This window comes from Verrucosispora sp. WMMA2044 (assembly GCF_027497155.1).
Lineage (GTDB): Bacteria > Actinomycetota > Actinomycetes > Mycobacteriales > Micromonosporaceae > Micromonospora > Micromonospora palythoicola.
Map to the genome: position 1 here is coordinate 5,223,270 of NZ_CP114913.1, position 56,542 is coordinate 5,279,811.

Consider the following 56,542-nt stretch of genomic DNA (forward strand, 5'->3'; position numbering starts at 1 on the left):
TGGGCGTGCTACGGATCATCGTCGGTGAGGTGCGGTCCCGGGAGATCGTGCCGATGCTCCAGGCGATGACCACCAGCCGAGGGTCGATGTGCACGATCCACGCGCGTACCCCGGCCGGGGTGAGCGAACGGATCATCGAGCTGGCGCTCGCCCACGGCCGGGAGATGACCGTCGACCAGGCCCGCCGGATGGCCGGCAACGCGCTCGACCTGATCGTCTACGTCACCGTCGACGACGAGACCGGCATCGGCGGGCGCAAGCACCGCTTCGTCTCGCACGTCGAGGAGGTGCTCGGCGTCGGCGAGAGCAGCCGGATCACCACCACGCAGGTCTTCGGCCCCGGTCCCGACGGCCGGGCGGTCCCCCGGCACCTGCCCGAACGCGTCCGGGACCAGCTCCTGCGGGTGGGCTACGACGCCCGGTTGCTGAGCCGCTGGATCGAGGCCGGCCAGGGTGCCTGGCGCCGGCCCCGGCAGACCCGGCTCGGGCGGCGGTGAGCCGGTGCGTACCAACATCGAGCTGATCGCCCTGGTCTCCGGCGCGGCCTGCGTGGCCGGCCTGGTGCTGGCGGTGGTGGCGCTCGTCGGCACCCGCCGGCCGCCCGGCCGGGCACCCGGCGCAGGGCCGGGGCTCGGGCGGCTCTGGCGCGGCTCCGGCAGCACCGCCCGCGAACAGCGGGCACACCAGGCACTGCTGGTCGGCGCGGTGGTCGCCGGTGCGCTGGCCTTCCTGCTGACCGGCCTGCCCGTGGTGGGCCTGCTGGTGGCGGTGGCGGTGCCGGGTGCACCGTGGCTGTTCTCGGTCGGGCGGGCCGAGCAGCGGGCCATCGCCCGCATCGAGGCGGTCGGCGAGTGGACCCGCCGGCTCAAGGACGTCTCCGCCACCGGACAGGGGCTCCAGCAGGCGATCATCGGCACCGTCACCACCGCCCCCGAGGAGATCCAGGAGGAGGTACGCCTGCTCGCCGCCCGGCTCCAGGCCGGTTGGCTGGCCCGCTCCGCCCTGCTGGCCTTCGCCGACGAGATCGGCGATCCGGTCTGCGACCAGGTGGTCGCGGCGTTGATCCTGCACCTCACCGACCGGGGTGAGCGGCTCGGCGACGTGCTCGGTTCGATCGCCTCGGCCGCCGCGGCGGAGGTCGCGACCCGCCGGGAGATCGAGGCCAAGCGCACCCAGCCCCGGTTCGCGGTTCGCTTCCTCACCGGCATGACGCTGGCCACCATCGCGTACGGGCTGCTCAACCGCGAGTACGTGCAGCCGTACGACACCCCGTTCGGGCAGCTGGTGATGGCGGTGCTCGGCGCGGCCTTCGTGGCGCTGCTGGCCTGGGTGCGCTCGATGAGCCAGCCACCCCGACCGGCCCGTTTCCTGCCGGCCCCGGATCCGAGCGAGGTGGTGGCGTGAACCTGCATCTCACCCTCGCGGTGGTGGCCGGCGCCACGCTCGGGTTGGGCGTGTTCCTGGTGGTCCGTGAGCTGGTCCCGGCGACTCCCGCGCTCGGCCCGGCACTGCGCCGGCTGCACCAACCGCCGGGAAGCGCCCGCACCGGGCCCGCCAACCGGCGGCTGGACTGGCTCACCGGGTTGGCCCGTTGGCTGCGACCCCCACACCGGCAACTGGCGCTGCTCGACCGCACCCCCGAGCAGTACGCCCTCTCCCTGCTGTTGTCCGCCCTGATCGGACTCTCCGCTCCGGCGCTGCTCAGCGTCACCCTCTTCACCGTCGGCGTCTCGCTGCCGCTGGCCGTACCGGTCCTGGGCAGCCTCGGCCTGGCGCTGCTCTGCGCCCTTGTGGCGCACCGGTCGGTGCTGACCAAGGCGGACGCCGCGCGGGACGAGTTCCGTCAGGCGGTCTGCACCTACCTCGACCTGGTCGCGTTGCAGTTGTCCGCGGCGCACGGTCCGGTGCAGTCGCTGGAGCGAGCCGCCGCGATCTGCGAGGGCTGGGTCTTCGACCGGATCTCCGAGGCGCTGCGGATAGCGCAGATGCAGATGCACTCGCCCTGGGACGAGCTACGCGATCTCGCCGATCGGATCGGCATCCCCGAGCTGGGCGATGTCGGCGCGATCATGCGCTCCTCCGGCAGTGAGGGTGCGCAGGTGCACGAGACCCTGCGCAGCCGGGCCGACTCGTTACGCGACCAGATCCGCACCGACAACCTGGCCCGGGCCGAGGGGGTGACCAGCCGGCTCGACATACCCGGCGCGCTGCTGGTCTTCGTTCTGCTCGGCTTCGCCATCTACCCGTTCCTGGCCCGTCTCTAGGCCCGACCCCCAGTGAAGGAGCCCCGATGTCCGTAATCACCTACCTGCACGTCGCGCTACGGGCGCGGCTGGCCGAACTGCGCGGCGACCGTGGCGACAGCCCGGTGCCGACCGCCGTCATCATCTTCGGCCTGGTGGCCGTGGCGATGGCGGTGACCGCCGCCGCCCTCGGCGCGGCAAACGACTGGATGGACAACATCCCGACCCACCAGGCCCCGTCGGACACCTGATCGATGTTCCGTCGCCTCTCCGTCGGCTGGTGCCGGGTGGTCGCCGCCACCCGGCACCGACTGCTGTCCGGGGACGCCGAGCGGGGCGGCAATCCGGTCGAGCTGGCGGTGGCCCTGCCGGCGATCCTGGTGATGCTGTTCGCCTCGATCCAGGTAGCCGTCGTCTTCGTCGCCCGGTCGACCGCGCTCAACGCCGCGCAGAGCGGAGTCAACGCGGAGCGGCTCTTCGACGCCCCGGCCGGTGCCGGCGAGGAGCGTGCGGCCGAGTTCCTCCAGGCCGCCGGGGACTGGCTGGTCGACTGGGACGACCCGGGACCGAGCTGCGCCGCCACGGACACCGACGTGACCTGCACGGTGAGCGGCAAGGCCCTGTCGGTGGTGCCGGGCGTCGACTTCGCCGTCGAGCAGACGGCACACGGGACGGTGGAGCGATGGACCGAGCCATGAGCCGGGGTTCCGTCTCGATCGAGGTGGCGGTGCTGGCACCGGCCTTCGTGGCGATGATGGTGCTCGGCGGGGTCGCCGGGCGTACCGCGGTGGCCAGCGCGGCGCTGGAGGCCGCCGCGCACGACGCGGCCCGGGCGGCGTCGATCTCCCGGGACGCCACCACCGCCCGGCGGGAGGCACGCGAGGCCGCCCGCCGCCAGCTCGACTGGCGGGGAGTGTCCTGCTCCGGGGCCCCGCAGGTGACCCTCCGCGGCTCGGTCGACGGACGGTCCACCACCTTCAACCGGGTCTTCACCAGCCAGGTCGGGCAGAACGCCACCGTCACCGTCGAGATCGCCTGCACCGTCTCCTACGCCGACATGAACCTGCCGGCGCTGACGATGCCGGACGGACAGCGGATCACCGCCTCGTTCACCTCGCCGCTGGACCGCTACCGGAGCCGGGGATGACGGCCGGGCACGGCGACGCCGGTCGGGTGAGCATCTTCCTCGCCGTGGCCCTGATCGGGGTGCTGGCCATCATCGGCATGGCGTTCGACGGCGCCGGTCAGCTCCGCACGCTGCAACGCGCCGAGAACCTGGCCGCCGAGGCGGCCCGCGCGGGCGGCCAGGCCATCGACCGGGCCACCGCCATCGAGGGCGGGCCCAAGCGGATCAACCGGCGCGAGGCCCGCCGCGCCGTCCGGAACTACCTCACCACCGCCGGCGCCAGCGACCACACCGTGACCTTCCCGGTGGTCGACGGCGAAACCCTGATCCGGGTACGCGTCGAGGTCACCTACGACCGGGCGGCGCTCGGCCTGTTCGGCTTCTCCAACACCGTCACCGTTTCCGGTGAGGCGACCGCACGGGCGCTGACCGGGGCCTCCTAGGAAAGGGAAGGTAGCCATGGCCGCATCAGGTGGCACCGCCGTACGGCGGGTCGGTCGGATGCTCACCGGCTTCGGTGCGCTTGTCGTGCTGATCGGTCTGCTGGTCGGCGGACCGATCGCGCTGCTGGCCTTCGCCGGCAACCCGCTCCCCGATCACGTACCCACGCTCGCGGAGATCGGCACCACGCTGACCAGCCGCGACGACGGTCAACTCTTCCTGCGGGCGCTGGCGATCATGGGCTGGTTCGGCTGGGCCACCTTCGCCCTGTCGGTGCTCGTGGAGCTGGGCGCACAGGCGCTGGACCGGCCCGCGCCCCGGCTGCCCGGCATGGGCCGGCAGCAGCGGGCCGCCGCCGCGCTCGTCGGTTCGGTCGCGCTGATCCTCGCCGCCAGCCCCGCCGCCACGGCCGCCACCACGGCTTACGGCACGACGGCGTACGCCGGTGGAGCCGCTTCCGTCACCGCATTCACGCCTTCTCCCTCGATGGCGGCTCAGCCGGCGACAGGCGCGCGAGCGGACAGTGCCGGCGCCTCGACCGGAGCGCCCGTTTACCGGGTCGCCAAGGGTGACTACCTGGGTGGAGTCGCCGACCGGTACCTCGACGACTTCGACGACTACCACCGGTTGGCCGCACTGAACAAGCTGCGGAACCCGGACCGGATCCGCCCCGGCCAGCTCATCAAGCTGCCCGAGGAGGCACACGATCAGGGTTCCCGGCAACATGCCACCGGCCGGCTGGTCGCACCGAAACCCCGGCCCGTTCCCGGGCCGGAACGGACCGAGCAGACCCGCCCGACGCCGACCAACCCAGGCGACGCGGTGGAGCGGCCCGGCGAGGCGGTGGAGTCGCCCGGCGCCCCGACCGAGCGACCAGGGTCCGCCACGACAGCGCCGGCCGGTCCGGAGGGACAACAGCCGGAACCGCCGCGGAGCGAGACGCCGGAGGGTCACTCGCCGGTGGTGACGGTGGGCGCGTCCCGGGCCGGCGAGCCCGACCGGGTGAACCGTCCACTCGCCGTGTCCGCCGTGCTGGCTGTGGCCAGCATCGTCGGCGCGCAGATCGGTGCGGTGCTCGGCCTGCGCCGCCGACCGGCCGTCTCCCGCGCCGGCACCCGCCACCAGCCGCCGGCCAGTCCTCTTCGCGAGCTGCCCGTCGGCCGACACCGCAAGGACTGACGCCCCACGGGTCGGGACCTACGCCTTCGTGATGCGTGGCAGTCGAAGGAGCCGACACGCCGGCCACGGACTCCCGCTACTGCCACAGATCCAGCAAGTCGGAAACCCGGGTCAGGGCAGCCGGGCCTCCAGGCGGCCGTCGACGATCCGGGTCGGCAGCACCTGCTGGTCGTTCGCGGAAGGGCCGTGCACCACCTCGCCGCCGTTGAGTCGGAAGGTGCTGCCGTGCCACGGGCACACCACGCACGCGTGCCCGTCGACCTCGCGTACCTCGCCCTCGCCGAGCGGCCCGCTCTGATGCGGGCAACGCTCCAGCATGACGGTCACGTCGTCACCGTGGCGGTAGAGAATCACCGACACGTCGTCGACCTTGCGGGTGACGAGTTCCCGCTGCGGCAGGCTGGTCATCTCCGCCACCGGGTGCCAGCCCTCGCTGATCAGGTGCAGGTCGGAGACGCTCACGTTCACCTGAGCACCCTGCTTGTACGCCAGGTGCCCGCCGAGGTACGCACCGGCACCGGCGGCGCTGAGTCCGAGCCAGCCGAGGGTGCGCCCGAGGCCGTGCCGACCGGACAGCCGCGCGGCCAGCGAGGCACCGTACAGCGCCAGCCCGACGGAGTTCGACGCGGCGTGCACCAGGCCGACCCGACGCTGGTCACGGGAGAGTCCCGCCCAGTCGTTGAGGCCGGCCACCGCCGCCGGCAGGGCGCCGATCGTGCCGACCGCGGTCATGGTGGTCGCCGCCCTACGCTGGCCGGGCATCAGGTCCAGCACCGCCGCGCTGATCCACGCGCCGACCGGCAGCTGCACCATCGCCGGGTGCAGCGGGTGCCCCAGCCAGACGCCGTGCAACAGGTCACGGACCCGCTGTGGGCGCAGCACACCCTGCACCGTCTGCTGCAACCGGTCACCGAACCGGTCCAGGCCGGAAGCTTGCTCAATTCTCGTCAACAACGCTCGCACGGGTAACGACTTCCCGTCGTACGCCACCGCAAACCGGTCGTCGGGGACGAATAGCCAGCCGGGCGACGCCGGGGCATGCTGACGGGATGACGGTACGGGTGGAACGGGACGGGCCGGTGACCACGGTGATCCTGGACCGGCCGGCGGCCCGCAACGCGGTGGACGGGCCGACCGCCCGGGCGCTCGCCGACGCGTTCCGGGCCTTCGACGCGGATCCGACGGCGGCGGTGGCGGTGCTCTGGGGAGCCGGAGGCACGTTCTGTGCGGGCGCCGACCTGAAGGCGATCGGTACGCCGCGCGGCAACCGGGTCGAGCCGGACGGCGACGGTCCGATGGGTCCGACCCGGATGGTCCTGGGCAAGCCGGTGATCGCCGCGATCTCGGGGTACGCGGTGGCCGGTGGCCTGGAACTGGCGCTCTGGTGCGATCTACGGATCGCCGAGTCGGACGCCGTGCTCGGGGTCTTCTGTCGCCGGTGGGGAGTGCCGCTGATCGACGGCGGAACGGTCCGGCTGCCCCGGCTGATCGGCGAGAGCCGGGCCATGGACCTGATCCTCACCGGGCGGGCGGTGCCGGCCGCGGAGGCGTACGCGATGGGGCTGGTCAACCGCCTGGTCGACCCGGGCGAGTCCCGGGCGGCGGCCGAGCGACTGGCCGCCGAGATCGCCCGCCATCCACAGACCTGCCTGCGCAACGACCGCGCCTCGGTGCTGGCCACCGCCGCCCAGCCGGAGCCGGACGCCCTGGCCACCGAGCTGGCCTACGGCCTGCGATCCCTGGCCACCGACGCGGCGGCTGGCGCCGCCCGCTTCACCGCCGGCGCCGGCCGCCACGGCAACCCCACCCCCTGACCACCATCCCCACCGACGATCATGCAGTTGTGGCGCCCGAAGAACCGTGTTCACGGCCTTTGTCAGGTGCCACAACCGCATGATCGGCACGGCAAGGGGGTGGGGTCAGTTGCGGGTGATGGTGAAGGTGGGGGTGGTGTTGCGGATGTCCTGATGGTTGTTGTTCAGGCGGAGGTTGGTGAAGGTGACGGAGCCGACGGCGGGGCCTTGGCCCGGCTCGGGCATCTCGTTGGCCCAGATGGCGAAGCCGGACTTGGCGTCGAAGGCGTCACCGCTGCGTTGTGCGCCGCTGATCGACACGTTGCTGAAGACCGTGTCGGTGATCGGATTCTCCGGCTGGCCGCCGGTGTACTTGGTCTGGAACATGATTCCTGAGTACGTCGGGTCGACGATGTCCACGTCGCTGACGCGGATGCCACGGAACTCCTTCGACGCGGAGAACACCCAGATCGCCGGGAAGGTCTGCGCGCCCCAGAAGTGGCCACCCGACCGGATCAACGAGATGTTCTCGAAGCGGGTGGGTGGGCTGGCCCCGAATCCGATGAACGGGTAGCCGAAGTCCAGCGAGCTGATCGTGATGCCCGAGTACGTCAATTGATCGGCGATGTAGAGGTTGCGGAAGACGTTGTCGTAACCGCCGTACACCGCGATCCCGGCAGCCCGCCAGGTCAACGTCGCGGTCAGGTTCTCGAACACATTGCCGTGGTTGCCGGTGGAGGCACCCTGGTCGGTGGCGGAGAAGAGCGCGAAGGCGTCGTCGCCGTTGGACCGGCCCTCCGAGTTGCTGACCAGGTTGTTGGTGCTGCCGTTGGTCAGGTTCACCGCGTCGGCGAAGGTGTTGCGGAACCGGCTGTTGGTGATCTTCAACCCGCTGACGCTCACCCCCCAGTACGCGCAGACGGTGTGCTCGACCCAGACGTTGTCCAGGTTGAGGTTGTCGACATCCTTCAGCTCACCCCAGACCTTGCCCGGCCCGTCCTGCCGCACGGTGTAGTTGCCGAAGAAGGCGGGGTGTTCGAAGGACGACCCGCTGGCGCTGGGCTCGACCCGGAACCCCGCGTCGGTGTTCTGCTGCGACGGGGGCGTCTGGAACCGGGTGAACCACATGCCCGCGCCGACCACCTTCACCGCTTTGCCGTACACCTGGAACTTCTGGGCCGTCTCGTAGCTACCGGCGGGCAGGTAGACGCCGATCAGGTTGCCGGTGGTGTCCATCCGGACCGCGTCGAGCGCACTCTGCACGTCGGCGTGACTGAACCCGTTCGGCACCCGGTATCGCGCCGGGTCCGGGTTCGCCCGGGGCGTCACCTGCTCCAGGTTGATGAAGTCGATGGCGTACGTGGTGGAGTTCGCCGGATCCTTCTGCAAGCGGATCCGGCTGCCCGCCGGGATTGTCGAGTTCAGCAGCACGTTCGCCTCGTCGTAAATGTGCCGGGGCGGCCCGGCGCTCGGCGAGTCGCTCGGGCTGGCCTCCGCGCCGTACAGCCAGATGTGCTTCGAGGTGAGGCTGATCGGCTTGTGCAGTACGCCGTTGACGTAAATGTTCAATGTCGAGTTGATCCCGCCGCCGTTCGGAGCATCGGGCATGGAGAAGCGGGTGACCAGGGCGTTGGCCGACGCCTTGGTGGTCCACTCGACGTACGCGCCGGTGGTGTTCAGGGTGACCGCCCGGCGTCCGGACGCCTCACCGGCCAGGTCGCCGATGGTCCGGTTCGGCCCGACGATCTGCGCCCCGCCGCCGACCGAGCCCTCCTCGGCCTCGTACATGTCGTACGGCAGGTTGGCGCCGCGACCCACGAACAGCGGTCGCTCGCTTGTGTTGTTGGCCCGCTTCACCGGCAACTCGTTGGCGTCGGCGGCGATCACCACCCGGACGGTGTGCCGCCCGTTGGCGGCCGTCCAGTTGCCCAGGTTCACCGGACCGGCCGTGGCGCCGGCCCCGATGGTGCCGGTGTACGAGCCGGTGAGGGTACGCACAACCGTGCCGGCGTCGTTGAGCACGGTGAGCGTGAGGCCGTGCGCACCGCCCGCCGACGCGATGGTGCCCTGGTTGCGCAGGGTCACCGCGAAGCTGACGTTGGCACCCGCGCTCGGTGTGCCAGGTGACCAGGTGACCGCCGAGGCGACCAGGTCGGCGCTGGCCACCGGGCTGACCACCAGCGGGCCCGCCGCGGTCCGGACGTTGTTCGACTCGTCCTGCTCGATCACGGTGTTCGCCGGGTCGACAGTGGCGCTTGGCTGGTAGCTGCCAGCGGTGCGGGCCGCCACGGTGGTGGACACGGTGGTCGCGGCCCCCGCCGCCAGGGCGCCGACGTTCGCCTGGCCCATCTTCGTACCGTCCAACGCGAAGTCGACGGTGCTCGCGCCGGAACCCGCCGTGCCAGCGTTGCGGACGGTGGCGGTGAGGGTCAGCTGGTCCGTCTCCACAGGTGCGGCCGGGACGAAGGTCAGACTGGTGACGGTGAGGTCCGGGTTCGGGGCCGGCGTGCCGATCACCTGCAACTCGGCGACCTGTCCGTTGGGCGCGCCGGAGTTGGCGGTGAACTGGAGCCGGACGTCGGCGGCGGTCGCCGAGACCGGGATGGTCACCGTGTTGCTGTTCGACGGGCTGAACGAGTGGCTCGCCGAGCCGGCCAGCGTGCTGAACCCGGGGGCGGACTGCGCCCGCCCCAGGATCGAGAAGGTCTGGGCGCGGGGGCCCCAGGCCGGGTCGGGGTTGAGCTTCACCACGACCGCGCTGATGCTCGCGTTGGCGCCGAGCGCCACGGTCAGGGTGCTCGGGTACGCCCCTGGCGCACCCTCCCAGTAGGTGGTGACGTCGTCGTCGACTGCGTTGGCGGCGGCGAAGACGTGCACCATCGAGGAGGCCGTGACCGGCTTGCCGACGGCGAGGTTGGTGCCGCCGGGCATGCTGCCGGTACGGGTGACCGTGTTGCTGTTGGCCGAGACGTTGTCGGCGGCGTCACGGGCCCGTACGAGGTACGACACCGTCGCGCTCGCCGGCTGCGTGTCCGTGTACGTCAGGGTCGTACCCGACACGCTGGCCCGCAACGACCCGTTGGCGTACACGTCGTACCGGGTCACGCCGACGTTGTCGGTCGACGCCGACCAGGTCAACCGGATCTGTCCGTTGCCCGGCTCGGTGAACGCCAGGTTCGTCGGCGCGGTCGGTGCCTGGGTGTCGCCGGTGGCCGGACCGTACACCTCCAGCTCGGAGAGCTGCCCGGCGGGCCAGCCGGTGTTCGCGGTGATCAGCAGCCGGACGTGGCGGGTGGCGGCCGGGGCGACGGTTACGGTCACCGTGTTGTTGCCCGCCGGGCTGAAGGTGTACCCGGCGGAGCCGACCAGGGTGTTGAACGTCGATCCGTTGGTGCTGCCCTGCACGGTCAGCGTCTGGGTGCGCGCTCCCCAACCGGCGGGCAGCTTGAGCACCAGCCGGTCGACGGTGATCGTGGCACCGAGGTCGACCTGGATCCACTGTGGGAAGGCGTTGTTCGGGCTCTCCCAGTAGCTGCTCTGGTTACCGTCATTGGCGTTGGTGACCACGTAGACGTCGTTGTGACCGCTGGCGGACATGCTCCGGCCGGCGGCCAGGTTGGGGCCGCTGGCTGCGGCGGCGGGCGGTGCGGGGGCGGCGGTGAGGGCGAGGCCGACCGCGACGAACACGGCGGTCAACCGGGTGCGGAGTCTGGACATGGGGAATCGACACCTTCTTCCGGGACGTGGAGAGGCGTTGCGGGGTGGTGCTTCTGGTGCGGCGTCGCCGGGCCCCGCCGAAGCGGAGCCCGGCGACGGGTCAGGTGGAGTGGACCTCGAACTCGGCGACCTGGGCCGCCGGCCAGCCGGTGTTGGCGGTGACGTGCAGTCGAAGGAACCGACGTTCCCCGACGGGCAGGTTGATCGACACGGTGTTGCCGGTGGTCGGGTCGAAGGTGCGGCCCGCCGTGCCGGCGAGGGTGGTCCAGGAGTTGCCGTCGGTGGAGCCGAGCACCGACAGCGTCTGGGTACGGGTCTGCCAGGCCGGCGCTGGCGGTAGCTTCAGCACCACCCGACCCACCTGCCGGGCGCTACCCAGGTCCACGGTGAGGGTCTGCGGGAACGCGTGGTTGGCGCTTTCCCAGTAGCTGCCGGGCTCACCGTCCACCGCGTTGCCGGCCAGGTAGTTCTGCGTGTGGCTGGAGGCGACGACCGGCCGGCCCAGGGCCAGGTTCCCGACGGCCGGCGGGGGCGTGGTCGGTGGCGGGGTGCTGGGCGGCGGCGAGGTGGGCGGTGGGCTGGTCGGGCCGCTGCCCCACTGCGGCTCCGGCCACGGACCGCAGTACGGCGTCGAGGTGTACCAGCCGGAGTTGCCGGCACCCTGGGTGATCTGGAAGCCGCTGCCCACGCAGTTGTGCACCGGGTTGGCCTGTGCGATGCCGGTGGCCCGGACATCGGTGAAGGAAACCTGACTCGGTGCCTGCACCTGGAGGGCGTAGGTGCCGGCGCCGTCGATGCGTACGTTGGTGAAACTGATCCCGCTGGTCGCCCCCTCGATCCAGTGCAGGGCCGCGTAGGAGCTGTCCAGGATGTCGGTGTCGCTGACCATGATCGACGCGTCGCGGATCGGTTCGTTCAGCGCGGAGAACCAGATCGCGCCGACACCGAAGCGCCAGTTGTAGTCGGAGTTGCCGTTACGGATCAGCGTGTTGCGGGCGACGGTGATTGTGCCGGCGACCGCGGTCGGGCCGTGCACGCCGGTGTAGCGGTTGGCCACGTGGATGCCACCGCCGTTGGTGACCGAGTCGGCGGTCACGTTGTCGGTGATCCGGATGTCCCGCCCGCCGTAGGTGACCAGGTGATTGGCGAGGATGGTCACGCCGATGGTGTTCCGGGTGAACGAGTTGCCGACGTTGGGCACGGTGTCCGCCCACATGGCGAGGGCGTCGTCGCCGGTGTTGCGGACGAAGGTGTTCGTCACCGTGGAGTTGGTGACTCCCCAGTGGAAGTTCACCCCGTCGGCGGTCTGGTCGAGGATCCGGCTGTTGCGGATGGTGAAGTTGTCCATCGGGCCGTCCATCCAGGCACCGACCTTGGTGTGCTGCATCCAGACGTTGTCCACCACGGAGTCGGACATCGCTCCGCCGATGGCGTTGACCTGGTCGGAGTCGACCCGTTCCCGGACGTCGCCGATGATCGCGAAATCCCGCAGCAGCACGTTGCGGCTGGGGCCGCCGGCCTCGTGCGGGCGGATCTCGCCCCGGTAGCCGCCACCGGTGACGTACCTGCCGTAGATGCCGGCGGCCCGCTTGCGGTCGGTGGGGTGCCGGCCGCCGAGCACGGAGTACCAGGGGCCGGCCCCGCGCAGGGTCACCCCGTCGACCACCACGTGGTCCCAGAGGGTGAAGCTGCCCGGCGGGATCCACACCGTACGGCTTTGCGCCCGGCCGGCGTCCACGGCGGCCTGGAAGCGGGCGGTGGAGTCGGTGGCACCGGTCGGGTCGGCACCGAAGTCGGTGACCACGTCGAGGACGTTGGCCGGCTTGGTGATCGGTGCGGCGACCAGCTCGAAGTCGGCCAGGTCGATGGTGAAGGTCGGCGACTGGGCGGTCGACGCCACCTGGAGCCGGATCTTCGTGCCCGTCGGGTAGGTGGTGCCGAACAGGGCTCGGGCTTCGTCGTAGAAGTGGTGCGGGTTGATGTCGCCCGGGTTGTTGTTGAACGGGTAGCCGCCGTAGTACCAGCCGTACTTCGAGGTGACCGGCACCGCTTTGACCAACGTGCCGTTCGCCCGTAGGTCGATGGTGGCGTCGCGGCCGGTGCCGGCGGCGTTGTCCGGGATGCTGTAGCGGAAGGTGACCGCGTTCGCCGGGGCGGTGAGGGTGAATTCGACGTACTCCCCGACCGCGTCGAGGGTGACCGCCTCACGGCCGCTCGCCTCTGATGGCAGCGTGCCGTAGCGCCGGTCCGGACCGATTCTGGTGCCGCTGTGTGTCGCGTTCTCCGCCTCGTGCTCGATGAACGGTACCGTCGCACCCCGGCCGGCGATGTCGAACGGGGAGAGCCCGGCGGCGCGGGCCGGGGTCGCGGTGGTGGTGAGTGTGATCACCGAGATCGAGGCGGCGGCCAGTGTGGTGCCGGTGAGCAGGGCAAGCGTCGCACTGATCCGGTTTCTGGGCTGGTGCGGGACGGTGTGGTCGGCCATGAGCAGCGCTCCCTTTCTCAGGTGGCCAGGTCCCCCGTGGTGGTGGCGGAACGGCGGTGCGGGTACCTCCTCGTTGGCGCGGGCTGGTGGTTCGGTCGGTGGTGCGCTGGCGCGGCGGGAGTCACCCGGACCGGCCCGGGGTACGTAGCCAGATGGCGGTGTCCGGGGGTAGCCGGTCGTCGTCGAGCGGGCCGCTGGCCAGCAGCTTGTGGGTGTGCGGTGGCAGTGGCACGGCACCGCCGGACAGGTTGACCAGGCAGGTGAAGCCGGGCTCCCGGCGGAAGGCCAGCACCCCGTCGGGTGCCGGCAACCAGGTGTGCGTCCCGTCTCCGAGCGCCGCCTCGGTACGCCGCAACGCGATCGCCCTCCGGTACAGCTCCAGCATCGAATGCGGGTCACCGGCCTGCGTCCGGGCCGTGCGGTCCTTCCACTCGGCGGGTTGGGGCAGCCACGGCACGCGGCTCGCGTCGTCAGGGCTGAAGCCGAAGGGCGAAGCGTCCCCCGACCACGGCAGCGGCACCCGGCACCCGTCGCGGCCCGGGTCGGTGCCACCGGAGCGGACGAACATCGGGTCCTGCCGGAGTGCGGGTGGGATGTCCTCGACCTCCCACAGCCCCAGTTCCTCACCCTGGTAGACGTAGGCGGCGCCGGGCAGCGACAGCGACAGCAGCGCTGCGGCGCGGGCACGACGGGTACCCAGTTCCAGGTCGGTGGGGATTCCCTCGCGCTTGGCCGCGAAGCTGAACCTGGTGTCCGCCCGTCCGTAGCGGGTCACCTGCCGGGTGACGTCGTGGTTGGCAAGCACCCAGGTGGCGGGGGCGCCGACCGGCGCGTGTGCGTTCAGCGTGCCGTCGATGCTCTCGCGTAGTGCGGTGGCGTCCCAGGCGCAGCCGAGAAAGTCGAAGTTGAACGCGGCATGCAGCTCGTCCGGGCGCAGGTAGCGGGCGAACCGTTGGCGGTCCGGCAACCACACCTCACCGATCAGTGCCCGGTCCCCCGGATACGCGTCGGCGATCCGCCGCCAGTCCCGGTATATCTCGTGCACCCCGTCGACGTCGTGGAAGGGGTGCGGCCGATCTGCCACGATCTCGGGCAGCGTCGAGTCCTTGACCAGCAGCCCGGCCGAGTCGATCCGGATTCCGTCCACGCCCCGGTCGAACCAGAACCGCAGGATGTCCTCGAACTCGGCGCGCACCCGCGGATGGTCCCAGTTGAGGTCCGGCTGTTCGGGGGCGAAGAGGTGCAGGTACCAGTCACCGGGCGTGCCGTCCGGGTCGGTGGTCCGGGTCCAGGTCGGCCCGCCGAACTCGCCCACCCAGTCGGTCGGGCGCTGGTCGCCGTTCGGGCCGCGCCCCGGCCGGAACCAGAACAGCTCCCGCTCCGGTGCTCCCGGACCGCCGGCCAACGCCGCCTGGAACCAGGGGTGTGCGGCGGAGCAGTGGTTCGGCACCACGTCGACGATGGTCCGGATGCCGAGCGCGTGCGCCTCCGCGATCAGCGCCTCCGCCTCGGCCAGGCTGCCGAAGACGGGGTCGATGTCGCGATGGTCGGCGACGTCGTAGCCGGCGTCGGCCATCGGGGAGGGGTACCAGGGGCTGAACCAGATGGCGTCGACGCCGAGCGCCGACAGGTAGTTCAGCCGTGATCGGATGCCGGCGATGTCGCCGATGCCGTCACCGTTTCCGTCGGCGAAGCTGCGCGGGTACACCTGGTAGATCACCGCTCCCCGCCACCACGGACCACTGGCTGCTGCGGACACGCGCACCTGCTTTCTGGGGTCGGCGGTCATCCCTTGAGACCGCCCGTGGTGAGGCCGGACATGATGTTTCGCTGAAACACCAGGAAGATGACGACGGTCGGTATCGCGGCGATCACCGACGCGGCGATCACCACGTTCATCGGCGTACCGCCGGCGAAGGCGTAGATCCCCACGCTTACCGTGCGGGTCTCGGGAGACGGCATGACCAGCTTCGGCCAGAGGAAGTCCTTCCAGACCGCGGTCACCGCGAAGATCGAGACAACGCCGAGGATGGGCCGAGACATCGGCAGCACGATCGACCAGAGCGTGCGCAGTGGCGTCGCCCCGTCCATCAGGGCGGCCGCCATCAGATCCTCCGGAATCGAGTCGAAGAACCGCTTCAGCAGGAAGATGTTGAACGCGTTGGCGACCAGGGGAAGCCAGATCGCGAACGGCGAGTCGAGCAGGTTGATGTGCAGGATCGGCAGGTCGATCACGGTCACGTACTGCGGGACGATGAGGACCATCGCCGGGATCATCAGCGTGGCCAGCATCATGCCGAGGATCACGTTGCCGAGGACCGGGCGGAGCTTCGACAGGGCGTACGCCGCGGCGGTGTCGAAGACCAGTTGGAACAGCACCGCGCCGGTCGCGTAGTAGAAGGTGTTGAACAGCAGCTTGGCCAGCGCCAGGTTGTGCCAGGCATCGGCGTAGTTCTGCCACTGTGGATCCTGCGGGAACAGCGACGGTGGGGTCTGCGCGATCTCCTGGCCGGATTTGAGGGCTCCGGTGACCATCCAGTAGAGCGGCCCGAGGAAGACGAGCGTGAACCCGACGACCACGACGGCGAGCAGCGTCCAGTAGGCGGCCCGTCCGCGACCACGCCGAAGCTGGGCCTGTGAGATGAGGGTCCGGGTCCCGGTGTCCGGTGCCATGGGTGGTCTCCTCCTAGTCCTGTCTCGCGGTGAGCCGCAGGTAGACGGCGGAGAACCCGGCCAGCACCACCAGCATGATCACTCCGAGTGCCGCCGCGCCGTTGAGATCGTTCTGGAAGAACCCGTGTTGGTAGATGAGGTATGCGACCGAGGTCGCCGAGTCCTCCGCGCCCGCACCGTTGGCGAGGATCAGCGGCTCGATGAAGAGCTGCATGGTGGCGACGATCTGGAGCATCGCCAGCAGCGCGAGAATCAGCCGGGTCTGCGGAATGGTGACGTGCATGATCCGCCGCCAGATCCCGGCCCCGTCCAGCTCGGCCGCCTCGTACAGCTCGCCCGGGATGTTCTGCAACGCGGCCAGGTAGATCAGCACAGCGCTGCCCATGTTCATCCAGGTCGACGCGATCACCATCGCCGGCATCGTCATCTCCGGCGACTGCATCCACTGCGACGTGGGCAGGCCAAAGGCCTTGAGGATCGCGTTGAACAGCCCCGCGTCGCTGGGGTCGTACGCGTAGAACTTGAACAGGAACAGCGCCGAGGCGGGCGGCAGCATCACCGGCAGGTAGACCAGGATCCGGAGGTACCCACGGGCGTGGCGGAACTCGTTGAGCAGGATCGCCACGAAGAACGGCACCGCGTACCCGAGGACGAGCGCGAGGCCGGTGAAGTAGAAGGTGTTCTGCCAGGCGGTCCAGAAGCTGGGGTCGTCGAGGATCCGGAGGTAGTTGTCCCAGCCGACCCAGGTGGTCTCGCCGCGCCGGGTGCGCTGGAAGCTCATCACGACGCCGCGCACCATCGGGTACCAGGAGAAGACCGCGAAGCAGAGCACCGCACCGATCAGGAACGCGTGCCCGGTGAGCTGGTCGCGTACCGTGCGGCCGAGGCTGGTCCGCCGTGCCCGGGCCGGAGGCGATGTTCCGGGGCGATCCGCTGCTCTGACCGCCCCGGGGGCGGTGGTGATCGTCAAGACGACTCCCGTGGGTGGATGACCGGACGACGGGTGCGATCGGGGGCGGGGGCCTCCGACCCCCGCCCCGGTACTCAGCTCTCGGCGGCGAGGAGCTTGTTGACCTTCTCCTCGGCGGTCCTGAGCAACGTGTCGATGTTGGCGTTCGGGTTGGTCAGCACGCCGGACATCACCGCGTCCAGCACCGCGTAGATCGCCTGCGCGTTGCGCGGTTCACCCTTGATCGGGACCGGGTTGGCCTCGAAGTTCGCGAAGTTCGCGGTGTCCACGTTCGCGTTGGCCTTGCGCAGCTCCAGCTCCTGCTGCTGCGCCTGGCTGCCGTTGGTGAACAGCAGCGGCTGTGGCAGACCGACCGGGTAGTTCTGTGGCTTGGCCCGGACGTAGTCGAGTTGGCCCTTGCCGGGCGTGAGCTTCTGGTACGCGATCCACTTGAGACCGGCGCGGACCTGCTCCGGGGTGAGGTCCTTCTTGAAGAAGTAGCCCTCGCCGCCACCGAGCGTGCTCTTGGCCGGGCCGTCCTGGCCGGGCAGCGGCCCCATCGCCCAGTCCTCGAATCTGCCCTGGAACTGGCTGACGATCGCCTGGGTGGCGTCCGGCGCGCCGATGAACATGCCGACCTTGCCGGCGCCCGCGTTGGTCAGCAGGTCGCCCCACTGGAGCAGCTGACGATCGCCCATGCTGTCATCGCCGTAGCGCATGTCCTTGAGGTTCTGGAGGACCTGCCGGCCCAGGGCGTTGTTGAAGTCGGCCCTGCTGCCGTCGGCGGTCAGCACCTGGCCGCCCTGCGAGTAGAGCAGGGCGGTGAAGTGCCAGCCGCCGGTGTTGCCGGCGCTGTATTCGGCGTAGCCGGCGATGCCGTCGCCGAGCGCGGAGATCTTCTTGGCGGCGTCCCGGACCTCGGCCCAGGTCTTCGGCGGGCTGTTCACGTCGAGACCGGCCCGTTGAAACAGCACCTTGTTGTAGACCAGGCCCATGGAGTAGTTCTTCACCGGTACGGCGTAGAGCTTCCCGTCGTCGGTGAAGACCTCCTTCAGCGCCGGGTCGACGCTGTCCCAGGTGGGGATGGTGTCCGTGGTGGCGTACTCGGTGATGTCCATCGCCTGGCCGGAGTCGAGCACCTGCTGCAGGTCGGTCATGTACCCGTAGAACACGTCGGTCACGGTGCCGCCGGCCAGCCGGGCGGTGAAGTCCGGCGGGTTGTTGCACTGCTCGCCGACGCTCACGCTCTTGACCACGATGTCGGGGTTCTGCCGCTGGAACTCGGCGACGTCGGCGTTCCAGTTCTGCAGCAGTTCTTTCTGGGCGCCGACCGGCTGGCAGTCGACGGTGATGGTGACCTTGCCGCTCGCGTCGCCGCTGGTGTCGCCGCTCTTGGTGGAGCAGGCCGCGAGGCCGAGCCCCAGACCGGCCACGAGCGTCAACGCAGCTGCCTTCCGGTACTGCGGTACGGACATCTGTCCATCCCTTCGGGAACGGGTGTCTAGGTGAAGTCGGTGATCGGCGGTTGGTGTCCCACGCCGCGAGACCTGCTGGTGATCGGTGTCCGGGCTGCACCCCTGACCCTCCGTTACCTACCGGCGGCCAGGTGTGAGTGGAGTCACTGTAGCGTCGACGACTCGATCCAGCAAGGTTTGAATCGACTCTTGAAATTAAGCGACCATCTTCTGCCAGAGGGCGACCGTGCTGGCAGGTGTCATGGGACCGAAACGACGTCACGCAGGGCGCGGCAACGACGGAAAGCCGCCGACCGCGGGTAGCGGTCGGCGGCCGAGAGCGTCGGGTTCAGCGGGGCGGAGCGGCCCAGGGTTCCACAACGGCGGGGCGGTGCCGGATCGGTGCCGGTGGAGTCAGCGGCGTGGCGTGGGCGCCGTCGAGCCGCGCACCACAAGTTCGGGCTCGAAGAGCAACTCGTCGGTGAGCACACCCCCGCCCTCGATCTGAGTGACCAGCAGGTCCACGGCCGCCTGCCCCATCGTCTCGATCGGCTGCCGGACGGTGGTCAGCGGCGGATCGGTGCAGGTCATGAACGCCGAGTCGTCGTAGCCGACCACCGAGACGTCGTCGGGCACCGAACGGCCGAGCCGGCGCACCGCGCGGATCGCGCCCAAGGCCAACACGTCACTGGCACAGATGATCCCGCTGATTCCCCGGTCGACCAGTTTGGTCGCCGCGACCCGGGCCCCTTCCATCGAGAAGCTGGAACGCTCGACCCACTCGGTCCCCGCGTCCCAGCCGGCGACCCGGCCCATCGCGGTCAGTTTCCGCCGCGACGGCACGTGGTCCTCGGGCCCCAGCACCAGGCCGATCCGTTCGTGCCCCAGCGAGCGCAGGTGGCCGTACGCCTGCTCGACCGCGACCGCGTCATCGGTGGACACCCGGGGGAAGCCGAGTTCGTCCACACCCGCGTTGACCAGCACCACCGGCAACCCCCGGTCGGTCAGCCGTCGGTAGTGCTCGTGCGACGCGTCGGCCAGCGCGTACGACCCGCCAGCGAAGATCACGCCGGAGACCTGATGGTCCAGCAGCATCTCGACGTACGCGGCCTCGGAGACGCCGCCGATGGTGCGGGCGCACAGGGCCGGGGTGAAGCCGCGTTGCGCCAACGAGCCGGTGACCACCTCGGCCAGCGCCGGGAAGATCGGGTTCTGCAACTCGGGCAACACCAGCCCGACCAGTCGGGCACGTTCACCGCGCAGCTTGCTCGGCCGCTCGTAACCGAGCACGTCCAGGGCGGTCAGCACCGCCGTCCGGGTCGCCTCGGCCACGCCATCGCGGCCGTTGAGCACCCGGCTCACGGTGGCTTCGCTGACGCCTGCCTTGCGGGCGACCTCGGTCAGTCGTTTCGTCACGGCCGCAATAGTACGCCGACCCACTGCAAGAAAAGAACAGCAGCCTGTCGCAGGATGACAGATGCTATCCGGTCACTGTCCGAGATTGTGCAACGCGTCGGAGATCGCCCGGTGGAAGGTCGGGTACGCGTAGATCATGTGCCGGAGCTGGCTCAGCGGGACTGCCGCGTGCACCGCCACCACCAGACCGGAGAGCACCTCGCCGCCCGCGGTGCCGGCCGAGGTCGCCCCGATCAACACCCCCTGGTCGGCGTCCGCGACGAGCTTGATGAAGCCGTCCTCGTCGGTCTTGTGGATCCAGCCCCGGGTCGACGACGCCAGCCGGGTGAAGCCGACCTGCACGTTGATGCCGCGGTCGCGGGCCTGCTGCTCGGTGAGACCGACCGCGCCGATCTCCGGATCGGTGAAGGTGACCCGGGGCAACGCCCGGTAGTCGGCGCGGGGCACCGAGCCCGCCGAACCGCTCGATCCGGTGGCGGCCAACGAACTGGCCACGCCGACGGCGCCGCCGACCACGCTGGCCGTACCGCTCGGGTCCGCGCCGCCCTGCGACCGTCGCGCGTGGTCGAGTACGTCGGCGACCACGATGGACGCCTGGTACATGGCGACGTGGGTGAAGGCACCCTCGCCGGTGACGTCGCCGACCGCCCAGATTCCCTCGGTGACGTGCAGCCGGTCGTCCACCGGCAGGTACCGCCCGCCCGCGTTGACGCCCACCGTGTCCAGCCCCAACTCGTCCAGGTGGGCGCGGCGGCCGGTCACCACCAGCAACCGTTCGGCGGTGAACTCCTCGCCCCGGGCGCCGCGCAGGGTGAACCCGCCGACGCCGTGCTCGACCCGGGCGGCCTTGACCCCGGTGTGGATCTCCACCCCGTCGGCCCGCAACGCGGCAGCCGCCGCCTCGGACGACTCCGGCTCCTCGACGGCCAGTACCCGGTCGAGCGCCTCGACCACGGTGACCCGTACGCCGAAACGGGCGAAGACCTGCGCCAGTTCGAGCCCGATCGCGCCGCCGCCCAGCACCAGCAGCGAGCCGGGCAGTTCCTCGACCTCGATGGCCTCGCGGTTGGTCCAGTACGGGGTGTCCGCCAGCCCGTCCACCGGCGGCACCGACGGGCGGGTGCCGGTACCCAGCACGATGCCGTGGCGTGCCTGGAAGACCTGGTCGCCGACCCGCACCCGGCCCGGTCCGTCGAGTCGGCCGCTGCCGCGTACGAAGCGCCCGCCCTTGTCGGTGAACCGCTGCACCGCCACCCGGTCGTCCCAGTCGTCGGTGGCCTCCGCCCGGATCCGCTTCGCCACCGGCGCCCAGTCCGGGGTGACCTGTGCGGTGCCGCCGAGGCCGTCGACCCGTCGGGCCTCGGCGATCGCGTTCGCTGCCCGGATCATCATCTTGCTCGGCACGCACCCCCAGTAGGGACACTCCCCGCCGACCAGGTCGCGTTCCACGCCGACCACGGTGAGCCCGGCCTCCGCCAGCCGACCGGCCACCTCCTCCCCGCCGACTCCGAGTCCGAGCACCACCACGTCGACCAGTTCCGGCTCCGCCATGCCGCCAGCATCGCGCACCGGGCCGCCCCCGGCCACCCGGCCACGCCAACGTCGCGGACAGGGAGCGGGACCGACTCGATCCGCGCCCGACCGGTACGACGCCGGGCCCCGTGGGTAGGGCCAAGGACAGCAGGAACCGACGACGAAGGGTACGGGTGATGGAAGAGGCGCTGGTCAGCAGCCGCGAACGACGGGTGACGGTGCCGGAGCCGCCGACCGGCCGGGCCAAACTCGGCTACATCGGCCCCGGTGTGCTCTGGGCGCTGGCCGCCCTGGCCACCGGAGAGCTGCTGTTCACGCCCCGGGTCGGCGCCCAGTACGGGTACGCCCTGCTGTGGGCGTTGATCGCGGCCCTGCTGCTCAAGCTCTTCGTGACCCGGGAGATCGGGCGCTACAGCGTGGTGACCGGCCGACGGTTGCTCAGCGGGATGGCGGAGCTGCCCGGTCCCCGTGGCTGGGCGCTGTGGGTCATCCTGGTACCGCAGCTGGTGGTGGGCGTCGCCGCCATCGCCGGCATCGCGAGCGCCGCTGGCAGCGCCTTCACCCTGGCCGCACCCGGTCCGATCCAACTCTGGACGGCGGTGGTGATCGCGGCGGCGGCCGGTCTGGTGCTGTTCGGCCACTACACCGGCGTGGAGTGGGTGTCCCGGGTGATCGGGCTGCTGCTGGCGGTCGGGGTGGTCCTGGCCGCCGTGCTTGTCGGCCCCGACCTCGGCGAGGCCGCGTCGGGTGTGGTGCCCACCGTGCCCGAGGATCTCGTGGTCGCCGACATCCTGCCCTGGCTGGGTTTCCTGTCGAACGGTGCCGCCGGGCTGATGTGGTACTCGTACTGGGTCGCGGCGAAGGGCGTGGGGGTCGGCGCGCTGGAGGAGCCGAGCCGGCTCGACCCGCGCGGCCTGGACGAGGGTCAGGTGGCCCGGGTACGTCAGTGGCTGCGAACCATGACGCTCGACTCGACGTTCGCCGTCGTGGGCGTCGGGATCATCACGGTGGCCTTCCTCGTGCTCGGTGCGGAGCTGTTGCGTCCGGAGGGCATCGTGCCCGCCGAGTCCGACGTCGCCCGCGACCTGACCACGCTGTTCAGTGAGGTCTTCGGCAGTGTCGGGTTCTGGTTGATGGTGGTGGGCCTCATCTCGGCCTTCTGGACGGCCACGCTGACCAACATCGACGGCTGGAAGCGGCTGTACACCGACGGCATCCGCAAGGCCCTGCCGGACCACCTCACGCAGCGCCCCTGGGCCCGACCGGCGGTCCTCGGTCGGGTCGCCGTCATCGGCTGGCTCGCGGTGCTGCCGTTCACGGTCTTCGTGCTCTTCGGCGACCCGGTGGGGCTGCTCACCGTGGCGGGGTCGATCGAGGCCCTGCACATTCCGCTGGTCGCGGCGCTCGTGCTCTGGCTCAACCGGCGTACGCTCCCGGCCGCGCTGCGCGCCGGTCGGGTGGCCACCGGGCTCGTGGTGATCGCGATCGTGTTCTTCGCCGGTTTCGCGCTGTTCTACCTGTGGCAGCAGCTGCTCGGTTAGCGCAGCCAGACCGGGGTGTCACCGGGCGGCTCCAACGGCGGCGGGTAGTCGAGGGTGCGGCGCAGCGCTTCGGGCAGTCGCCACGGCTGGTGCACCGCCCCGCCGGCCACCGACGCCAGCTCGGGCACCCACCGCCGCACGTACGCGCCGTCGGGGTCGTACCGCTCGGCCTGCCGTACCGGGTTGAATCCCCGGTACGGCCGGGTGTCGTTGCCGGTGCCGGCGACCCACTGCCAGTTGCCTGCGTTGTCGGCGATGTCGCCGTCGAGCAGCCACCGGAAGTAGACCGCCTGCCCGTCCCGCCAGTCCAGCCCGAGCGTCTTGGTCAGGTAGCCGGCGGTGATGAGGCGGGCGCGGTTGTGCAGCCACCCCTGCGCCCGCAGCTGACGCATGCCGGCGTCCACCACCGGCAGGCCGGTGCGCCCCTGCGCCCAGGCGGTGAGGGCCTGCTCGTCGTAGCGCCAGTGCTCGGTCGCCCGGCGCCGGTACGCCTTGCGGGGCAGGTCGGGGAAGGCCGCGGTCACCTGGTGGTAGAAGTCCCGCCAGCAGAGTTGCCGGACGAACGGTGACTCCCGGTCGTCGATCGCGTTGGCCACGGTCAACGGTGACAGGCAGCCGAAGCGCAGGTACGGGCTGAGCCGGGAGGTGGCGTCGCCGGCCAGGTCGTCGTGGCGGTCGCCGTAGCGCGCGACGTCGGGCCGCCACCGCGCCAACCGACGTCGCGCCTCGTCCTCCCCGCCGGCGACCGCGTCCGGCGACTCACCCGACGGCAGCGCCGGGAGGCGCCCGACCGGCACGCCGACCGGCAACGTCACGCTCGTCGGCGCCGACAGTTCCGCCCGCCACTGCCGGGCACTCCACGCCCGGTGGTACGGGCTGAACACCCGGTAGTGGTCGCCGCTGGCCGGGCTCAGCTCCCCTGGCTCGACCACCGTCAGGCCGGGAAAGAACCTCAGATGGAGCCGGTGCCGGTCGCACTCGACGCCCAGGCGTCGCGCCCGGCGGGCCGCGTACCGGGAGACGTCGGCGGAGAGCGCGACGGCCTCGGCACCCACCTCGCCGGCCAGCCGGATCGTCTCGGCCACCGGATCACCGTGTCGCAGCACCAGGTCACCGCCGAGCCCACGCAGCGCCTCGCGGAGCGCGGCGAGGCTCTGGTGCAGGAAGCGGGTGCGGTTCGGCGACAGTTCGGCGAGCGCGGGGTCCAGCACGTACAGCGGGACCACGCGGTCGAAGGCGGCGCAGCTGGTCGCCAGTGCCGGGTGGTCGTGCACCCGCAGGTCGCGGGTGAACAGCACGACGGCGGTACGGTCGCTCACCGCGGCGGCGGACCGGGCACGGCGACCGGGCTGCCGGCCGGGGACAGCAGGGCGCGGGTGGCCACGCCCAACCGACGCCGCTGCGGCACCGTGGCGCGGCGGGCGAACACGTCGTAGTCCTGGGCGGCCACCTCGTCGAGGATGCCGCCGTAGAGCAGGTAGGCGGTACGGATGCAGGCCTGCGAGGCACCGTCGAGCAGGACCACGCCCGGCGCGGCGGCGAGGTAGTGCGCCTGGGCGCGGGTCACCTCGTACCGGATGAGTTCGCGGACCGGCTCGCTGGCCCGCCCGGCGGCGGCGCAGGCGGACAGGTCGTCCCGGGTCACGCCGAAGGCGGCCAGGTCCTCGTCGGGCAGGTAGGTCCGCCCCCGGGCCAGATCCTCGCCGACGTCCCGGATGAAGTTGGTCAGCTGGAAGGCGAAGCCGAGCTGGCGGGCGGGCTCGCGGGCCGCCACCGGATCGGAGCTGCCCAGGATGGGCAGCATCATCGTGCCGATGACCGCGGCCGAGCCCTCCATGTAGTCCAGCAGGTGCTCATAGGTGCGGTACGAGGTGACGGTCAGGTCCATCGCCATGCTCTTGAGGAACGAGGCGAAGTCCTCCCGCTCGAGGTCGAACACGGCGATGGTGTGCAGCACCGCCGGAAGCAGCGGGTCGGTCACCGGCGCACCGTGCAGCCCGGCGACGAACCGGCCACCCCAGTCGTCCAGCCGGGCGGCACGCTCGGCCGGTGGCAGGGCGTCGGTCTGGTCGACGATCTCGTCGGCGTAGCGGGTGAACCCATATAAAGCGTGCACATGCCGCCGTTTCCATGCGGGCAGCAGCCGGGTGGCGAGATAGTAGGTGCGGCCGTGCCGTCTGTGCAGCTCACGGCATCTGTCGTAGGCAGCGGCGAGATCCAGGTCCACCGGGCCCTCCTCTGATTCGACGCACCAATCGACGCAACTTGAGACCCTAGGGTACGCTCAGCGGCATGGCCAGCGACGGACCAACGGGTAACCTCCTTCGCGTGGTCCCTGAGCAGCCGGTCGGTGGCGACGACCCGATCGCTGCCGTGCTGGCCGCCTACACGCGCGACATCGTCGTCGCCGTCGACACCACGCTCGCCGAGTTCCTGACTGCCGAGGTCGACGCGCTCACCGCGATCGACCCGGCGATGGGCGGCTTCGCCGCCACCGCCCGCGACTGCGTCCTCTCCGGCGGGAAGCGGGTCCGGCCCACGTTCGCCTACTGGGGATGGCGTGGCGCGGTCGGCGGCGACGTGCCGGTGACCCCGGTGCTGCCCGCACTGGCCACCTTGGAGTTGCTGCACACCTTCGCGCTGGTGCACGACGACGTGATGGATGCCTCCGCCACCCGACGCGGCCGACCCACCGCGCACGTGGCGGTGGCCAGCCAGCACGCCGCGGCGGGCCGCAACGGCGACTCCGGGCGCTTCGGCGAGGCGGTCGCCGTACTCATCGGTGACCTCTGCATGGTCTGGGCCGACCAGTTGCTGGCCCTGGCCGACCTGCCGGCGGACCGGCTGCTCCAGGTACGACGCGGCTACGACCGGATGCGGGTGGAGACGGTCGCCGGGCAGTACCTCGACGTCCTCGGCGAGACCGACCCGCTGAGCTGGTCGGTCGACCGGGCGCTCCGGGTGGCCCGGTACAAGACCGCCAGCTACACCGTGCAACGGCCGCTGCTCTTCGGTGCCAGTCTTGCCGGCGTCGACGGGGACAGCGAGCTGGCCGGGGCGTACACCCGCTACGGCCTGGCCGTCGGCGAGGCCTTCCAGCTCTGCGACGACCTGCTCGGTGTCTTCGGTGACCCGACCACCACCGGCAAGCCGGCCGGCGACGACCTGCGTACCGGCAAACCGACGGCGCTGCTGGTGCTGGCCCGGGAACTGGCCACGCCGACGCAGCTACGGGCACTGGACGGCGCCGGCCGGCGGGCCGACGAGCCCGAGATCGCCCGGCTCGCCGAGGTCGTGCTCGACACCGGCGCCGTGCGACGGATCGAGCGGATGATCGACGAGCGGGTCGAGGACGCGCTGGCCGCGCTCGACGCGGTCGCCGTCGACGAGACCGCCCGTACCGCACTTGTCGGCCTCGCGGCCGCCGCCACCCATCGGCGGGCATGATGGGCTCCCTGCACAGAGAGGTGGTCGCCGGTGCGGACCGTTGACGGGCGTACTGATCGGGTGGTGGTTGTCGGGGCCGGGCTCGGCGGGCTGGCCTGCGCGCTGCACCTGGCCGGCAGCGGACGCCAGGTGACCGTGCTGGAGCGCGAGCCGGTGCCGGGTGGGCGGGCCGGTCGGCTCAGCGTCGACGGCTACGAGTTCGACACCGGGCCCACGGTGCTCACCATGCCCGACCTCATCGCCGAGGCGCTGGCCGCGGTCGGTGAGGAGCTGACCGACTGGCTCGACCTGGTGCCGCTCGACCCGGCCTACCGTGCCTACTACCCGGACGGTTCCACGCTGGACGTGCTCACCGACACCACCGCGATGGCGGCGGAGATCTCCCGGGTCTGTGGGCCCCGGGAAGCCGACGGCTACCTGCGGTTCGTCGACTTCGCCCGGAACCTGTGGCGACTGGAACGGGCCGACTTCATCGAACGCAATCTCGACGCTCCGACCGACCTGCTCACCGGCAACCTGCTCAAGCTCGTCGCCACCGGCGCCTTCCGGCGACTGCAAACGAAGATCAACCAGTTCTTCCGGGATCCGCGTACCCGACGGATCTTCTCCTTCCAGGCGATGTACGCCGGGCTCGCTCCGCACGACGCACTCGCCATCTACGCGGTCATCGCGTACCTCGACTCGGTGGCCGGGGTCTTCTTCCCGCGCGGCGGCATCCACGCGGTCTCCCGAGGGTTGGCCGGCGCCGCCGAGAAGCACGGCGTACGCATCCGCTACGGCACCACGGTGACCCGGGTGGAGACCGCGAACGGCCGGGCCACCGGGGTGGTGACCGCCGACGGGGAGTTCGTCCCCGCCGACGCCGTGGTGCTCAACCCCGACCTTCCGGTGGCCTACCGCGACCTGCTGCCGCCGGCCCGGCAGCGCCGGCTCACCTACTCGCCCTCGTGCGTCGTGCTGCACGTGGGTTCGACCCAGGGCTACCGGCGGATCGCCCATCACAACATCCACTTCGGGCGGGCCTGGCAGGGCACCTTCGACGAGGTCATCCGACGCGGAAACCTGATGTCCGACCCGTCCCTGCTGGTCACCAACCCGAGCCGGACGGACCCGGCGGTGGCGCCCGCCGGCCGGCACACCTACTACGTGCTGGCTCCGGTGCCGAACCTCGACCGGGCGCCCTTCGACTGGCGCGGCGACCTCACCGCCCGCTACACCGATCAGCTCATCGCCACCCTGGAGGAGCGCGGATACGTCGACTTCGGCTCGGGCGTCGAGGTGTTGCGGGCGATCACCCCGGCGGAGTGGGCCGAGCAGGGCATGGCCGCCGGTACGCCGTTCGCCTCCGCGCACACCCTGTTCCAGACCGGCCCGTTCCGACCGTCGAACCTGCACCGCTCGCTGTCCAACGTGGTCTTCGTCGGCTCGGGTACCCAGCCCGGTGTCGGCGTACCGATGGTGCTGATCTCCGGCAAGCTCGCCGCCGCCCGGATCACGGGGGAGCAGCTGTGATCTTGAGCAGTGAGACGGCGCCGAGGATCGGTGGGTGGCGCTGATGCCGCAGTCCCGGGAGAGCCACCTCGTCGAACTGGTCGACGACACCGGCCAGCCCGTCGGGGCGGCCACGGTGGCCGTCGCCCACCAGCCGCCCGGTCAGCTGCACCGGGCGTTCTCCGTACTGCTCGTGGCACCGGACGGCCGGCTGCTGCTCCAGCGGCGCGCCGCGACGAAGACCCGCTTCCCGTCGCGCTGGGCGAACTCCTGCTGCGGTCATCCGCAGCCGGGGGAGGCGCTGGCCGAGGCCGCCAACCGCAGACTGTCGGAGGAGCTGGGCGTCGGACCGGTGCCGCTGCGCGAGATCGGCGTCTACGTCTACCGGGCGGAGGATCCGGGCACCGGGCGGGTCGAGGTCGAGTACGACCACGTCCTGCTCGGCGAGTTCCAACCCGACGGGTCGTTACGCCCGGAGCCGACCGAGGTGGCGGAGCTGCGCTGGGTGGAGCCGGCCCAGCTCGCCGCCGCGCTGCACCGTGACCCCGACGACTACGCGCCGTGGCTGGGTGGCGTTCTGGATCGGCTGTGGCAGCCGGCACAACCGCCCGGGCAGCCGGCCGACGACGACGCGCCGGAGCGGCCGGGTGGCCGATGAGGCGCTGAGCGCGGGCGCGGTCGCCCAGCGCCTGGGGGTTGCGGTGACCACGCTGCGTACCTGGCACCAGCGGTACGGCCTCGGGCCCAGCCAGCACATTCCCGGCCACCACCGGCGCTACACCCCGGCCGACCTGGCTCGACTCGAAGTGATGCGGCGGCTCACCGCCGAAGGAGTCAGCCCCGCCGAGGCGGCCCGCTGGGCCCGTCAGGCACCGGACGCCCTCGCGGCTGTCGGCGCCTCCCGTGCCGTGCTCAGACGACGCGACGGCGGCGGTACGACCATCCCGGTCGGCCGGGCCGGGCCGGCGGTCCGGGGGTTGGCCCGCGCCGCGATGCGGCTGGACGCCGCGGCCATCGGTGCGACGATCTCCCGCGCCATCGCCGCCGACGGCGTGGTCACGACCTGGGACCGGCTGCTGCGCCCGCTGCTCGTCGGTCTCGGTGAGCGGCACGCCGCCACCGGCGACGTGATCGAGGTCGAGCACCTGGTGTCCCGCTGTGTCTCGGCGGCGTTGGGTGCGGTGGCGTCCGCCGGCCCCGCGTCCGGGCCACCGCGCGTCCTGCTCGCCTGCGCCGACGAGGAGCAGCACAGTCTCGCGCTGGAGGCGCTCGCCGCAGCGTTGGCCGAGGCCGGCGTCGGTTACCGGATGCTCGGTGCCCGGGTGCCGGTGACCGCGCTGCTCGCCGCCGTCGACCGGACCGGTCCGGCCGCCGTGGTGCTCTGGTCACAGACTCGGGCCACCGCCGACCCGGCCCAGCTCACCGCCCTGCTCACCGCACCGAGCCGGCCGCTGCTCGTGCTCGCGTCCGGACCGGGCTGGCCGGCCCGGAGCCTGCCGGCCGGCGTGGTACGCCCGAGCGACCTGACCGAGGCGGTCGCCCTCACCGTCGCCGTGCACGACTCGCTCGACCGTCCGGCCGCCTCCTGACCGCTCGGTCCGGCAGGCTTGGGCGGCTCGGCCCGCGCCCCGGCCGTACGGAGGGCACCCGCGTCCTGACCCGGCGTCGTCCCACGTCAACCGGGTGAACTAGCGTCTGGTCGTCCGCGTACCCCGAACCCCTCTCGGGAGCGAACGATGCGTCACCGTGCCCTGTTGGCCTGCCTCACCGGCCTGGCCGTCCTGCTCGTCGCCGGCTGCGGCGGCGGTGGCGGCGCGCCGGCGGCCACCGCCCCGTCCAGCCCGCCACCCTCGGCCGCCCTGCCGCCGGAGCCCGCTCCGTCGCCGACCCGTGCCGTGCCACCCAAGCCGCGGCTACGGCCGCTGCCGGCGAAACTGCCGGCCGGTCTGGTCCGCACCACCGGTACCGCCAAGGTGGCCCTCACCTTCGACGACGGCCCGGATCCGGCCTGGACTCCGAAGGTGCTCGACCGCCTCAAGGCAGCCAAGGTGACCGCCACCTTCTGTGTGGTGGGTACCCAGGTCCGCAAGCATCCGGGCCTGCTGCGGCGGATCGTCCGGGAGGGGCACCAGCTCTGCAACCACAGCTGGAACCACGATCTCGACCTGGCCCGGCGGCCGGTCGCCGAGATCCGCGCCGATCTGGTGCGCACCAACCGGGAGATCAGGCGGGCGGTGCCGAAGGCGAAGGTGCCGTTCTACCGCCAGCCCGGGGGCCGGTGGACCGCCGAGGTGGTGAAGGTCGCCAAGCAGCTCGACATGCGCTCGCTGCACTGGACCGTCGACCCGCAGGACTGGGCCAAGCCGACGGCGGCCACCATCGAGAAGCGGGTGAAGCGCTCGGCCCGTCCCGGAGCCGTGGTGCTGCTGCACGACGGGGGCGGCAACCGGGCGGCCACCCTCGCGGCCTGCGCCAAGGTGATCGCCGGTCTGAAGCGTGACCACGGCGTCGCCAGGCTCACCTAGACCGACTCTGAGCTGGTGTTTTCCGTGCCGTTGTGGCTGCCGCCATACCGGTTTGGTTGACCGGTACGCCATCACGTATGCTTTCGAAGCCTCCGGCGGGGCCGGATGGGAGCAAGTCCGCTCAACGTTGCGAGTGTGCAATGATGGCGGGGCCGCCCTCATCGTCTAGCGGCCCAGGACGCCGCCCTTTCAAGGCGGTAGCACGGGTTCGAATCCCGTTGGGGGCACGGTTCGGCTCAGGCCGGAGGCAACACCAGCAAGGTCCTGTGGAGCAGTTGGAGTGCTCGCCGCCCTGTCAAGGCGGAGGTCGCGGGTTCAAGTCCCGTCAGGACCGCAAGCGCTGACGCCGCGCAGCTAGCGCGGCGTTCTGCGTATCGGGGCATGTGACCCGTCCCAGCGGCGATCCCGCAGGTTGGGTAGCATGAGCCGAGCACCACGGCCAGGTAGCTCAGTTGGTACGAGCGTCCGACTGAAAATCGGAAGGTCGGCGGTTCGACCCCGCCCCTGGCCACATAGCCTTTCGCCGGGCTATTGCGACGCCGACCAGCGGAAACGCCGGTCGGCGTTCTGCTTTGCGCCCTCGGCTGGCCAGCCGTCCGGTCTGACTCTCGTTGCCCCGGACCAACCAGTCGTTGCCCCTATCGCACGTGGATCGCGCGCGGCCAGATCTCGTATGCGAGATCAGGCTGCCTACCAGGAATGAATTGGTGGTTCAATCGTCGCCGTAACCGAAGGATGGCCGATCCCGCTCCGCACCGCGCTCCGGCGCCGGCAGCAACTCGTCGCTGAGGTCCCCGCCTCCGTGCCCGGACGCCGAGCCTGGGTCGCCATCTACCCGATCCGGCCCCCCGCCCACGTCGGCGACAAGCAGGCCTTCAACCTGTTTCACCGCGAGTTCGAAGCCAGCCACATTGACAACGACTGGTGCATTGAGCGTTTTTCATCCTCGGTAGGTCGGGTTCTCGACGTGGTGCAGGACGAGGATGGCCTGCACGATCGCGGTCGTTCGGGATGGGCTGCAGCGCAGCTTGGTCAGGACTTTCCAGGTTTTGAGGGTGGCGACGGCTCGTTCGCCGCGGGCGCGGATGCGGGCGTGGGCCTTGTTCACGGCCTTCTGCCGACGTGACAGCGTTGGGCGGTAGCGATGGCGCTTGAAGGGGGTGCGGACTGAACCGCCGGCGCCTTGGTACGCCTTGTCCGCGAAGGTCATCACGTTCGCGCTGGTCAACACGGCGATGATGTCGTGGGTGCGGGCGGCGGTCAGGTCGTGTGCCGAGCCGGGCAGCGCCGCCGATGTCCAGACGAGGCGTCCGGCCGGGTCGGCGATGACCTGCACGTTCATCCCGTGCCGTCGGTGTTTCCCGGAGTAGTACGGCTTCTGGTCGTACACGCGGTCGATCGGGATCAGGGTGCCGTCGAGGATCGCGTAGGCCAGCCGTCGGATCCTGCTCATCGCCTGGTGCAGGTCGTCGGTGGTCGCGGCGAGCAGCGTGATCGCCTCGTGGACATAGCGCCAGGCGGTGGCGAGACCGATCTCGAATCCGGCGGCCAGACGGGCAAAGGTGTCGCCGTTACGGAGATGGGCCAGCACGAGCAGGGCTTGGCGGCCGGGGTCGAGGCGCCGCCACCGGGATCGTCGCCGGTGGCGATGGGTGCGGATCAGGGCGGCGACGTGGTTCAGGGATCGAGTGGACAACGGGATCGAGGCAGGGTAGGACAGCAACGAGGCTCCCGGGAGGGGCATCTTTCTTGGTCGATTGCTTGTCTTACCGGGAGCCTCACCTCACCTGGCTACAGGCCTCCTCCACGCCGCTGACCTGCACCATCAGGTTGGAAATGGCTCATTGGGCCAGGTGACGGCATGACCGACCTGCGGGCCGCGCAGGCTCAAGACGAGAACGACCTGAAAGAGCTGCTCATCAGTTGGGGCGTCGACCCGGGCCAGCTCACCTACGTCCATCGGACCGACTACCCCGTCTGACTCCGGCCGACAGCCAGGAGGTCGACCAACAACCGCTCCATTTCGACAAGGGAAAGCCCGGCGTGGTGTGCCTCGTACGCTGTCTCCCAGGCCGCGACCGACGGCTCGCCGATCGCCTGCTCGACGGCTGCGGCGGCACGCGCACGTCGGAAGGCAGTCAGATACGCCTGGCCGCCATGTCAGCCAGATCCCAGGCGACGACATCCAGCTCACAGACGATTGCGGTGACGGCGTCGCGCCCACTCTTCAACACGTCGCCCTTTCTGATCTTCTTCACCGTCTCATGAAGCACGGAATAGGTAACGCCGGTACGAGAGAGCGCCGCCTCACAAGCCGCCGCACATAAGGCGCGCCTGGTGGACTTGGGCACATCCCGTAGCTGCTCGGCAACGGAGCGGCCAATGCCATCAGGGTCTGTTTCGAGCCGAAACACGCTGATCCCTTCTCGGACCCGAAGTGTGACGACCCGAATGGGATCTGGGCAAGGGCCAGCACCACCAGTTTGGAAGGTCGTTCTCGGCTGTCATGATCTGCCCGGATCACGTGGTCAGCGGGGGTGTGCCGGATCATGACCGCTGTTGACCGCCTGGGACGCGCTACCGGCACGTGGCCGGCACGGCCGCGTGGTTGTCCGGCGAACGTGGCTTACCTCCGGGCTGCCGGGCCGGGGCGGTTGGCCGCGTCTCCGGCTCTCCGCGCTGCCGAGTGACGGTGGGGCCGGTGCTGACCGTGCGACAATGGGCAACGGTGTGTGTTGGAGGAGGTGGGTCGTGATGTCGAGCAACGCCGAGCGGATGTCCGAGTGGCCGACCGCTGAGCATGTGCCGGCGGAGGAGTTGGCCCGCCGTCAGGGCGTGCGGCCGGTCGCCTCCGTTGACGATCTGGCCCGCCCGGATCTGTTCGAGTCCGACGAAGAGTTGGATGACTTCCTCGCCGATCTGTACGCCTCTCGGCGGGCCAGTGCCGCGTGAGCCTGGTCGTCCTGGACACCGACGTCGCGTCGGCGATCCTGCGAGGCCGACTGCATGACCGGCTTCGTGCCCGGCTGGCCGGTAAAACCCCGTGCATCACGTTCGTCACGCTCGGAGAGTTGACCAAGTGGACCGTGCTGCGGAGCTGGGGGCCGCGCAAGCTCGCTGATCTCGCGCAGTGGCGATCCGGCGTGGTGCTGCTGCCCTTTGACGAGGCGGTGGCGACCACCTGGGGCCAGCTCCAGGCGAGGGCGCAGCGTCGGGGGCGTCCTCGGCCGACGAACGACTCCTGGATCGCGGCCTGCTGCCTGGTCGACCGGCTTCCGCTGGCGACCTTCAACGGCAAGGACTACGCGGACTTCGCGGAGTACGACGGCCTGCGCCTGTTCGACGTCTCTTAGCTGCACCGTCCCGGCCCGCCGCGACCGAAGGGCAGTCGCTGGTCCTGGCAGTCAGCCGCCGGCAGAACTCATACACCCGGTGGCAAGCCGCAGAGAGGCGCGGCAGTCGATCGCCCCTACCCCGGCGGTGGCCGACCACCCCGCGATCGTGCCTCCGCCAGCGGTTCGGCGGCAGAGCCGAGTGCCGCTCGTGCCTGAAAATAGGAAGGTCGGCGGTTCGACCCCGCCCCTGGCCACATAGCCTTTCGCCGGGCTATTGCAACGCCGACCAGCGGAAACGCCGGTCGGCGTTCTGCTTTGCGCCCTCGGCTGGTTGCTCTCAGCGGCGGAGCAGGGCGAACCATCCCACCGCGCTCACGACCAGCAGCAGTGCCAGGGCGAACAGGACCCGTCCGACCGCGACGGGCACGGGGGCGAGAAACGGCACCTGCTGCACGAGCAGGCTCGCACCGCACAGGGCGAGGAAGCCACCGCGACGGAGCGGCTGGGACCGCTGCCTCTCGGTCAGCCGAGCGGCCCGCGTCCAGACCACGGGAAACCGCCGCGTCACCGCGACCCGCACGCCGAGTAGGACCACGGCAAGGCTGAGGACCGCACCGACGAGACGCAGGGCGGCCCATGCCGGGTCCGGGTCAATCATGGTCACGGAGCGATCATGCATCTGGGTGTCAACGCCCGACCTCGGAGCTTGCATCCGGTACCTGGGTACCGGCTTACCGTGGGGTATGAGTTCCCAGGACATCACCGGAGCGGCGTGGGTGCCGGCTGCGTGCACCCTGCCGACGGCGGACCGGCCCCTGCGGCTCGCCGAGTTCGACCGGTTCTTCGGCGCGGCCGTACGAACGGCGGAGCGGGTGTCGGCGCAGCATCTGCGGTTGCGGCTGGACAGCGCGACGCAGGTGGAGCAGACGGCCCGCGATCTGACGGCCCGCGAGTCGTCGTGCTGCTCGTTCTTCCTCTTCGACCTGCTCCGGACCGATCCGGATGCGCTGACCCTGGACGTTCGCGTGCCAGCCGGGCACGTCGACGTGCTCGACGCCCTCGCCGACCGGGTCGCGGCCGTACGGCGGCGGACATGACGTCGTACGGGCTGCGCAGTGGGGAGTTGGCCGACGCGGCCGGCGTCAACCGACAGACCCTGCGCTACTACGAACGACGCGGCCTGCTCGCCTCCCCCCAGCGGTCACCGGGTGGGCACCGGATCTATCCGGCCGAGACGGTCGATCTCCTGCGGGTCATCAAGACGGCGCAGCGTCTCGGCTTCACGCTCGACGAGGTCGCCGACCTGCTGGACGCCGGCCGCCACCGGCACGGCCGTCGACCGGACGGCGGCCTGCGGGCCCGGGCCAGGAGCAAGCTCGCCGAGATCGAGCAGAAGTTGGCGGACCTGACCGTCATCCGCGACACCCTGCGCGCCGCCATCTCCGCCGGCTGTGACGACCTGGTCGCCTGCGCCGACAGTCCCTGCTGCCCACTGCCCTTCGCCGAACTCGCGGAAAGAAGCCCGCGATAGCGCCCGCCGGCCTAATACATCCTCGGATCCGGCTATCATCGCTTCGTGGCGATTGATTGCACGTCAGCACCGACCTCGGCCGTGGCGCTGTTCCGCTCCCTCGGCGACCCGACCCGGCTGGCCATCGTGCGCCGCCTCGCGGCCGGCGAGGCGCGGGTGGTGGACCTGACCAGCGAGTTGGGCATGGCCCAGTCGACGGTCTCCAAGCACCTGGCCTGCCTGCGCGACTGCGGCCTCGTCGACTACCGGGTCGAGGGCCGCCAGTCGTTCTACGGCTTGACCCGACCCGAGCTGCTGGACCTGCTGCGCGCGGCGGAGCTGCTACTGGCGGCCACCGGCGCGGCGGTCGCCCTCTGCCCGGTGTACGGCGCCCCCGCCGAGGCGCGGGCGTGAGCACGTCGACCGTCCCGCCGCGACGGCGGGCGGTGCTGTCCCGACGCAGCCTGTGGCTCGCCTACGCCACCGCCGGCTACAACCTCCTGGAGGGCCTGGTCGCCATCGCCGCCGGAGCGGCGGCCTCCTCCACCGCGCTTGTCGGCTTCGGCCTGGACTCGTTCGTCGAGGTGTCCAGCGCGGCGGTGCTGATCTGGCAGTTCCGCTCCCGGGTCCCCGAGGACCGGGAACGGCTGGCGCTGCGGCTGATCGGCCTCTCCTTCTTCGCCCTGGCCGCCTGGGTGAGCGTCGACGCCCTCCGGTCGCTGCTGGGCAGTGCTGACGCCGAGGCCAGCCCGGTCGGGATCGGCCTGGCCGTGGCGTCGCTGATCGTGATGCCACTGCTCGTCGCCGCCAAGCGGCGCACCGGACGCGAACTCGGCTCCGCCACGGTCATCGCCGACTCCACCCAGACGTTGCTGTGCACGTACCTGTCCGCGGTGCTGCTCGTCGGCCTGCTCCTCAACGCCCTGTGGGGCTGGTCCTGGGCGGACCCGATCGCGGCGCTCGTCATCGCCGGGGTCGCGGTCAGGGAAGGCGTGCAGGCATGGCGCGGCGAGCACTGCGACGACTGCGCACCGGTCGCGATCGCCGAGACCACCGGGCGGACCTCGGGCTGCGCCGACAACTGCTGCACCAACCGGGAGGTGTGACGCCATGGCCTGGCTCGCGCTGCTGCTCTACCTGCTCGGCCTGCTGCTCGCGTTCGGCTGGCGCACGTTCGCGCAGTGGCGGCGCACCGGAGACACCGGCCTGCGTCTCGACGCCGGCCCGGTCGGCAGGCTTCGGTGGTGGGCCAAGCTGCTGTTCGTCGCGGCCCTCGTGCTCGGCCTCGCGGGCCCGACCGCCGCCCTCGCCGGCCTGCCCCCGCTGCCCGGTCTGGATCACCGACCGTTGCACGTGGCCGGCTTCGTCGTCACCGCCGTCGGCATCGGCGCGACGCTCGCCGCCCAACTCGCCATGGGCACCTCGTGGCGCATCGGAGTCGACCCGTCCGAACACACCGAACTGGTGACCGGAGGTGCGTTCGCGTACGCCCGCAATCCCATCTTCACCGCCATGGCCGTGACCATGCTCGGCCTGACCCTCATGGTGCCCAACGCCGCGGCACTCGCCGCCCTGGGCGTCCTGATCGTGGCGCTGCAGGTGCAGGTCCGTGCGGTGGAGGAGCCGTATCTGATCGCCACCCACGGTGACGCCTACCACCGCTACGCGGGACGTGTCGGCCGTTTCCTGCCCGGGTTGGGTCGGCTCACCGGCTGAAAGACAACCTCCTGCCGTTCGGGCGCTCGGATTGCGGCAAGTCGCGGCCTCCGGGGCGGTGCAGAGCGCGACATGCGGTGTCTCGCGCCGTGGCGAGCTCACCGGTCCTGCTGTCGGCGCTGCGCCATGCCGCTCTGGATCGCCTCCCACACGCTGCGCCCGGCTCGTAGAAGCGTCTCCCCCGCCTGCTCGGCCAACTGCCGAGGGCTGGACGTCTCGTCGTGGCCGGCCGGGCCCTGCTCCGACGAGGCAGCCCTCTCGCCGCCCCGGCCATGCTGCTCGGCCGGTTCCTCCGCCCCCGCTCCCCGGCCCACGTCCCGACCTCGACTCGCCTCCCGGTCCTCGGGCCGTTCCGTGTGGCGACCCTGGCTCTGGTTCCGGTCCTGGCCGCCCTCCCGGCCTTGACTCCGGTCCCGGTCCCGGGCCTGGGTGTCCGGTTCGCGGCCGGGTGCCCGGTCGGCGACCGCACCGATGGCACCCACCTGCTGCCCCAGGTCGTCGGTCGCACCACCTGGTTGCCCCGCCGCCGCACCCGACTCGCCCGGCCGCCCCGCCGCCAGACCCGAACCGCCAGCCGCCGCACCCGGCCCGCCCGGGCGCCCCGCCACCGGACCCGAACCGCCAGCCGCCGGACCCGGCCCGCCCGGGCGCCCCGCCACCGGGCCTGGGCCGCCGGCCGCCGGCTCCGCAGGGACGGTGGGATCTCCCCGCTCGCCGATCAGCCGGCCAACTCGGTCGGGCGGCCGGCCCGCCCTCTCGGTGGACCGGGCGGCGACCGGTACGGCCTGGTCCGCCATCAGGCCAGGCTGCCGGACAGCGGGTTCGGCCCGGACCACGGTGGGTCCGGCGGCGGGCGCAGCAGCGGAAGCCACCTGTTCGACCACGCCGGCAGCGTCGTCCGCCACCCGGTTCACGTCCGCCAAGGCCGCGCTCGCGGTGCGGGCCAGCGCGTCGATCACCTGCGGGTTCCGGTCGATGGTGGTCAGCGCGCGGTCGAGGATCGTCACCAGCTTCTCCAGGCGCACCTTCAGCAGGGCCTGCGCCTCCACGCCGTCGATGTCGAGTTCGACGCCCTCGACGTGTACGCGAACACCGGCGTCGAGCTGGAGCAGACCGGCAAGCCGAGCACGCAGGGACAGGTCGGCGTCCAACCGGTCCACGGAGAGCTGGATCGAGTTGACCGAGACCTTCGGGACGTCGAGCAGCACGTCCGGCTCCGGCCCATCGCCGCCGTCCGGACCGGTCGACCGCTCCGCACCGGGCACCGAGAACTCTTCGCTGTCTGTCATGTTCCCGCTCCGCCTCACCGTCGCGGACCGCCCGGCGACGTCCCGCCGCGCATACCCGCTCTCCGGACGGCCATCCCGGCGCGGAGGCGGATCGACAACGCATGATCAATCGACGCCGACGAGTACGGCGATCATCAGGCGGGACAGACATCGGAGGAAGCTGCGCACGGGGGCATGAGCCGGTATGGTCCGGGCCTATGGGACAGGGGATGGCCGATCCTACCGACATCCAGCAGGAACTTGAACGGTTCGCACTCCGCAGCACCCTGTTCGTCCCCGCCTCCGCCGACCGGGCGTACGAGGTCTTCACCGGACGGCTCGCCGACTGGTGGGTGATGGAGTACACCTGGTCGGGCCCCACCCTCCTGGCCGAGCTGGGCATGGAGCCGCGCCCTGGCGGGATGCTCTACGAGGTCGGGCCCTACGGGTTCCGCACCGACTGGGGGCGCGTGCTGACCTGGGATCCGCCCCGCCGCCTGGTGTTCACCTGGCAGATCAGCGCGGATCGCGCACCGGTGCCCGACCCGGCGCGGGCCAGCGAGGTCGAGGTGCTCTTCACCCCCGCCGAGGCCGGCACCCTCATCGAGGTGGCGCATCGGCACTTCGACCGGCACGGCAGCGCCGCCGAGGGCTACCGGCGGGCGCTCACCGCCGGCTGGCACGAACTGCTCTCCCGCTACGCCGCGACACTGATCCACTCGCCCGCATGAGCGCCGAGCCGGGCGCGACCACCGACGCGGACGGTCAGGCGGCCCGCTGCCGCAGCGTCGCCACGGTCGAGCCGGCGAGCGTGAGCAGACACTCCGGCAGCAGCCCGTCGGCGGCCGCCGCGCCGAACAACGCCCGGGCGGTGTCCAGGTCGGCGTTGGCGTACGCGCTGACGAAGCGGGCCACCCACCGGGCGTCGTACCCGGCCTGGTCGATGCCGGGAAAGTCGAGCGCGCAGGCTCCGGGCGGCACCGGATCCCCCACCATCGTCGCGGCCAGGCACCACGCCACGTCGTACGCGCCGGCCAGGCCGGCCCGGTCGACCACCGCATCGAAGGTTCCCACCACCGCGTCGGAGTCCCCGTCGAGGGCCGAGCTGAGGATGGCGGCGGCGTCCTCGAACAGCTGCTGTGGCGAGTCGGTCACGGACCGCACAGTACGGGTGCCGGTCAAGGAACCCACCACAATTACTCTCCGCACATGGTGGAGGCGACCTGCGGATAGACCGGCCTCCACGGTCCCGCCGCCCGTCACGGCACGCTAGTCTGCGCAGCGGACCTTCGCCCGAGGAAGGACGACCATGTACATGTCGCGCGGCTCGCGGACGGCCATCCTGGCTGTCTGCGCCACGGTCCTGCTCGCCACCAGCGCCTGCGGGGAAGAGCAGCCCGAGGAGGCGACCACCCAACAGGTGCGCCTCTACGGCACGGACGGCAACATGCTCAACTCGTACCCGGAGGAGTTGCAGGATCGCGCCGGCCTGGTCGACGGGATGAAGGGCACCACTCCGCTCACGCCGCTGCCGGACAACTTCAAGAACCGGCTACGGTCCGTGGACCCGAGGTTGACCGACTACCTCTACTCCGCCGAGGCGTACGACGCGGTGCTGATCAGCGCACTGGCGGCGCAGCTCGCCGGGTCGACCGATCCCGCGGACATCGCCAAGCAGATCGTGGGCGTCACGAACAACGGCACCAGCTGCACCACCGCGAGCCAGTGCCTGCGACTGGCCCGCCAGGGCACCGACATCGAGTACCGCAGCGTGTCGATCACCCGGGCCGGCTTCACGGAAGCGGGCGAGCCGGCCACCGCCAGTTACGCGACCCTGCACTTCGACGGTCAACAGCTCAACGACGCCAAGACGGAGTTCGTCGGCGCCGGTGACGAGTCGGCGGCGAGCAAGAAGAAGCCACCGAAGGCGAAGCGGCAGAACGGCAGCTTCCCCGACCCGAACAGCGGCGCCCCGCTGGTCCTGGGTGGCCTGCTCCCCAAGACCGGTGACCTGGCCATCGCCAACCCGCCGATCGCGGCCGGTGCGGCGCTGGCCCTCAAGGAGATCAACGCGGCCGGTGGGGTGCTCGGCGAGGACGTGGTCTGGATCGACGGCGACGACGGCACCAGCCCGACCGTGGCCAAGGCGACCGTGGCCAGTCACATCGACGCCGGCGTACACGTGATCATCGGTGCCGGTGGCTCGGGCATCTCCGCGGCCGTGCTGCCCGACGTGGTGGACGCCGGCCTGATCCTGTTCTCGCCGTCCAACACGGCCGCGGATCTGACCGAGGCCGACGACAAGGGTCTCTACTTCCGCACCGCCCCGCCGGACAGTCTCCAGGGTCGGGCGCTGGCCGACGTGATTCTCCGGGACGGCCCGCAGAAGATCGCCATCGTGGCGCGACAGGACTCGTACGGCAAGGGGCTCCAGGAGGTCGTCCGGGCCGAGTTGGAGCGGGCCGGCTTCGGCGGCGACAAGGTGAAACTGCTCGGCTACGAGCCCGGCGAGGACGCCGAGGCCGCCCCGATCAACTTCGGTGAGGGCGCCAAGCAGATCAAGCAGTTCGGGGCCGACGCGGTGCTCATCATCGGCTTCAGCGAGTCCGCCGCGGTGATCCGGGCACTCGCCGACGCCGACGTACCGCTGGCGGCGCTCACCGCGTCCTGAGCCAGTCGTCACCGACGGCCGCACCGTGACACGGTGCGGCCGTCGCCGTTTCCGGGCGCGTCAGCGCCCGCGCCGCCGGTCCAGGAACTCCGTCATCCGGCGGTGCTTCTCCTCGTCGGTGAAGAGCACCGCCTGGCTGACCAGGTCCAGCTGTGGATGCGCGGCGGTCGGGGCGTCGACGGCGAGCTTGGTCAACCGCAGCGCCAACGCCGAGCCCTTGGCCATCTCGTCGATCAGACCGTGGGCCGCCGGCAGCAACTCGTCGGGTGTGGTCACCACCCGGTTCACCAGGCCGATCCGCAGCGCCTCCGCCGCGTCCACCCGCCGCCCGGTGAACAGCAGTTCCTTGGCCAGCGCCTCGCCCACCAGCGCCGGCAGCCGGTGGGTGGCACCGGCACCGGCCAGGATGCCGAGCCGCACCTCCGGCTGGCCGAACACCGCCCGCGCCGAGCAGACCCGAAGATCGCAGGCGTACGCCAGTTCGGCGCCGCCGCCCAGCGCCGGGCCGTCGATCGCCGCCACGGTCGGCATCGGCAACGCCCGGATCCGGGCGAAGGCCGCCGAGTTGATCGCGGCCAGTGCGTCCAGCCGGCCACGCTCCCGCAACTGGGCGATGTCCGCCCCGCCGGCGAAGATCCCGTCGGTGCCGCCGGTCAGCAGCAGCATCCGGGGGTGTGCCTCCAACTCGGCGCAGACCTCGTGCAGCGTCGCGATCAGGTCGGTGTCGATGGCGTTGCGCTTCTCCGGCCGGTCCAGCGTGACCACCAGCCGGTCCGGTTGCTCCTCGACCCGCAGTCCGCTCATCGTGCCGCCTCCGGCGACTCGGCACCGCCAGTGGTCGCGACCGGCTCGCTGCCGCCCGAGCGAACCCCGTCGGTCCAGCGGTAGAAGCCGTGCCCGGACTTCTTGCCGAGCCGGCCGGCGGCGACCAGTTCCACGAGCAGCGGCGGCGGCGCGAACCGGTCGCCGTACGCGGCCTGCAACGTCCGCGCGATGTCCAGGCGCACGTCCAGACCGACCAGGTCGGTCAGTTCCAGCGGCCCGATCGGGTGCCGGTAGCCGAGCACCATCGCCTTGTCGATGTCGGCGGGGCTGGCGACCCCGTCGGCGACCATCCGGATCGCCTCCAGCCCGAGGGTCACGCCGAGTCGCGACGTGGCGAAGCCCGGCATGTCGCGTACCACGACGGGATCCTTGCCCAGCCGGCCGGCGAGCGTGACGGCCGCGTCGGTGGTCTCCACCGCGGTGGCCGGGCCGACCACGATCTCCAGCAGCGCCATCGCCCATACCGGGTTGAAGAAGTGCAGCCCGCAGAAGCGCTCCGGCCGGGTCAGCCCCGCCGCGAGATCGGCGATCGGGATGCTTGAGGTGTTGCTGCCCAGCAGCGCCGGGCGCAGCGCCTCCGCCTCGGCGAGCACGGCCCGCTTCAGGTCGGCCCGTTCCGGTACCGCCTCCACGATCACGTCCGGTGCCGGTGCGACCTCGGCGAGCCCTGCCCGCAGGGTGATCCGCGCCTGGTTGGCGTCCGCCTGGTCGGCGTCGAGCCTGCCCCGCCGCACGGCCCGCTCCCAGAGGTCGGCGAGTCGCCGCAGCGCGGCGTCACCCCGATCCCGGTCCACCTCGACCAGCTCCACGGCATGTCCGCTGCCGGCCGCCACGTACGCGATGCCGAGACCCATCGTGCCGGCACCCACCACCACGAACCGTTCCGTCATCGCGACACCACCGCACAGTGAGAATCGGCCCCTCGCTGACGCCTGCGGCGCGCGGGGTCGCCGCCACGCCGGGAATCAGCCCGTACGCTCCGCTCAGTCATGCTGCGACCCTATGCAGCGCCGGCCCCGGTCCCATGCGTGGGGGCGGACGAGATCGGGTACAGACCGCCGACAACCGAGGGAAGGACGAGCAGATGAGCCAGGCACCGGAGACCGTGGACGGCGCGGGCGCCGAGGGAATCGTCGAGACGCGCGGCGACGAGCGCGTCGAGCTGCTGCGTGCCGACACCAACAACGACGGCCGCACCGACGTGTGGGTGGTCGACACCGACGGTGACGGGAAGGCCGACCTGTTCCAGTTCGACACCGACGGCGACGGCAAGGTGGACGTCACGATGGTCGACATCGACGAGGACGGCCAGCCCGACGAGATCGTCGACGGCGACGGCGGGCTCCCCCCGGAGCCGCTGCCGCCGACCATCACTGTCTGAGGTGTCAGGAGGGCCCCTGACACCGCCTCCGGTGCGACAGGGGCCCTCCTGACGTTTCCACACGCGCTGCGTCGAGGTCAGCGGGCCAGCCGCAGGGTTGCGAGATAGTACGGCGCGTCGCGGTTGTCCACGTCCACCAACTGCCAGGGCGAGCCGTGCACCAGCTCGGCGAGTTCCTCCGGCGAACAGACCAGATAGTCGAACCAGGGCGTGCCCAGCTCGCGGTAGCGCAGCCGCAGCCGCAACTGCCCACCGAGGCGGCCCCGCCGCCGGTTGTGCTCGTGGTACGCGGTGTGCACCGGATCGCGGGTGCCGTACGGGTCGGTGCCGTGCGCGATCACCTGCGCGCCGGGTCGGGCCACCGCCGCCAGCGCGGCGAGGAAGGCCGGCGCCCGTTCCCGCCCCTCCAGCAGGCCGAGGTTGTTGCCGAGCAGCAGGAAGGTGTCGTACCGCCGCCCGCTCGCGGCGTGCTCGTCCACGGTCGCGTGCACCAGGTCGCGTACGCCCCGGCGGCGGCACACCCGCAACGCGCCGGCCGAGGTGTCCAGCCCGGTGACCGGTACGCCCCGCTCCTGCAGCAGCAACGCGATCCGTCCGGCGCCGACACCGACGTCCAGCGTCGCGCCGCGCACCCGGTCGACCGCGCGGTGGTCGTGCGGCTGCCAGTCCTGCGGTCCGTCGAGATAGTGGGCGGCCGGTGCGCCGTTGACCAGCCCGTCGTCCCGCTCGATGATCTCGATGACCGGGCGGGGCAGGCGCCCACCGGCCAGCGGCCGGGGACCGATGCCGGTCGCCACCGCCAGCGCGTCGCGCAGCAGTTCCCCGAAGACGTCACCGGTTCGTGGTTCCCCCGTCACACGCTTCACGCTATCCGGCCGGTCAGTTGGCCGCAGCGCCCGTATCCTGGCGGCGTGACCACGTTGGACCGCCTCTCCGCCGAGAAGTACATCCTCCTGACGACGTTCCGGAAGGACGGTCGTGCGGTGCCGACCCCGGTCTGGGCGGTCCGCGACGGCGACGCCCTGGCGGTGTGGTCGGCGGCCGACGCCGGCAAGGTGAAACGGATCCGCCGCAGCGGGCAGGTCACCGTCGCTCCCTGCGACGTACGCGGCCGACCACACGGCGAGGCGGTGCCGGCCCGGGCGAGCCTGTACGACCCGGGCGCGACCAATCGCATCCGTGGCCTGATCAAGCAGAAGTACCGGGTGATCGGCCGGCTGACCCTGCTCGGCAGCCGGCTGCGCCGGGGCGAGGGTGGCACGGTGGGCATCCGGGTGGAGCTGACCGACTGACGTTCCGGCCCGATGCTCGGGGCACGCCGGCCCGGACATGGCGAAGGGCGACGGAACAGGTCCGCCGCCCTTCGTGAAGCTGTGTTATCAACCGTGTGGTCAGTCCCCCTGGCGCTGCTGCGGAATCTGTCCCTGCAGCAGTGCCCTGACCTCAGACTCGCGGTATCGGCGGTGACCGCCGAGCGTCCGGATGGCGCTCAGCTTGCCAGCCTTCGCCCAACGGGTCACCGTCTTCGGGTCGACACGGAACATCGACGCCACCTCGGCCGGTGTGAGTAGCGGCTCTGGTTCGTGCGTTCGCGATGCCATCGGTCACTCCTCCACATGTATAGACATCGGCCGGGGTCCCGCCGGCCGACGCGTCTCCCATGGTCCGGCTAGTCCCCGATGTCCGACATGGGCCGAACGGCCGAACGTCCCTAGACGGACGGATGAACCATGCCCGATTTATACGACTTTTACACGCCACAAAGTAACTTATTCGGACTCATGATCACGGTTCGTGATGCGTCAACTACGAAGCAGCCTCGCGTTGGGCCCGGAAATTGGGACATTAAGGCCCTAGTTGCAACGCTCCAGAAGTTGCACCGCGCGCCATCGCGCGACCAACTTGTCGTACGCCGCCGACGCTTCCTCCGCCTCGCCCCGGGACAGCCCGGCCAACCCGGCCGCGACCAGTTCCGGTGAGTCGTCCTCGGCCAGCGTCTCGTCCGAGAGCAGCTCGACCAGCCCGCCGTAGTCGAGTTCCACCACCGACCGCGGGTGGAACTCCTCCAGCCAGCGGGCCGCCTCCTCGACCGCCTCCGTGATCGGCGCGTCGCCGACCGACTTGCGGAGCACCGCGAGCGCCCGGGACGAGCGACGGCGGGCCTTGGAGATCTCCGTCCGGAAGCGCAGCGAGCGCCGGTCGGGGACGGTCACGTGGTTGCGCTCCTCCGGCTCGAACAGCACGAACCAGCGCAGCGGTACGCCCCAGGTCGCGATCTGTTCGTGCACCCGGGGAACGCCGTGCTCGAGCACCCGGGCACCGCTGCGCCAGTCCTCCACCACCGCCTTGGCCTGCCCGGCCAGCACCGGCGGCACGAAGGCGTCGGCCAGCACCGGCGGCACGCCGTCCCGCGCGCTCAACGCCGCCTCGGCCACCCGGATCCGCAGGTTCCACGGGCACACCAGCAGCGTCTCGTCGGTCTCCAGCACGTACGCCTCGTCCGGCAGGTCCGGCAGCCGCGTCCACCCGGCACCGAGCGCCTCGATGACCGAGGTCCGCTGCCGGCCGGGCCCCTCGACCGGCGCCACGGCCCGCCCCTGCTCGACGTAGCGCCGCCAGTAGGACTGGCGGTCCCGGTCGAAGGCGGTCAGCGGCTCGTACACGCGCAGGTATGAAGCGAAGAGCGACGGCACGGCGCGATCCTCCCACGAACGGCAAGCCGAGCGTTGCTCGGCGTCACCGGGCGACCTGGCGCGGCGCAGGAGCAACCCGGGCAAAGCGCTGCGCGCCGCCTCGTCCGCGGCGGAGGTGGGGCCGGGACGGGCCGCCCGAGGGGCGGGACGGCGACCACTGGGGTACGGCGCGACGCCCGCCGATACTAGGCTCGCAGCACCGGCAGCATCCCCGCCGGCTGACCAGGTCCGCGCCTCACGAGGGCGCCCGCCGACACAGGAGCCAGTCATGGGCGTATTCGCCACCACGGACGACCCGGAGGCCACGGGTCACGAACAGGTCGTGTTCTGCCAGGACAAGCAGACCGGCCTGAAGGCGATCATCGGCATCTACTCCACCGCGCTGGGTCCCGCGCTCGGCGGCACCCGGTTCTACCCGTACGACAGCGAAGAGGCCGCGCTCGCCGACGTGCTCGACCTCTCCCGCGGCATGGCGTACAAGAACGCCCTCGCCGGCCTGGACCTGGGCGGCGGCAAGGCGGTCATCTGGGGCGACCCCGAGCAGGTCAAGAGCGAGGCGCTGCTGCGCGCCTACGGCCGCTTCGTGGAGTCCCTCGGCGGTCGTTACTACACCGCCTGCGACGTCGGCACCTACGTGCCGGACATGGACGTGATCGCCCGGGAGACCCGGTACGTCACCGGCCGCAGCGTCGAACACGGCGGCGCGGGTGACTCCTCGATCCTCACCGCCTGGGGCGTCTTCCAGGGCATGCGGGCGGCGGCCGAGCACGTCTGGGGCGTGCCGACGCTGCGCGGTCGGCGGGTCGGCGTCGCCGGGCTGGGCAAGGTCGGCAAGTACCTCGTCGGTCACCTGTCGGAGGACGGCGCCGAGGTGGTCGCCACCGACGTGAACCCGCGGGCCCTGGACTGGGCACGCACCACCCACCCCGAGGTCCACCTCGTCGACGACGCTACCGCCCTGGTCGCCGCCGACATCGACGTGTACGCCCCGTGCGCCCTCGGCGGCGCGCTGGACGACGACACGGTGGCGGCGCTGCGGGCCAAGGTCGTCGCCGGGGCGGCCAACAACCAGCTCGCCCACTCCGGCGTGGAGAAGCTGCTCGCCGACCGGGGCATCCTCTACGCGCCCGACTACGTGGTGAATGCCGGCGGTGTGATCCAGGTCGCGGACGAGATCGAGGGCTTCGACTTCGAGCGGGCCAAGTTGCGGGCCACCCGGATCTACGACACCACGCGGGAGATCCTCCGCCTCGCCGACACCGACGGCGTGCCGCCGGCCGTGGCGGCGGACCGGCTGGCCGAGCGGCGGATGGCCGAGATCGGCCGACTGCGCGCGATTCATCTGCGCTGACGACACGCCGTCGGGGCGGGGCCCCGGTGGTCCCGCCCCCGACACCCTGGCCGGCTAATCTGAACATACGACGTGTTCGTGGAGATTTGCCCTCATGTCACGGCCGATCCCAGCATCGCTCCTTACCGGGTACACTGGGTGACGTCCTGACAACCGCAACGCGCGGTCGCGGTCGTAGGTAACCCGAGGTGCCGAACGGTGGCATCCCCATGTACCGTAAGAGCCACGAGAGATGCCTGACGTCATCGGGGCCCGCCTTCGGGCTGCCCCGCATTCTGTGCGAGGGGGTCGAGCCATGGGGCGCGGCCGTGCTAAGGCCAAGCAGACAAAGGTGGCCCGGGAGCTGAAGTACCACTCCCCGAACACCGACCTCGCCGCCTTGCAGCGAGAACTCGGCGGCAGCGGCAAGTCGGACCGCAACTTCGACGACGACTACAAAGAGTACGTCGACGATGACGAGGACCACTCCGACGACGACCCGGACAACTGGGTCCGTCCGACCCGCTGACCCCCGGTCACATCTGAGCACGCGGTGACTCCCCGCGTGCTCACGCATGTGCCCGCTAGGCGGCGGCGTGCAGCACCCGACGAGTCGAGGGCCCACCATGGCCGGACGCTGTTCCGGCGGCGTGGCGGGCCCTCGGCACCGACGGGTCAGCGGGGACGGTTGTTCCAGTTGTAGAACGTCGGGATGTTCTCGAAGTGGTTCCAGGCGCAGACCGCACTGGCTCCGTCGCCACCGGCCACCTCCGCCCGTAGTCGACGCGCGACCTCGGCCTCGTGGAGCAGGGCGTTGAGTCCGGCAGCGACCGCCCGCACCCGGTCGGCGACCCGGTCGGGCTCGTCTCCCGTCGCGGTCTCAGGCTCCCGGTGACTGGTGGTCTCGGGCATGCTCCAACACTCCCTCCAGTAGGCGGATCTTGCTGTTGCGGCAGTGCTCGGTCTCCGTACCGTCAAAACGCCCCAGCTCGAAGTAGCGGTTCGCCGCGTGGCCTCCGCCACAGAAGCCGAAGTACGGGCAGGAGGAGCGACACGCCTCCACGCCGTCGATGAACTCACCGACCCAGGTTGTGCGCTCCGCCGCGGCCAGGATGGTGTGCAACGGGGTGGTGAGCACGCTTCCGCTGGAGAAGTCGCCGTAGCGGGAATCGGTGAAACCAGCCAGTTCGGGCGAGAGCACCACGACCGAGCCGTCGTACGCCACGGTCGGTATCGGGTCGAGCCGGCCGGGCAGCAGGTCGTCCGCCGTACCGTCCAGCACCGCCGCGGCGTACCGCAACGACCACTCCACCTCCCGCAGGTGGATCCGGGGATCCCGCCGCCAGGCCGAGACCAGCTCGGCCCAGAACCCGGTCACGGCCGGGGCGGCATGGGCGTTGTCCCGGGTGTTGACGCCCTCGGTCTCCTCGATGTTGACGCCGAGCACCTCACAACCGAGGTCGAGGAAGTAGTCGTACAGCTCGGTGGCCCGGCCGGGGGACGGGTCGTTCACCACCGCGAGCGCCGAGAACGGCAGCCCGTGCCGACGCAACGCGGCCACCCCGCGGACGATCCGGTCGTACGCCGGCCGACCCGCCCGGGTGACCCGCTCACCGTTGCGTTCCCGAGGCCCGTCCACGCTCACGCTCACCCGCATCCGGTGCCGGGCGAAGAACTCGCACCAGGCGTCGTCGATCAGGGTGGCGTTGGTCTGGACGTGGTGCTCCACCTCGGGCCCGAAGGGTGCCATCAGCGCCGCCAGCCGCTCCCGGCCGGCGGCCAGCGGCTCCCCGCCGTGCCACACCACCGAGAACCGGTCGGTGGCCGCCCACCGGTTCACCGAGGCGGCCACCGCCTCGGCCACCGCCACCGGCATCTGCCGGTCCGCCGCCCGAAACGGCAGGTAGCAGTACGCGCAGTCGAGATTGCAGAGGGTGGTGGGCTGCATCACGACGTACGACGGGACGGTGGCCAGGCCCCGCATCCCGCCCAATGACCGTCCCCGCGCAGCCATCGCCCTCCTCCGTAGCGGTCTTGGGCTGCCGGGCGCGACCCGGCCTGGGCCCGCCCCACAGCTCTCGAGGGTGCCCTTCAGGCTAGGCGGCGACGGCCACTCGGGTGAAGCCCTGATCAGGTGGTCGGACGATCAGCGCAAAGTCATCATCCTCGGGTGTGCTGGCCGACCATCCGCACCTCACCGGTGCCCTCGATGATCTCGCCGACCTGCCAGGCGTCGACGCCCCGTCCGGTGAGCGTGGCCAGCGCCCGGTCGGCGTCCTCCGCCGACACGATGGCGAACATGCCGACGCCCATGTTGAAGGTCGCCTCCATCTCCGGGTCCTCGATCCGGCCCTTGGACTGGACCAGGTCGAAGACCGGCTGCGGCTTCCACGTCGACCGGTTGACCACGGCGTCCACGTGTTCCGGCAGGATCCGCACCAGATTGCCGGGAATGCCACCGCCGGTGACGTGGGCCAGGGCCCGTACCTCGGCCTCGGCGATCAGCTTGAGGCAGTCCTGCGCGTAGATCTTGGTGGGGGTGAGCAGTTCCTCGCCGAGGGTGCGCTGGCGGCCGAAGTCGTCGATCACCACGTCCAGTCGCATCCGGCCGGCACCGAGCAGGACGTGCCGGACCAGGGAGTAACCGTTCGAGTGCAGGCCCGACGACCGCATCGCGATCACCACGTCGCCCACCTCGACCCGCTCGGAGCTGAGGATCTCGCTCTCCTCCACCACACCGACACCGGTGGCGGAGATGTCGTACTCGTCGGGGCGCAGCACACCCGGGTGCTCGGCGGTCTCCCCACCCAGCAGCGCGCAGCCCGCGTACCGGCAGCCGTCGGCGATGCCGGCGCCGATCTCGGCGACCTTGTCCGGCACGACCTCGCCGGTGGCGATGTAGTCGAGCAGGAACAGCGGCTCCGCACCGCAGGCGACCAGGTCGTCGACGACCATCGCGACGAGGTCGATGCCGACCGTGTCGTGGATGTCCATCTGCTGGGCGATCACCAGTTTGGTGCCGACGCCGTCGGTGGAGGAGGCCAGGATCGGGTGCTTGTACTTCGTGGTGTCTAGCCGGAACAGGCCGGCGAAACCGCCGAGGTCACCCATCACCTCCGGCCGGCGGGTCTGCTTCACCTTCGACTTGAGCAGCTCCACGGCACGGTCACCGGCCTCGATGGACACCCCGGCGTCCGCGTACGAGACCGCGCGTTTGCGCGCCGGACGGCCGGAACCGGCCGTCCAGGGCTGACGGTCCCCGCCAGCGCCGCTCGGGCTGCCTCCTGCGCCGCTGCGCTCGGACACGTGCGTCACGGTTCTCCCCTTTGTGGTTCTCGGCTGTCGCGTCGACGGTGACCGGCGCCGCAGCCGGGTGGTGCTACGGGCGGTTTGTGGTCGCCGACGGTTGGCGGTCGCCGAAGTTGTCGAGTTGCGGGACGAGTTGCTCGGCGGATCCGATCTCGTCGGCCGAGTGGTTGGCGACCCGGCGGCCGATTCCTTCGAGCACGTGCTTGCCGATCAGGTTGCCGACCGGCAGTTCGATCGGGTACTCCCCGTCGAAGCAGGCGCGGCAGAGTCGGGTCTTGGGCTGCTCGGTCGCGGCGATCAGGCCGGACAACGAGACGTAGCCCAGCGTGTCCGCGCCGATCGAGCGCCGGATGCCGTCGTTGTCGAGGCCGTTGGCGAGCAGTTCGGCACGGGTGGCGAAGTCGATGCCGTAGAAGCACGGCCAGGAGACCGGCGGCGAGGAGATGCGTACGTGCACCTCCACCGCGCCGGCCTCGCGCAGCATCCGCACGATCGCGCGCTGGGTGTTGCCGCGGACGATGGAGTCGTCGACCACGACCAGACGCTTGCCCCGTACGTTCTCGCGTAGGGGGTTGAGCTTGAGTCGAATGCCGAGCTGGCGCAGCGTCTGCGACGGCTGGATGAAGGTACGGCCGACGTAGGGATTCTTCACCAGGCCGGCACCGTAGGTGATGCCGGATCCCTCGGCGTAGCCGATCGCCGCCGGCGTGCCCGACTCGGGCACCGGGATCACCAGGTCGGCGTCGACCGGGTGTTCCTTGGCCAGTTGCCGCCCGATCTGCACCCGGGCGGCGTGCACGTTGCGGCCGGCGATGGTGGCGTCCGGGCGGGCGATGTAGACGTACTCGAAGAGGCAGCCCTTGGGCTCGGGGGCGGCGAACCTGGTGGACCGCAGCCCCTCCGCGTCGATCGCGATCAGCTCGCCCGGCTCGACCTCGCGGACCACGCTGGCACCGACGATGTCCAGCGCGGCGGTCTCGCTGGCCACCACCCAGCCGCGCTCCAGTCGGCCCAGCACCAACGGACGCACGCCGTGCGGGTCGCGCGCGGCATAGAGGGTCGACTCGTCCATGAAGACGAAGCTGAACGCGCCCCGCAGTCGCGGCAACACCTCCAGCGCGGCAGCCTCGACGGAGAGATCCGGCCGGCTGGCCAGCAGCATGGTGACCAACGAGGTGTCGTTCGTCGAACCGTCGGTGCCCAGGCCACGCTCGGCCACCTCGCGCTGCAACTCGGCGGTGTTGACCAGGTTTCCGTTGTGCGCCAACGCGATGGTGGTGCCCGAACTGGTCGCCCGGATGGTCGGCTGGGCGTTCTCCCAGGTCGACGCGCCGGTGGTGGAGTAACGCGCGTGCCCGATCGCGACGTGACCACGCAGGCTGGCCAGCGTCGGCTCGTCGAAGACCTGGGCCACCAGGCCGAGATCCTTGTAGACCACCACGCCGGAGCCGTCGCTGACCGCTATCCCGGCCGCCTCCTGCCCCCGGTGCTGCAACGCGTACAGCCCGAAGTAGGTCAGGTTGGCGACCTCCTCCCCCGGGGCCCAGACGCCGAAGACACCACACGCGTCCTGGGGGCCGGGTCGCTGGGGATCAAGGTCGTGGCTCAGCCGGCCGTCGCCTCGGGGCACCTGCCGCTCCCTCTTGCTGGTCTGGACTGGCCTGGCGGAACCACGGGGGTTGCTCCGCACCTCTCGGCCGGGGACCACACTGTCGTCGCCTGACAGTGTACGCGAATCCATGTCGCCACATACAGTCACATTATCGGCGCTCTGTGTCATCCAGTCTCAGCCGTCACCGCAGTTCGAGGGGCAGATACGCGGACAGATCCGCGCGAGCGCCACTCGCCTTTACGCGACCCTCCGTGACTGCCCGCGCCCAGTCGAGTCGTCCCGTCGCCAAACCGAGCCAGGTTTCCGGATCCATCTCCACCGTGTTCGGCGGAGTACCGCGGGTGTGTCGCGGCCCCGGAACGCACTGAACTGCACCGTAAGGTGGGACTCGCACCTCCACCGATCGGCCGGGGGCACCGTCCGCGAGGAGGGTCAACAGGGCCCTGACCGCCTCGCGGAGCACCGACCGTTCGGGTGTACGCCCCTCATCGAGCGCCGACAGTGCCGCCGCGACCGAGGCGGACTTTATGTACGGAGAGGACACGACGGGACGATACGGCGTGACCGCGCCGGCCGTCACGCTGGCCCCTGGGTCGCGCCGATCCGGCCGGACAAGGCATAGTTGCCGACGGCGTATTCGTACCGTGATATTCCCCCGCCCGGCACCCGCCGGACAGGGGAGATCAGTCCGGAAGGCGGTGGACGTGTCAACACACCGACGAGCCTGGCACAAGCGGGCCGGTGTGGTCGTGGCGCTGATGATCGGTGCCCTGCTCGCCGTCCCAGCCACACCCGCCTTCGCCGCCCCGAGCGTCAACGACGTTACGGCTTCCCCGAGTTCGGTCGAGGCCGGCAAGACAACCAAGATCAGCTACTCCCTTAACTTCGAGGATGACGCAGGGCCGGCGGATGTCACCGTCACCTCGAATAACGGAAAGCTACGCTGCGTAGAGGGCTGCAATCGCGGCGGTGTCAACGCAAGCGGTGCTTTCGAAGCCACCTTCCAGCTCGCCAACGATGCCACCAATGGATCGGCCAGGATCACTGTCAAGGCAACCGATGCCTCGGGAGTCATCCGGCAGACGGAGGAGGCATCTACCACAGTCACGATGGTTGCAGCGCCGCCGCCGACGACGCAGGCACCGCAGACGGTGCGGTCGATCTCCGGCAAGGTCGTCAACCAGGGCGGCGAGGCGGTGCCGAACGCGTACGTCCTGCTCAAGGACAGTGCCGGAAAGCAGCGGGACACCACCACCAACGGCGACGGCAACTTCCGGTTCACCGGCAGCAGCGACAACCCGATCGCGCCCGGGCGGATCGACATCGGCGCGAGCGCCGACAACAAGAACGCCGTGGCGAGCTTCACCGCCAACGCCGGGCAGAGCATCACCGGTCGGCGGATCACCCTCCCGATCGCGGCGGCCTCGGAGAGCCCGAGCGCCAGCCCGTCGGCCAGCGAGTCGGCGGTGCCGACCGAGGACCCGTTCGAGGACGAACTCGGCGAGGACGAGGAGACCGCGGCCGAGAGCGCCGCCGCCCAGGCCGCGGCCTCCAACGAGGACTCCGGCGGTTTCGGCAACTGGCTGCTCATCCTGCTGGGTGGTCTCTTCGTGGCCGTCGGTGTCGGCACGATCGTGCTGCTGTGGATGAAGCGCAAGGAGAACGAGGACGGCGAGCCGGACGGTGACGTGCCCGCCGGTGCTCCGGCCGGCGCGGTCCCGGCCGCCCGTGGCTCGTTCGCCGGCGCGGACGACCAGACCCGGGTGGTGAACCGGGTCGGTGCCGCACCGGACCCGACGATGGTCGGCGGTCCCGGGTTGGCCAACGCGCCGACGATGATGCACCAGCCGGTGGTCGACGATGTCCCGCCGGACCCCTACGGCGCACCGCCGCAGCCCTACGGCGCGGCGAGCGGACCGGGTGGCTGGTCCGGTGCCGGCGGCTACGGCGACGAGCCGGGCGGTTACGGCGCTGCGGGCTACGGCAACGCCCCCTCGTCCGGCGGCGGCTACGGCAATGCCCCCTCGTCGGGCAGCGGCTACGGCAACGCCCCGGCCTCCGGCAGCAGCTACGGCAACAGCCCGTCGTCCGGCAGCGGCTACGGCAGCCGCGACTACGGTGCCGGCAACGCCGGCCCGGACTATCCCCCGGCGGGTGGCGGCTACGGCGAGCGGTACGACGAGCCGACCGGCCGCTACCAGGGTGAGGAAACGGCCTACCCGGCTCCCGCCGACCCGTACGCCACCGGGATGTACCAGCCGGACGCCGGCGGGCCGGGCTACGGCCAGACCGAGTCGGGCGGCTACGGGCGGAGCGAGGCCGGCGGCGACTACGGCCGCAACGAGCCCACCGGCGGCTACGGCCAGAGCGACCCGACGCGGGGTTACCGGCACGGCGAGTCGGGCGGGTACGGCCAGAGCGACGCGACTCGCGGCTACGGCGAGGGTGAGCCGGGCGGCGGCTACGGTCAGGCCGACCCGAACCGGGGCTACGCTGCGGGTCAGTCGGGTGGCGGCTACGGCGCGTCGCCGAATGGTGGATACGACCAGCCGGCCGGCGGCTACGGCCAGGATGCCGGGCACCAACGCGGTGGCTACGACAACACCAGCTACGACGGCGCCTACGAGCAGGGTGGCTACGGCGGCGCATACGGCCAGGACGCACCGTCACGTGGTGGGTACGACCAGGGTGGTTACGGCGGCGGCCAGGCCAGCGGCGGGTACGGCCAGGAGCCCCCACGCCAACGTGGTGGCTACGACGAAGGCTATGACCAGGGTGGCTATGACCAGGGCGGCTACGGCGACCCGGCACAGGCCGGCCGCGGGCGACCCGACGGCGCACCCCAGGACCGTGGCGGCCGCCGCTTGGACTGGCTCGACGACTAGCGCCGGGCACCGCGGGCGGTCAGGCGGCGGAAAAGACGCCCTGCCGCAGCAGTGGGATGACGTCGGAGGTGCCGAGGCGTACCGCGATCTCGACATCCTCGGCGAAGCCGCCCTCGATCAGCTCTCGGCCGGAGACACAGCCGCGGATCGCCGCCGGTACGTCGGGGATGCTGGCCAACGCGGCCAGTGCCGTGGCCGCCTCCACCGAGAGCCCGCCGGGCGCCCCGGAGAGGGCATCCAGCACGCTGGCCGCGCCCAGCTGGTCCTCCACCGACGGGCGCAGCGATCCGTCCGGCCACCGTTCACCGGCAGCCACCACGCCAATGGGGGCGGCAGTCGAGCCGTACCCCCGGCTGGTAAGCCAACGCCCGACGGCGCGGGCGTTGCGCAGGTTGGCCGCGACCACCGGTAGCCCGGTGGCGCTGGCGGCGGCGCTGATCGCCGATCCGTTCGGCGACGGCAGCACCAGGTCGGTCACCACCGGAGCCCGGCTCAGCGCGGCCGGCGACAGCGACCACGGATGGTCACGGGTGACCTGCCGGCGGCCGGTCGCGGCGACCGCGCCGACCCGGCGCGCGTACGCGGCGGCCTGCTCACCCCAGGGGAACGGATGCACGCGCATCCCCCGACCCACCGCCACCTCGACGGTGGTGGTGAACGACAACACGTCCACCACCACCAGCGCGGCGCAGACCCGGCCGAGTTCGGCCGCACCCGCCAGGCCCCAGTCGAACCGGACCCCCGACCCCGGTTGGGCGGATACGGCCGCGGCCAGCGCCTCAGCGCTCGTCGGGCGCGGGGGGCTGCTCGGTGTCACCGTGCTGCGGAGCGTCCGCCCCGGATGCCTCGTGGCTGCCCGCCGAGTCAGCCGGACCGGCGACCCCGGTCGACGGCGGGGTTGCCGCGACGCGACCGGTACGCACCGGCGGAGTGGCCCGCTCGGCCGGCCGGTCGGCCGCCTCCTCGGTCGGGTCCACCGACGGCGCGGTCTCGGCCGACGCCGGTACGGCCGGTGTCGGCTCGTCGGTCGCCTGCTCGGCACCGGCCGTCGTGGTGCCGGCCGGGTCGACCCCCGACGCGGTGTCGGAGTCGGCGGCCGGGTCGACCGCACCGACCGGTTCGTCGGTGACGACGTCGGCAACCGCCGGAGCGGTCACCTCGAACGGCTGCACGCCGCCGAACAGCGCCGGCAGGGTGCCGGTGTACGCCTCGCGCAGCTCGTCCAGGCCGATCCGGAACTGGCCGTGCACCTCCAGCGCGCCGGCCGTCGGGTCGGTGACGCCGATCAGCTCCCACGGCACGCCGTGCTCACCGCAGAGCGCGGTGAACGCCTTCTCGTGACCGCGCGGCACCGAGACGAGCACCCGGCCCGCCGACTCGCTGAACAGGAAGACGAACGGCATCGAGGTGCCCTCGAAACGCTCCGGCACCGCGATCCGCGCCCCGACGCCATGGCGCAGGCAGGACTCCACCAGGCTCTGCGCGAGACCACCGTCGGAGAGGTCGTGCGCGGAGCTGAGGTGCCCGACCCGGGCCGCATCGGCCAGCAGGCCGGCGAGCTGCTTCTCGCGGGCCAGGTCGACGTGCGGGGGTACGCCACCGAGGTGCTGGTGGACGACCCAGGCCCACTCCGAGCCGGAGAGCTCCACGTGCGTCTCGCCGAGCAGGAAGAGCTGGTCGTGATCGGCACCGGCGCGCGGGACGAAGCCCGACGCCACCCGGTCGGCCACGTTCTCCAGCACCCCGAGCACGCCGACGACCGGCGTCGGGTGGATGGCCGCCGCCCCGGTCTGGTTGTAGAAGCTGACGTTGCCGCCGGTCACCGGGATGCCCAGCTCGGCGCAGCCGTCGGCCAGGCCGCGTACGGCCTCGGCGAACTGCCACATCACGCCCGGGTCCTCGGGCGAGCCGAAGTTCAGGCAGTCGGTGACCGCGATCGGCGTCGCGCCGGTCACCGCCACGTTCCGGTACGCCTCGGCCAACGCCAACTTGGC

At 71.3% G+C, this 56,542-nt stretch carries 55 protein-coding genes, 3 tRNA genes and 1 pseudogene (2 of these 59 only partly in view); 32 read left to right on the forward strand and 27 right to left on the reverse strand.

Going from position 1 to position 56,542, the window contains the following annotated elements:
- The 8 genes in view from O3597_RS23765 to O3597_RS23800 are tightly spaced (at most 26 nt apart) and all read left to right on the forward strand, a layout consistent with a single transcriptional unit that may run on beyond the window.
- A protein-coding gene (locus O3597_RS23765; RefSeq protein ID WP_164446795.1) for a CpaF/VirB11 family protein crosses the window boundary here: on the forward strand, positions 1-497 show its 3' end. 1,033 nt of this gene lie to the left of the window's left edge; only the last 497 of its 1,530 coding nucleotides appear in the window; its start codon lies off the left edge, out of view; it ends in the stop codon at positions 495-497.
- Between the two features lie 4 nt (positions 498-501).
- Positions 502-1,404, forward strand: a complete 903-nt coding sequence (locus O3597_RS23770; RefSeq protein ID WP_164446609.1) for a type II secretion system F family protein — start codon at positions 502-504, stop codon at positions 1,402-1,404.
- Entirely contained in the window at positions 1,401-2,264 is an 864-nt protein-coding gene (locus O3597_RS23775) for a type II secretion system F family protein (protein ID WP_164446610.1), read from the forward strand. The genes O3597_RS23770 and O3597_RS23775 overlap by 4 nt, the downstream gene beginning before the upstream one ends.
- Positions 2,265-2,290: 26 nt before the next feature.
- Positions 2,291-2,494, forward strand: coding sequence for a hypothetical protein (locus O3597_RS23780; protein WP_164446611.1), 204 nt, complete (start codon positions 2,291-2,293; stop codon positions 2,492-2,494).
- A gap of 3 nt (positions 2,495-2,497) precedes the next feature.
- Positions 2,498-2,941 carry a TadE family protein gene (locus tag O3597_RS23785; RefSeq protein WP_164446612.1) on the forward strand — a complete coding sequence of 148 codons (444 nt, stop codon included), beginning with the start codon at positions 2,498-2,500 and terminating at the stop codon, positions 2,939-2,941.
- Complete coding sequence (locus O3597_RS23790; protein ID WP_281602444.1) at positions 2,926-3,390, forward strand: pilus assembly protein; 465 nt, start codon at positions 2,926-2,928, stop codon at positions 3,388-3,390. The genes O3597_RS23785 and O3597_RS23790 overlap by 16 nt, the downstream gene beginning before the upstream one ends.
- Complete coding sequence (locus O3597_RS23795; protein ID WP_281602445.1) at positions 3,387-3,812, forward strand: pilus assembly protein TadG-related protein; 426 nt, start codon at positions 3,387-3,389, stop codon at positions 3,810-3,812. The genes O3597_RS23790 and O3597_RS23795 overlap by 4 nt, the downstream gene beginning before the upstream one ends.
- 16 nt (positions 3,813-3,828) lie before the next feature.
- Entirely contained in the window at positions 3,829-4,989 is a 1,161-nt protein-coding gene (locus O3597_RS23800) for a LysM domain-containing protein (protein ID WP_281602446.1), read from the forward strand.
- A gap of 111 nt (positions 4,990-5,100) precedes the next feature.
- Here O3597_RS23800 and O3597_RS23805 read toward each other — a convergent pair whose 3' ends face one another.
- Positions 5,101-5,952, reverse strand: coding sequence for a Rieske (2Fe-2S) protein (locus O3597_RS23805; protein WP_164446615.1), 852 nt, complete (start codon positions 5,950-5,952; stop codon positions 5,101-5,103).
- A gap of 86 nt (positions 5,953-6,038) precedes the next feature.
- On the opposite strand from O3597_RS23805, the gene O3597_RS23810 reads away from it, so the two are divergent.
- Complete coding sequence (locus O3597_RS23810; RefSeq protein WP_281602447.1) at positions 6,039-6,803, forward strand: crotonase/enoyl-CoA hydratase family protein; 765 nt, start codon at positions 6,039-6,041, stop codon at positions 6,801-6,803.
- Positions 6,804-6,908: 105 nt separating this feature from the next.
- Here the strand turns inward: O3597_RS23810 and O3597_RS28615 are convergent.
- The 7 genes and pseudogenes from O3597_RS28615 to O3597_RS23850 form a co-directional block, all read right to left on the reverse strand.
- Positions 6,909-12,984 (reverse strand): annotated as a pseudogene (locus O3597_RS28615) (discoidin domain-containing protein).
- 121 nt (positions 12,985-13,105) lie between these two features.
- A complete protein-coding gene (locus tag O3597_RS23825) occupies positions 13,106-14,743 on the reverse strand; it encodes a glycoside hydrolase family 13 protein (protein WP_281602450.1) in 1,638 nt (545 codons plus the stop codon).
- Between the two features lie 26 nt (positions 14,744-14,769).
- The gene (locus O3597_RS23830) at positions 14,770-15,657 is read right to left on the reverse strand and encodes a carbohydrate ABC transporter permease (RefSeq protein WP_164446620.1); all 888 of its coding nucleotides are present in this window, start codon (positions 15,655-15,657) and stop codon (positions 14,770-14,772) included.
- A gap of 13 nt (positions 15,658-15,670) precedes the next feature.
- A complete protein-coding gene (locus O3597_RS23835; RefSeq protein ID WP_281602451.1) occupies positions 15,671-16,627 on the reverse strand; it encodes a sugar ABC transporter permease in 957 nt (318 codons plus the stop codon).
- 74 nt (positions 16,628-16,701) lie between these two features.
- Complete coding sequence (locus O3597_RS23840; RefSeq protein ID WP_281602452.1) at positions 16,702-18,081, reverse strand: extracellular solute-binding protein; 1,380 nt, start codon at positions 18,079-18,081, stop codon at positions 16,702-16,704.
- Between the two features lie 393 nt (positions 18,082-18,474).
- Entirely contained in the window at positions 18,475-19,476 is a 1,002-nt protein-coding gene (locus O3597_RS23845) for a LacI family DNA-binding transcriptional regulator (RefSeq protein WP_164446623.1), read from the reverse strand.
- Between the two features lie 72 nt (positions 19,477-19,548).
- Positions 19,549-21,027 (reverse strand): FAD-dependent oxidoreductase, encoded by a 1,479-nt coding sequence (locus tag O3597_RS23850; protein WP_281602453.1) that lies wholly within the window; start codon positions 21,025-21,027, stop codon positions 19,549-19,551.
- 158 nt (positions 21,028-21,185) lie between these two features.
- Between O3597_RS23850 and O3597_RS23855 the strand changes: the two genes are divergently transcribed.
- Positions 21,186-22,550: an Nramp family divalent metal transporter gene (locus O3597_RS23855; RefSeq protein ID WP_281602454.1), complete on the forward strand. Its 1,365-nt coding sequence runs from the start codon at positions 21,186-21,188 to the stop codon at positions 22,548-22,550.
- Here O3597_RS23855 and O3597_RS23860 read toward each other — a convergent pair.
- Together O3597_RS23860 and O3597_RS23865 are read right to left on the reverse strand one after the other, a co-directional pair.
- Positions 22,547-23,869: a deoxyribodipyrimidine photo-lyase gene (locus O3597_RS23860; protein WP_281602455.1), complete on the reverse strand. Its 1,323-nt coding sequence runs from the start codon at positions 23,867-23,869 to the stop codon at positions 22,547-22,549. The genes O3597_RS23855 and O3597_RS23860 overlap by 4 nt on opposite strands.
- The gene (locus O3597_RS23865; protein WP_164446627.1) at positions 23,866-24,777 is read right to left on the reverse strand and encodes a phytoene/squalene synthase family protein; all 912 of its coding nucleotides are present in this window, start codon (positions 24,775-24,777) and stop codon (positions 23,866-23,868) included. The genes O3597_RS23860 and O3597_RS23865 overlap by 4 nt, the downstream gene beginning before the upstream one ends.
- A 65-nt stretch (positions 24,778-24,842) precedes the next feature.
- Between O3597_RS23865 and O3597_RS23870 the strand changes: the two genes are divergently transcribed.
- From O3597_RS23870 to O3597_RS23905, 8 genes are all read left to right on the forward strand, one after another.
- Entirely contained in the window at positions 24,843-25,997 is a 1,155-nt protein-coding gene (locus tag O3597_RS23870) for a polyprenyl synthetase family protein (protein WP_164446628.1), read from the forward strand.
- Positions 25,998-26,027: 30 nt separating this feature from the next.
- Positions 26,028-27,509 carry a phytoene desaturase family protein gene (gene crtI, locus O3597_RS23875; RefSeq protein WP_281602456.1) on the forward strand — a complete coding sequence of 494 codons (1,482 nt, stop codon included), beginning with the start codon at positions 26,028-26,030 and terminating at the stop codon, positions 27,507-27,509.
- A gap of 43 nt (positions 27,510-27,552) precedes the next feature.
- The gene (gene idi, locus O3597_RS23880; protein WP_281604623.1) at positions 27,553-28,146 is read left to right on the forward strand and encodes an isopentenyl-diphosphate Delta-isomerase; all 594 of its coding nucleotides are present in this window, start codon (positions 27,553-27,555) and stop codon (positions 28,144-28,146) included.
- Positions 28,136-29,077: a MerR family transcriptional regulator gene (locus tag O3597_RS23885; protein ID WP_281602457.1), complete on the forward strand. Its 942-nt coding sequence runs from the start codon at positions 28,136-28,138 to the stop codon at positions 29,075-29,077. Before idi ends, O3597_RS23885 begins: the two co-directional genes overlap by 11 nt.
- A 147-nt stretch (positions 29,078-29,224) precedes the next feature.
- Positions 29,225-30,013 (forward strand): polysaccharide deacetylase family protein, encoded by a 789-nt coding sequence (locus O3597_RS23890; RefSeq protein WP_281602458.1) that lies wholly within the window; start codon positions 29,225-29,227, stop codon positions 30,011-30,013.
- A 154-nt stretch (positions 30,014-30,167) separates the two neighbouring features.
- Positions 30,168-30,240, forward strand: a tRNA-Glu gene (locus tag O3597_RS23895).
- A gap of 33 nt (positions 30,241-30,273) precedes the next feature.
- Positions 30,274-30,347: transfer RNA gene (locus O3597_RS23900), tRNA-Asp, on the forward strand.
- A gap of 103 nt (positions 30,348-30,450) precedes the next feature.
- Positions 30,451-30,524, forward strand: a tRNA-Phe gene (locus O3597_RS23905).
- A gap of 429 nt (positions 30,525-30,953) precedes the next feature.
- Here O3597_RS23905 and O3597_RS23910 read toward each other — a convergent pair.
- On the reverse strand, positions 30,954-31,736 hold the full coding sequence (locus O3597_RS23910) for a transposase family protein (RefSeq protein ID WP_281601705.1): 783 nt from the start codon (positions 31,734-31,736) through the stop codon (positions 30,954-30,956).
- A 415-nt stretch (positions 31,737-32,151) separates the two neighbouring features.
- Complete coding sequence (locus tag O3597_RS23915) at positions 32,152-32,427, reverse strand: hypothetical protein (RefSeq protein WP_164446632.1); 276 nt, start codon at positions 32,425-32,427, stop codon at positions 32,152-32,154.
- A 340-nt stretch (positions 32,428-32,767) separates the two neighbouring features.
- Here O3597_RS23915 and O3597_RS23920 point away from each other — a divergent pair, with 340 nt between their 5' ends.
- Together O3597_RS23920 and O3597_RS23925 are read left to right on the forward strand one after the other, a co-directional pair.
- Complete coding sequence (locus O3597_RS23920; protein ID WP_269740377.1) at positions 32,768-32,965, forward strand: hypothetical protein; 198 nt, start codon at positions 32,768-32,770, stop codon at positions 32,963-32,965.
- Entirely contained in the window at positions 32,962-33,366 is a 405-nt protein-coding gene (locus O3597_RS23925; RefSeq protein WP_164446635.1) for a type II toxin-antitoxin system VapC family toxin, read from the forward strand. The genes O3597_RS23920 and O3597_RS23925 overlap by 4 nt, the downstream gene beginning before the upstream one ends.
- 319 nt (positions 33,367-33,685) lie before the next feature.
- On the opposite strand, the gene O3597_RS23930 is transcribed toward O3597_RS23925, so the two are convergent.
- Positions 33,686-34,012 carry a hypothetical protein gene (locus O3597_RS23930; protein ID WP_164446636.1) on the reverse strand — a complete coding sequence of 109 codons (327 nt, stop codon included), beginning with the start codon at positions 34,010-34,012 and terminating at the stop codon, positions 33,686-33,688.
- A 79-nt stretch (positions 34,013-34,091) separates the two neighbouring features.
- On the opposite strand from O3597_RS23930, the gene O3597_RS23935 reads away from it, so the two are divergent.
- From O3597_RS23935 to O3597_RS23955, 5 genes are read left to right on the forward strand one after another with little or no spacing between them, the layout of a single operon-like run.
- Positions 34,092-34,445: a hypothetical protein gene (locus O3597_RS23935; RefSeq protein WP_166458179.1), complete on the forward strand. Its 354-nt coding sequence runs from the start codon at positions 34,092-34,094 to the stop codon at positions 34,443-34,445.
- Complete coding sequence (locus tag O3597_RS23940) at positions 34,442-34,879, forward strand: MerR family transcriptional regulator (RefSeq protein ID WP_164446637.1); 438 nt, start codon at positions 34,442-34,444, stop codon at positions 34,877-34,879. The genes O3597_RS23935 and O3597_RS23940 overlap by 4 nt, the downstream gene beginning before the upstream one ends.
- Positions 34,880-34,924: 45 nt before the next feature.
- Positions 34,925-35,272, forward strand: coding sequence for a metalloregulator ArsR/SmtB family transcription factor (locus tag O3597_RS23945; protein ID WP_164446638.1), 348 nt, complete (start codon positions 34,925-34,927; stop codon positions 35,270-35,272).
- On the forward strand, positions 35,269-35,964 hold the full coding sequence (locus O3597_RS23950; RefSeq protein ID WP_281602459.1) for a cation transporter: 696 nt from the start codon (positions 35,269-35,271) through the stop codon (positions 35,962-35,964). The genes O3597_RS23945 and O3597_RS23950 overlap by 4 nt, the downstream gene beginning before the upstream one ends.
- Before the next feature lie 4 nt (positions 35,965-35,968).
- Positions 35,969-36,574, forward strand: coding sequence for an isoprenylcysteine carboxylmethyltransferase family protein (locus tag O3597_RS23955; protein WP_281602460.1), 606 nt, complete (start codon positions 35,969-35,971; stop codon positions 36,572-36,574).
- A gap of 98 nt (positions 36,575-36,672) precedes the next feature.
- Here O3597_RS23955 and O3597_RS23960 read toward each other — a convergent pair whose 3' ends face one another.
- A complete protein-coding gene (locus O3597_RS23960) occupies positions 36,673-37,863 on the reverse strand; it encodes a hypothetical protein (RefSeq protein WP_281602461.1) in 1,191 nt (396 codons plus the stop codon).
- 197 nt (positions 37,864-38,060) lie between these two features.
- On the opposite strand from O3597_RS23960, the gene O3597_RS23965 reads away from it, so the two are divergent.
- The gene (locus O3597_RS23965) at positions 38,061-38,573 is read left to right on the forward strand and encodes an SRPBCC family protein (RefSeq protein ID WP_164446642.1); all 513 of its coding nucleotides are present in this window, start codon (positions 38,061-38,063) and stop codon (positions 38,571-38,573) included.
- A 34-nt stretch (positions 38,574-38,607) separates the two neighbouring features.
- Here O3597_RS23965 and O3597_RS23970 read toward each other — a convergent pair whose 3' ends face one another.
- Positions 38,608-38,997, reverse strand: a complete 390-nt coding sequence (locus tag O3597_RS23970) for a hypothetical protein (protein ID WP_164446643.1) — start codon at positions 38,995-38,997, stop codon at positions 38,608-38,610.
- Positions 38,998-39,151: 154 nt separating this feature from the next.
- On the opposite strand from O3597_RS23970, the gene O3597_RS23975 reads away from it, so the two are divergent.
- Positions 39,152-40,513 (forward strand): ABC transporter substrate-binding protein, encoded by a 1,362-nt coding sequence (locus O3597_RS23975; RefSeq protein ID WP_164446644.1) that lies wholly within the window; start codon positions 39,152-39,154, stop codon positions 40,511-40,513.
- 60 nt (positions 40,514-40,573) lie between these two features.
- On the opposite strand, the gene O3597_RS23980 is transcribed toward O3597_RS23975, so the two are convergent.
- Positions 40,574-41,317, reverse strand: a complete 744-nt coding sequence (locus O3597_RS23980; protein ID WP_281602462.1) for an enoyl-CoA hydratase/isomerase family protein — start codon at positions 41,315-41,317, stop codon at positions 40,574-40,576.
- The gene (locus O3597_RS23985; RefSeq protein ID WP_164446647.1) at positions 41,314-42,228 is read right to left on the reverse strand and encodes a 3-hydroxyacyl-CoA dehydrogenase family protein; all 915 of its coding nucleotides are present in this window, start codon (positions 42,226-42,228) and stop codon (positions 41,314-41,316) included. Before O3597_RS23985 ends, O3597_RS23980 begins: the two co-directional genes overlap by 4 nt.
- A 194-nt stretch (positions 42,229-42,422) precedes the next feature.
- Here O3597_RS23985 and O3597_RS23990 point away from each other — a divergent pair, with 194 nt between their 5' ends.
- A complete protein-coding gene (locus O3597_RS23990; RefSeq protein ID WP_164446648.1) occupies positions 42,423-42,719 on the forward strand; it encodes a hypothetical protein in 297 nt (98 codons plus the stop codon).
- A 77-nt stretch (positions 42,720-42,796) separates the two neighbouring features.
- On the opposite strand, the gene O3597_RS23995 is transcribed toward O3597_RS23990, so the two are convergent.
- Positions 42,797-43,576 (reverse strand): methyltransferase domain-containing protein, encoded by a 780-nt coding sequence (locus tag O3597_RS23995; protein ID WP_164446649.1) that lies wholly within the window; start codon positions 43,574-43,576, stop codon positions 42,797-42,799.
- 54 nt (positions 43,577-43,630) lie between these two features.
- Between O3597_RS23995 and O3597_RS24000 the strand changes: the two genes are divergently transcribed.
- Positions 43,631-44,011 (forward strand): PPOX class F420-dependent oxidoreductase, encoded by a 381-nt coding sequence (locus O3597_RS24000; protein ID WP_164446650.1) that lies wholly within the window; start codon positions 43,631-43,633, stop codon positions 44,009-44,011.
- Between the two features lie 99 nt (positions 44,012-44,110).
- Here O3597_RS24000 and O3597_RS24005 read toward each other — a convergent pair whose 3' ends face one another.
- Both O3597_RS24005 and O3597_RS24010 read right to left on the reverse strand, forming a co-directional pair.
- The gene (locus O3597_RS24005; protein WP_007073996.1) at positions 44,111-44,320 is read right to left on the reverse strand and encodes a BldC family transcriptional regulator; all 210 of its coding nucleotides are present in this window, start codon (positions 44,318-44,320) and stop codon (positions 44,111-44,113) included.
- Between the two features lie 252 nt (positions 44,321-44,572).
- Positions 44,573-45,412 carry a hypothetical protein gene (locus O3597_RS24010; RefSeq protein WP_164446652.1) on the reverse strand — a complete coding sequence of 280 codons (840 nt, stop codon included), beginning with the start codon at positions 45,410-45,412 and terminating at the stop codon, positions 44,573-44,575.
- A gap of 268 nt (positions 45,413-45,680) precedes the next feature.
- Between O3597_RS24010 and O3597_RS24015 the strand changes: the two genes are divergently transcribed.
- A complete protein-coding gene (locus O3597_RS24015; protein WP_164446654.1) occupies positions 45,681-46,763 on the forward strand; it encodes a Glu/Leu/Phe/Val dehydrogenase in 1,083 nt (360 codons plus the stop codon).
- Between the two features lie 295 nt (positions 46,764-47,058).
- Positions 47,059-47,271, forward strand: coding sequence for a DUF3073 domain-containing protein (locus O3597_RS24020; RefSeq protein WP_093403828.1), 213 nt, complete (start codon positions 47,059-47,061; stop codon positions 47,269-47,271).
- Positions 47,272-47,417: 146 nt separating this feature from the next.
- On the opposite strand, the gene amcA is transcribed toward O3597_RS24020, so the two are convergent.
- The 5 genes from amcA to O3597_RS24045 all read right to left on the reverse strand — a co-directional run bounded on the left by amcA (position 47,418) and on the right by O3597_RS24045 (position 52,207).
- The gene (gene amcA / locus O3597_RS24025; protein WP_164446656.1) at positions 47,418-47,654 is read right to left on the reverse strand and encodes a multiple cyclophane-containing RiPP AmcA; all 237 of its coding nucleotides are present in this window, start codon (positions 47,652-47,654) and stop codon (positions 47,418-47,420) included.
- The gene (gene amcB, locus O3597_RS24030; protein ID WP_301282340.1) at positions 47,623-48,726 is read right to left on the reverse strand and encodes a cyclophane-forming radical SAM peptide maturase AmcB; all 1,104 of its coding nucleotides are present in this window, start codon (positions 48,724-48,726) and stop codon (positions 47,623-47,625) included. Before amcB ends, amcA begins: the two co-directional genes overlap by 32 nt.
- A gap of 176 nt (positions 48,727-48,902) precedes the next feature.
- Positions 48,903-50,057: a phosphoribosylformylglycinamidine cyclo-ligase gene (gene purM / locus O3597_RS24035; RefSeq protein WP_164446660.1), complete on the reverse strand. Its 1,155-nt coding sequence runs from the start codon at positions 50,055-50,057 to the stop codon at positions 48,903-48,905.
- 64 nt (positions 50,058-50,121) lie between these two features.
- Complete coding sequence (gene purF / locus O3597_RS24040; RefSeq protein ID WP_281602463.1) at positions 50,122-51,681, reverse strand: amidophosphoribosyltransferase; 1,560 nt, start codon at positions 51,679-51,681, stop codon at positions 50,122-50,124.
- Positions 51,682-51,844: 163 nt separating this feature from the next.
- Complete coding sequence (locus O3597_RS24045; protein WP_281604624.1) at positions 51,845-52,207, reverse strand: sterol carrier family protein; 363 nt, start codon at positions 52,205-52,207, stop codon at positions 51,845-51,847.
- Positions 52,208-52,772: 565 nt separating this feature from the next.
- Here O3597_RS24045 and O3597_RS24050 point away from each other — a divergent pair.
- Entirely contained in the window at positions 52,773-54,548 is a 1,776-nt protein-coding gene (locus tag O3597_RS24050; RefSeq protein WP_281602464.1) for a carboxypeptidase-like regulatory domain-containing protein, read from the forward strand.
- 19 nt (positions 54,549-54,567) lie between these two features.
- On the opposite strand, the gene O3597_RS24055 is transcribed toward O3597_RS24050, so the two are convergent.
- Together O3597_RS24055 and purL are read right to left on the reverse strand one after the other, a co-directional pair.
- Complete coding sequence (locus O3597_RS24055; protein WP_216592760.1) at positions 54,568-55,323, reverse strand: 2-phosphosulfolactate phosphatase; 756 nt, start codon at positions 55,321-55,323, stop codon at positions 54,568-54,570.
- A 4-nt stretch (positions 55,324-55,327) separates the two neighbouring features.
- Positions 55,328-56,542 carry the end of a phosphoribosylformylglycinamidine synthase subunit PurL gene (gene purL / locus O3597_RS24060; protein WP_281602465.1) on the reverse strand. Its footprint extends 1,581 nt past the window's final position, so 1,215 of the gene's 2,796 nt are visible here — the last part of the coding sequence; its start codon lies beyond the right edge, outside the window; it ends in the stop codon at positions 55,328-55,330.

What these genes read in the sequence shown, in the direction of transcription:
- O3597_RS23990 (WP_164446648.1), top strand. Translation starts at nt 42,423, where the DNA reads ATGAGCCAGGCACCGGAGACCGTGGACGGCGCGGGCGCCGAGGGAATC.
- O3597_RS23955 (WP_281602460.1), top strand. Translation starts at nt 35,969, where the DNA reads ATGGCCTGGCTCGCGCTGCTGCTCTACCTGCTCGGCCTGCTGCTCGCG.
- O3597_RS23830 (WP_164446620.1), bottom strand. Translation starts at nt 15,657, where the DNA reads ATGGCACCGGACACCGGGACCCGGACCCTCATCTCACAGGCCCAGCTT.
- O3597_RS23780 (WP_164446611.1), top strand. Translation starts at nt 2,291, where the DNA reads ATGTCCGTAATCACCTACCTGCACGTCGCGCTACGGGCGCGGCTGGCC.
- O3597_RS24005 (WP_007073996.1), bottom strand. Translation starts at nt 44,320, where the DNA reads ATGGCATCGCGAACGCACGAACCAGAGCCGCTACTCACACCGGCCGAG.
- O3597_RS23985 (WP_164446647.1), bottom strand. Translation starts at nt 42,228, where the DNA reads ATGACGGAACGGTTCGTGGTGGTGGGTGCCGGCACGATGGGTCTCGGC.
- idi (WP_281604623.1), top strand. Translation starts at nt 27,553, where the DNA reads ATGCCGCAGTCCCGGGAGAGCCACCTCGTCGAACTGGTCGACGACACC.
- O3597_RS24015 (WP_164446654.1), top strand. Translation starts at nt 45,681, where the DNA reads ATGGGCGTATTCGCCACCACGGACGACCCGGAGGCCACGGGTCACGAA.
- O3597_RS23980 (WP_281602462.1), bottom strand. Translation starts at nt 41,317, where the DNA reads ATGAGCGGACTGCGGGTCGAGGAGCAACCGGACCGGCTGGTGGTCACG.
- O3597_RS23840 (WP_281602452.1), bottom strand. Translation starts at nt 18,081, where the DNA reads ATGTCCGTACCGCAGTACCGGAAGGCAGCTGCGTTGACGCTCGTGGCC.
- O3597_RS23870 (WP_164446628.1), top strand. Translation starts at nt 24,843, where the DNA reads ATGGCCAGCGACGGACCAACGGGTAACCTCCTTCGCGTGGTCCCTGAG.
- O3597_RS23855 (WP_281602454.1), top strand. Translation starts at nt 21,186, where the DNA reads ATGGAAGAGGCGCTGGTCAGCAGCCGCGAACGACGGGTGACGGTGCCG.
- O3597_RS24020 (WP_093403828.1), top strand. Translation starts at nt 47,059, where the DNA reads ATGGGGCGCGGCCGTGCTAAGGCCAAGCAGACAAAGGTGGCCCGGGAG.
- amcA (WP_164446656.1), bottom strand. Translation starts at nt 47,654, where the DNA reads ATGCCCGAGACCACCAGTCACCGGGAGCCTGAGACCGCGACGGGAGAC.
- amcB (WP_301282340.1), bottom strand. Translation starts at nt 48,726, where the DNA reads ATGCGGGGCCTGGCCACCGTCCCGTCGTACGTCGTGATGCAGCCCACC.
- O3597_RS23795 (WP_281602445.1), top strand. Translation starts at nt 3,387, where the DNA reads ATGACGGCCGGGCACGGCGACGCCGGTCGGGTGAGCATCTTCCTCGCC.
- O3597_RS23810 (WP_281602447.1), top strand. Translation starts at nt 6,039, where the DNA reads ATGACGGTACGGGTGGAACGGGACGGGCCGGTGACCACGGTGATCCTG.
- O3597_RS23940 (WP_164446637.1), top strand. Translation starts at nt 34,442, where the DNA reads ATGACGTCGTACGGGCTGCGCAGTGGGGAGTTGGCCGACGCGGCCGGC.
- O3597_RS24050 (WP_281602464.1), top strand. Translation starts at nt 52,773, where the DNA reads ATGGTTGCAGCGCCGCCGCCGACGACGCAGGCACCGCAGACGGTGCGG.
- O3597_RS23960 (WP_281602461.1), bottom strand. Translation starts at nt 37,863, where the DNA reads ATGACAGACAGCGAAGAGTTCTCGGTGCCCGGTGCGGAGCGGTCGACC.
- O3597_RS23965 (WP_164446642.1), top strand. Translation starts at nt 38,061, where the DNA reads ATGGGACAGGGGATGGCCGATCCTACCGACATCCAGCAGGAACTTGAA.
- O3597_RS23890 (WP_281602458.1), top strand. Translation starts at nt 29,225, where the DNA reads ATGCGTCACCGTGCCCTGTTGGCCTGCCTCACCGGCCTGGCCGTCCTG.
- O3597_RS23935 (WP_166458179.1), top strand. Translation starts at nt 34,092, where the DNA reads ATGAGTTCCCAGGACATCACCGGAGCGGCGTGGGTGCCGGCTGCGTGC.
- O3597_RS23850 (WP_281602453.1), bottom strand. Translation starts at nt 21,027, where the DNA reads ATGGCGGAGCCGGAACTGGTCGACGTGGTGGTGCTCGGACTCGGAGTC.
- O3597_RS23800 (WP_281602446.1), top strand. Translation starts at nt 3,829, where the DNA reads ATGGCCGCATCAGGTGGCACCGCCGTACGGCGGGTCGGTCGGATGCTC.
- O3597_RS23975 (WP_164446644.1), top strand. Translation starts at nt 39,152, where the DNA reads ATGTACATGTCGCGCGGCTCGCGGACGGCCATCCTGGCTGTCTGCGCC.
- O3597_RS23790 (WP_281602444.1), top strand. Translation starts at nt 2,926, where the DNA reads ATGGACCGAGCCATGAGCCGGGGTTCCGTCTCGATCGAGGTGGCGGTG.
- O3597_RS23785 (WP_164446612.1), top strand. Translation starts at nt 2,498, where the DNA reads ATGTTCCGTCGCCTCTCCGTCGGCTGGTGCCGGGTGGTCGCCGCCACC.
- O3597_RS23920 (WP_269740377.1), top strand. Translation starts at nt 32,768, where the DNA reads ATGTCGAGCAACGCCGAGCGGATGTCCGAGTGGCCGACCGCTGAGCAT.